Origin of the sequence: Rhizobium mesoamericanum STM3625, assembly GCF_000312665.1 — a bacterium.
GTDB classification, from domain to species: Bacteria; Pseudomonadota; Alphaproteobacteria; order Rhizobiales; family Rhizobiaceae; genus Rhizobium; species Rhizobium mesoamericanum.
The window spans coordinates 2245813-2300006 of the sequence record NZ_HF536772.1 but is presented as its reverse complement, the minus strand read 5'-3'; the positions used below and the strand labels follow the sequence as shown (position 1 = coordinate 2300006).

Genomic DNA, 54194 nt, shown 5'->3' with positions numbered 1-54194 from the left:
CGCTTCGCATCATCGTCATAGCGCACCTCGACGTAACCGGTCGTCGGGAAGTCCTTGCGTAGCGGGTGGCCTTCAAAGCCGTAGTCTGTCAGTAGACGGCGCAGATCGGCGTGACCGGAGAAGGGAATGCCGTACATGTCCCAGGCTTCGCGCTCGAACCATTCGGCCCCCTTATAGACGGCAGTTGCCGACGGAACCGACTCACCATCAGCCACGGCCACCTTGACACGGATGCGCAGGTTCTGCTTCGGCGACAGCAGGTGATAGACGACATCGAAACGCTTTTCGCGCTGCGGCCAGTCGACTCCGCAAATATCGATCATGCTGACGAAGCCGCACCGCGCGTCGTCGCGCAGGAACGTCAGCAGCGCCAGAATCATTTCTGGCACCGCGGTTACATTCAGCTCATCGTAGCTGATAGATGCATCAAGAAACAGGTCACCACGCATCTCACGGAGATACGAGGACAGCTCGCTCAAGGCTTCACTCATGACAGTCCTCCGCCCTTAGCGCTCGATCGTTCCGGTTCGACGGATCTTCTTCTGCAAAAGCAGCACCCCATAGAGCAGCGCTTCTGCCGTGGGGGGACAGCCCGGCACGTAGATATCGACAGGAACGACACGATCGCAACCACGCACGACCGAATAGGAATAATGATAGTAGCCGCCGCCATTGGCGCAGGACCCCATCGAGATCACATAGCGCGGCTCAGGCATCTGGTCGTAGACCTTGCGGAGTGCCGGGGCCATCTTGTTGGTCAGTGTGCCGGCAACGATCATGACGTCCGACTGGCGCGGCGAAGCACGCGGTGCAACGCCGAAGCGCTCCATGTCATAACGCGGCCCGGAGACCTGCATCAGCCCTTCAACGGCGCAGCAAGCAAGACCGAACTGCATCCACATCAGCGAGCCCGTGCGCGCCCAGGTAATCAGATCGCGAGTCGAGGTAACGAGAAAGCCCTTATCGGCCAGTTCATCGTTGATCTCACCGAAGAAGGCGCTGTCGCTGCCGATAGGCTTGCCCGTAGCGGGATCAATGACGCCTTTCGGGTGCGGCGCCACGAGCGCCTTGTCGCTTTGGGCTATTCCCATTCCAGGGCTCCCTTTTTCCACTCATAGATAAAGCCGATGGTCAGCACGCCCAGGAAGACCATCATGGACCAGAAGCCGAACCAGCCGATCGCGCTGAACGAAACGGCCCATGGAAAGAGGAAGGCGACTTCAAGGTCGAAGATGATGAAGAGGATCGACACCAGATAGAACCGGATATCGAACTTCATGCGGGCGTCGTCGAATGCGTTAAAACCACATTCGAAAGCCGAAAGCTTTTCCGCATCAGGCGCCTTGAAGGCAACGGCAAACGGCGCGATCAGAAGCGCCAGGCCGATTACAAGGGCGATACCAATGAAAATAGCGATCGGAATATAGGAACTGAGCAGTCCAGTCATCAGGTTCATCCCTGCTTGCGGGCTGCGCCAGGAAGGCGCAAGTGGGCAATTGCCCGGCAAGCGAACGTGCGTTGCAACAGAGCCGTGGTTAGCGCAGCCAGCGCCACGGCGCAAGACTTTTAGAGCACCAATTCGATTGTCGAGGCGCGACATTATCAAGCAGATGCAATGATGTCGCGACAAATCCACACAAGTTGATTCAGACTGCATGCCAGCCCGCCGGATATTGCATGGCTCGCTGCAACAGAGAAAGTCAAAGCCAAGCGAGAATACCGAAATCGGCGCTGGAATTGGCAGAGAATATGAAGGAGGAGAGAAGAGAGTGGCGCGAGTGACGGGGCTCGAACCCGCGACCTCCGGCGTGACAGGCCGGCACTCTAACCGACTGAGCTACACCCGCGCATCGTGGACAGAAAAGGCGGATCAAGCACCCATCCGGCGCTTCCTTGAAATGGCGCGAGTGACGGGGCTCGAACCCGCGACCTCCGGCGTGACAGGCCGGCACTCTAACCGACTGAGCTACACCCGCTTTCATTTCAAGCGATCCGGAGGCTTTTCGCATCCGTGTCAAAGCAGCATCGCCGCTTCGATGAGCGGCTAACTAAGGGGTTCGCATTTGAGTGTCAAGCAGCTTTGGAGACAAAACGATGACAGTCTACGAATTGTTTTTGGAGAACGAAATTCGCTGCGAAAATTCAGCGTCTTATCAAGGGAGTAATTGTCGAGCGGACCTGGGCAATCAATTCCCGCCGCAGCTCTCGCTTACACCGCCGACGATTTTCCACAGCCCAAAAACCACCGAGACTTCAGCGAAGTGAGCGGCTCCGCTCAAAAAAATCAAAAAAACTTCACAAACACTCTTGCGGTTTGTCCGCGATCCGCATAGATCACGGCCACCGACGCGGCGGGCCGAACCGGACCGATCTCGCGAGGGCGATTAGCTCAGTTGGTAGAGCGCCTCGTTTACACCGAGGATGTCGGGAGTTCGAGTCTCTCATCGCCCACCATTTCTTCCTGCGATTTGCTTTGATGGTGGCGCATTCGCGAGCCACCTGAGCAGATCGCGTGCACTTTGTACCTCGTTCTCGAGAAAAAAAGGATGTGCCGTAGCCTGGCATGCGATTCGTGCCTCGCTTCGCAGAGCGCTCATTTACTTCGCCTTAATTGAGTGCGTTCAATATTGTCCTCATAAGTTGTCACAGGGAGCACGATAACCAGGCCGTTGCCTTACCTGCAATTGTTATGCAGCGGGCCATGGCTGCCTTCATGTCGCCCCCGCCTCGTCAGTGGTAGCAAGAAGTCACGTCGGAGAGAGCATCAGGTGCAGTCCAACACGCACACGAGCCTAGCCTTTCGCATTGCAACGGTCTTGCAACAACTCGGAATCGAAGGACTGCCGCGTAACTATGAGCTCATATTCGAGGCGCTGACCGGTAACAGTCCGGATCTCGCCCGCGAACTCAGGTTGCTCGGCCCGGTCAAGACGCAGGAGGCCCTGGATGGCATTGCCCGCCGTTATCTGCCCCACCACTTCGAAGGCAGCCAGCTCGAGGTGCGTTCCGGACAGGTGCAGCAGGAACTACAGAGCATTCTCTCCCTGCTCGACGAGGAAAAGTCAGCCCTGACGCGCTACGGAAGTGTCATCAGCCAAGCTGCCCGGGTCTTCGAAGCCAACGACGTAACGGACAAAGACGCGTTATCGCGATCGCTGCAATCGGTAAGCTCGGCAACAAGTACTCGCGAGGCACAAAGTGCGATGCTCGCTTCCAGGGTGATGGAGAAATCGCAAAAACTCGAGGAGGTACACCGCGAGGCCGCAGCCGCGAATGCTGCGAGATTTGTCGATGCGCTGACCGGCCTGGGGAACCGTCGGGTCTTCAACAAGGAACTCGCCAGCATATACGAGAAATCCGGCCTTCCAGATCTCTGCGGAATCGCCTTTGCGGATATGGACGGCTACGAGACTATTGCGGCCGTTCCAAATCTTCCTGAACCAACGCTCAAGAAAGTCGGCGAGTTGATCCAAGCGATGTTCGGTGAAGAGGATCTGGCCTGCCGCTTCGATCGGGGGCGTTTTGGTTTCATTTTCCGAACAGCAGATGAGACGGAGATCATGAGGCTCGTTGACAGGCTTCGCGAGCGACTGAAGGCGTTGCCGGTGGTGCATCCGGTTTCGGGAAAACGGGCAGCGCCGCTTACATTCTCAGTCGGGATATGTATGTCGAAGGAAGCCCGGACAGCTGATGCGCTTATCGCATTCGCCGAACAGGCGCTCGGCATGGCAAAGGCATCGGGCGGCAACAATGTCTCCATCCATGGTGTCGCGAATGTCTCACATGTGCCCAAGGACTGGCTGATCTACCGGTAGAACCAGGTAGCAGCGATTGGGCTTAACTCAGGAAGTAGCCTAGCCAACATTGCACCGCGCTGGCTATAAGATGGTTCTCGCGGGCCGCACGGTCCAGTCACTGAAGCATCATCCGAGACATCATCATGAAAACACGCGAGGAACGGCAGGCACAAAGAGCGAGCATGCCGAGGACCCAGCTAACGGCCCATCACATGGAGAACGCAAGGCTGCTTCCGGATCGAGGCGAGTTGCTCTATCGAATCCCAAACGGCGGCATCGGTGTCGAAGTCGGAGCTGCCTTTGGGGAATACACGGCGGAGATCCTGAAAAAGAACCGACCGGCGCAGCTCTACCTGATCGATCCCTGGAACATGGATCGCTATAGTTCGGGGCTCGATCAAATCCACAATCAGTTCAAGGACCAAATCGAGAGTGGGCAGTTGCACCTGATGCAGGGCACATCGCTCGAAAAGCTCGCCGAATTCGAAGATGACTTCCTCGACTGGGCTTACATCGATACCGATCATTCCTTCGAGCTCACCTGGCAGGAACTGCTGCTTTGCGAGAAGAAGGTCAAGCGGACGGGTCGAATCGCCGGGCACGATTTCTGCACCGGCAACACGGTCAAGCCGATCGTCTACGGCGTCGTCGAAGCGGTTACCAAGTTCTGCAAGGACTATGGCTGGCAATTCGAATTCCTGACGGTCGAATCGCATGCGCACTTTTCCTATTGCCTGAAGCGCCTGTGACCCGCGTCAGGCCTTTCCTGCATATTGCTCGTCGCTGACGTGTTCCATCCAGTCTGCGGCGCTGCCGTTCAGCGCTTCATGGATCGCGATATGGGTCACGGCGGTATCGGGGGCGGCGCCATGCCAGTGTTTTTCACCGGGCGCGAACCAAACCGTGTCGCCGGCGCCGATTTCATGCAGCGGTCCGCCTTCGCTCTGCGCCAGACCTTTTCCGGCTGTGACGACGAGGGTCTGCCCCAACGGGTGCGTATGCCAGGCGGTTCGCGCACCTGGCTCGAACGTGACGCTTACAACCCTCACCCGTGCCGGGCTTGGTGCATCCATCAATGGGTCCTGGCGCACCGACCCTGTGAAATATTCTGTCGGCGCTTGTATGGAGGGCTGCGATCCGCAAGGTTTGATCTCCATCGACGCTTCCTTTTCGAGTATAACGATCAGTCTAGGAGGCAACCGTAAGCCAAGTGACTTCATTGTCCAAGCGGCGTGTGGCCAGTCGCCGGCTCTTGTCACCACCTAGAGATCAAAACAAATTCACGCCCTTAAAGCCGCCCGCTAGAAGAAATAACGACGCTCAGAGCGATGCCGCCCTATCTCCGCTACAGGCGCTTGCTCCTCGCCTGAGCGACTGCTAGGGCGAGGTATTTCATGACGCGGAGAATTTCCATGAAACAGCATTCTTTCGGCCATCTGCCCCATACCGTGACGAATATCGGCTTCGGCGCATGGCAGATCGGCGGCGCCTGGGGCGATGTCAGCGAAGCCGACGGACGCGACGCGCTGAACGCGGCGCTCGACGCCGGCATGACCTTCATCGATACCGCCGATGTCTACGGTGACGGTCGGTCGGAAAAGATTATTGCCGACGTTCTGGCGAGCCGCGGCGGCGAACGGCCGATGGTTGCGACGAAGGCAGGTCGCCGGCTCAACCCGCATGTCGTCGATGGCTACACCAAGGCCAACCTCGAGGGCTTCATCGATCGCAGTCTGAAAAACCTGCGAGTCGACAGCCTTGATCTGGTGCAGCTGCACTGCCCTCCAACCGAGGTGCTTTATCGCCCGGAGGTCTTCGATGGTCTAAACGAGTTGCAAAAGGTCGGTAAGATCAGGGCTTACGGCGTGAGCGTGCAGAAGGTCGAGGAAGCGCTGAAGGCGATCGAGTATCCTGGTGTTGTCAGCATCCAGATCATCTACAACATCTTTCGCCAGAGACCCGACCACCTGTTTTTCCAGGAGGCTCGCCGGAAAAATATCGCCGTCATCGCACGCGTGCCGCTCGCCAGCGGCTTGCTGTCCGGCAAGATCACCCGCGAAACCAAATTCGCAAGCGATGATCACCGCAATTTCAATCGCCAAGGCGAGGCCTTCGATGTCGGCGAGACGTTCGCGGGCGTTCCCTTCGACATCGGCCTGCAGGCTGTGGAGGAAGTGCGCAAGCTCGTGCCATCGGGCGCGACGATGGCGGCCTTCGCGCTCCGTTGGATCCTGATGAGCGATGCTGTCACTGTTGCCATTCCCGGCGCACGCAACGCCGAGCAAGCGCGTGCAAACGCGGCAGCAGCAAGCCTGGCGCCGCTCTCACGCGAGGTGATGGAGGCCACACGCGAAATCTACGAGCGGCTGGTCGCCCCTTATGTCCACCAGCGCTGGTAAGGTAGGCAAATGACACGAGAATAGCCGGGCATAGACCCGGCCATTCTGTTTCGTGGCGCAACTAATCTTAGTTCGTGCCGACGAGGGTGACCTGGAAGAAGAGAGTTTCGCCCGTCTCGTTCCCCGCCATCTTTATCCGTGACAGATGAGCCGTCGCCGGTCGCCGGGCGTCAGGAGCGCAAGAAGCCAGACGGTAATGGTCTCCGGTCGACCCCCGGTAAGGCTCTTGGTGATCAACGATGAGGCGCACCACAGAAGGGCCGAAAGGATCGGCAGGAGCGCGGCCCAACTGAAACTATCCGACCACGGCTGCAGATCATTGCTCCCAGGAAGCGGTGGCGGTCGCTGCTCACCGCGGCACCCATGATCATGAAGAACGGGGTCGTCATCACCAGAGCGATTGCCTGCCAGATCGGCACGGACGCAAGCCCCGCGACCCAGGTCGTCACGCCAAAAGTCGCCAAGGCGACGCGCGCGATGTGACGCCAGGCATAGCGCGTCCTCATGGCTCCAATGCCAACGCGCCGAAGAAAGGGCAATGAGAAGATCAGAGCAAAAGCATATTGCCAGAACGCTGCCGAAGCTGAGGGAAAAGCGAGCATCAGCGTCAGCCATTGGGTGACGACATTGAGAATCGAGAAGGTTATGCCCGCAGCGATCATGCACGCAGCACCGGACCATAGCTCGCGGTGCAGAATATGTACGGGAAGTCTGATTCATGTTTTTCTTTCGAACCCAACACAAATCAGGACGCATGAGCGCGAACGGCAGCTAGGACAGTTTCCGCCCTTGCCTGCTCCGCTCATTCTCTTTCATCCGGACTGTAACCGTCGGCTCCGGATTGCACCGGATCTGCTGACCCTTTCGGCACCAGCCAAAAGGCGTTCGCGGGGTTGAGCCCAGACTCTTACCGCCGGTGGGGACTTTCGCCCCGCCATGAGAACAGCCATTTGGTAAGACATACCTCGCGTGCCGACAAGGCTGCCCCGAGATGCAAAAAGGGTTCGGCAGTGGCCGAACCCTTCGAAACTTGTACCGCCGGTCTCGTTGCCCGGCCGCCAAGAAAACTCATATCAGCCGTTGACTGCGTCCTTCAGGCCCTTGCCGGGCGTGAACTTCGGCACGTTGCGAGCCGGAATATCGACTTCTGCGCCGGTAGACGGATTGCGGCCCTTCGTAGCAGCGCGATGGGAAACGGTGAAGCTACCGAAACCAGCGAGGCGAACGTCGCCCTTGCCCTTCAGTTCAGCCTGGACGACTTCAAAAACAGCGTCAACTGCGGAAGCAGCGTCGGTCTTCGAAAGCCCTGCCTTTTCGGCAACTGCGGACACGAGTTCATTCTTGTTCATGTTTCCACCCCTTTCTAAATGGTTCGAAACGTCTCAAATCTATAAGCTAAGGCGCAGAATAGAGTTCATCAGGCCCGCCGCACCCCAAAGACCCTGCAAATCAGGGAAATGCAAGAGTCTGCAAGGCGATTTCACAAAAAAAGGCTGGCGAAAACACCAGCCTTTTCAGGGTTTTTAAGCAATTGGGCACGAATGTGGCAAACAAAGCTCAGTGAGCTATGGTTGCACCCGTTTCGTCGAGCCCTTCGACCGTGGCGATAACAGGCGTTTCCACCGTTCCATCCCATTCGATCGCTTCCGGTCTGCGAACCAGCGCATGCTTGATCACCTCGCCCATACGGGACACAGGGATGATCTCCATGTTGTTCTTCACGTTATCCGGAATCTCCGCCAGATCCTTGGCGTTTTCTTCCGGAATCAGCACCTTCTTGATGCCGCCGCGAAGCGCTGCCAGCAGCTTTTCCTTGAGGCCGCCGATCGGCAGAACACGACCACGAAGGGTGATTTCACCCGTCATCGCCACGTTCTTGTCGACCGGGATGCCGGTCATGATCGAGACAATCGCGGTTGCCATGGCAACACCGGCGGACGGACCATCCTTCGGCGTTGCACCTTCCGGCACGTGCACGTGGATGTCGCTCTTATCAAAGCGCGGCGGCTCAATGCCGAAATCGACAGCGCGCGAGCGGACATAAGACGCCGCTGCGGAGATCGATTCCTTCATGACTTCCTTAAGGTTGCCGGTCACGGTCATCCGCCCCTTGCCCGGCATCATGACGCCTTCGATCGTCAGCAGTTCGCCGCCGACTTCCGTCCAGGCCAGACCCGTTACCACGCCGACCTGATCCTCACGCTCTGCTTCGCCGTGGCGGAAGCGCGGAACGCCCAGATAGTCATCGATGTTTTCGGCGGTGACATGAACCGACTTCGTCTTGCCCTTGATGATCTCGGTGACCGCCTTACGGGCGAGCTTCATCAATTCGCGTTCGAAGTTACGAACACCGGCTTCGCGGGTGTACTGCTGGCTGATTGCCATCAGTGCATCGTCGCTGACCGAGAATTCGCTCGGCTGCAGTGCATGTTCCTTGATGGCCTTCGGCAGCAGGTGCCGCTTGGCGATCTCACGCTTTTCGTCTTCGGTGTAGCCAGCGATACGGATGACTTCCATGCGGTCCATCAAGGGCGCAGGGATATTCAGCGTGTTCGCTGTCGTGATGAACATCACATCAGACAGGTCGTATTCGACTTCCAGGTAGTGATCCATGAACGTCGAGTTCTGAGCCGGATCCAGCACCTCGAGAAGCGCCGAGGACGGATCGCCACGGAAATCCTGGCCCATCTTGTCGATTTCATCGAGCAGGAAAAGCGGGTTGGACTTCTTTGCCTTCTTCATCGACTGGATGACCTTACCGGGCATAGAGCCGATGTAGGTGCGGCGATGGCCGCGGATTTCAGCTTCGTCGCGAACGCCGCCGAGGGCCATGCGCACATACTCACGGCCTGTCGCCTTGGCGATAGACTGGGCGAGCGACGTCTTGCCGACGCCTGGAGGGCCGACGAGGCACAGGATCGGGCCTTTGATCTTCGTCGCGCGAGCCTGAACAGCCAGGTACTCGACAATGCGTTCCTTGACCTTGTCGAGACCGAAGTGATCGGCTTCAAGGATCTTTTCAGCATTGTTGAGATCCGACTTGATCTTCGACTTCTTACCCCACGGAATGCCGAGCAACCAGTCGAGGTAGTTGCGAACCACCGTGGCTTCGGCCGACATCGGGCTCATCTGGCGCAGCTTCTTCAGCTCAGCATCAGCCTTTTCCTTAGCTTCCTTGGACAGCTTGGTCTTGGCGATGCGTTCTTCCAGTTCGGCCATCTCATCGCGGCCTTCCTCGCCGTCGCCGAGCTCCTTCTGGATCGCCTTCATCTGCTCATTCAGGTAATACTCGCGCTGGGTCTTCTCCATCTGGCGCTTGACGCGCGAGCGAATGCGCTTCTCGACCTGAAGGACCGAGATTTCGCCCTCCATGAAGCCGAGCGCCTTTTCCAGGCGTGCCTTGACGCTGGTGGTTTCCAGCATCTCTTGCTTCTCGGTGATCTTGATCGACAGGTGCGAAGCGACCGTGTCGGCAAGCTTCGAGTAGTCGTCGATCTGGCTGGCTGCGCCAACAACCTCAGGCGAGATCTTCTTGTTGAGTTTTACATAGCTCTCGAATTCCGACACCACCGAGCGGCTGAGCGCTTCAAGCTCGACAGGATCGTCATGCGGCTCTTCGAGAACATGACCGAGGGCTTCGTAGAAATCCTCGCGAGCGGTGTAAGCGTCGATCTCGGCGCGCGCGCGACCCTCGACCAGAACCTTGACGGTGCCATCGGGAAGCTTCAGCAACTGCAATACATTGGCGACTGTGCCGACGTTGTGAATGGCCGACGGTTCTGGATCGTCATCGCTCGCATTGATCTGCGTGACGAGCATGATCTGCTTGTCCGATCCCATGACCTCCTCAAGCGCACGGATCGACTTCTCGCGGCCGACAAATAGCGGCACGATCATATGCGGGAAGACGACGATGTCGCGCAGGGGCAAAACCGGATATGCAATGCTCGCAACTGACGTTTTCTTCGTCATTTTATTTCCTTTCCATCGTCCCGTTGGCGGGCTCTTCTGGTACGGCCACTAGAACCGGCCGCACTCCACTTGAGACTACAAGTGGAGGTTCTGACTATGCTTTTCAAGCTGCGCTATGGCCGGTGCCCCCCTGGACATGACAGCTATGCGACAACGGAACACCTTCACTCTGGAGCGCCTGGCTTGGCCGGCCCTTACCACTTCCGCGCCGGCTAACACATAAGACCGAAACACACCAACGGAATCATTCCATAATTGCCACGGACGTGGGAATCCGCAACCGCAGCCGAGGCGCTTTCAGACCTCTTTAGCAAGATTTATCAGGCTCGTGCACTGGTTTTGAAATAGAAAGGGGCCTGCCAACGGCAAGCCCCTAAAATTCACGGTTCGTATCTTAACGATATCATGCCTCACGCCGAAGCGTTGGCCTTCTCGTCCTGGCGATCGGCATAGATGTAAAGCGGACGGGCGGAGCCGCGTGCCACTTCCTCGGAGATGACGACCTCGCGGACGCCTTCCAGCGCCGGCAGTTCGAACATCGTGTCGAGCAGGATCTTTTCCATGATCGAGCGAAGGCCGCGAGCACCGGTCTTGCGAATAATCGCCTTGCGGGCGATCTCGCGAAGTGCGTCCTCATGGAAGGTCAGTTCCACGTCTTCCATCTCGAACAGGCGCTGGTACTGCTTGATCAGGGCATTCTTCGGCTCGGACAAGATCTGGATCAGCGCATCCTCGTCGAGATCCTCGAGCGTCGCCAGAACCGGCAGACGACCAATGAACTCAGGAATGAGGCCGAACTTGACCAGATCTTCCGGCTCCAGCTCGCGCAGGACTTCGCCGACGCGTCGGTCGTCCGGAGCCTTGACGGTCGCGCCGAAGCCGATCGAGGTCTTTTCGCCGCGGGCAGAAATGATCTTGTCGAGGCCCGCGAACGCGCCACCGCAGATGAACAGGATATTCGTGGTATCGACCTGCAGGAATTCCTGCTGCGGATGCTTGCGGCCACCCTGTGGCGGTACGGAAGCAACCGTGCCTTCCATGATCTTCAGAAGCGCCTGCTGGACGCCCTCGCCCGAAACGTCGCGCGTGATCGACGGGTTGTCGGACTTACGTGAAATTTTGTCGACTTCGTCGATGTAGACGATGCCGCGCTGGGCGCGCTCGACGTTGTAGTCGGCAGCCTGCAGCAACTTCAAAATGATGTTTTCGACGTCTTCACCGACATAGCCGGCTTCCGTCAGCGTTGTCGCATCGGCCATGGTGAAGGGAACGTCGATGATGCGAGCGAGCGTCTGGGCAAGATAGGTCTTGCCGCAACCGGTCGGGCCGACCAGCATGATATTCGACTTCGCCAGTTCGACTTCGCTGTTCTTCGTGGCATGCGCGAGGCGCTTGTAATGGTTGTGAACGGCGACCGACAGGATCTTCTTCGCCTGGCGCTGACCGATGACGTATTCGTCGAGAACCTTGATGATGTCCTGGGGCGTAGGAACGCCATCGCGGGACTTGACCATCGAGGACTTGTTCTCTTCGCGAATAATGTCCATGCACAATTCGACGCATTCATCGCAAATGAAAACCGTCGGTCCGGCAATCAGCTTCCGGACTTCGTGCTGGCTCTTTCCGCAGAAGGAGCAGTACAGGGTGTTTTTAGAGTCGCCGCCGTTGCTGCCGCTGACCTTGCTCATATCACTTTCCTTCCAGCACGCCGCATTTCAAGGTGAAAATACGGTCCACTCATTGGCCTGCTCCACGCTTGGAGCCCCAGCCGGCCAAGGCCGTTAAGGGGTACGAACCGGTCCAAACTAAGCTGTCCTGGCTCCGGCGGCAACGAATTCCCCTTCGACTGCCGATGCTATGTCATAAAAATTCAACATAGCATTAATACTTGAGATCGCCGTACCCGCCACGGGTTTCTTCCCTTGTTCGATCACAAATGAGATAGAACTGTGGCGAATACAACACCATTCCGGCTTCTCACTGGGCGGTATCGCCTTCCATCTCGACGCGCGACGTCAGGACCTTGTCGATGACACCCCAGGTCTGAGCCTCGTCCGCATCCATGAAGTGGTCGCGGTCGAGGGTTTTTTCGACTTCCTCGTAGGTGCGGCCGGTGTGCTTGACGTAAACTTCATTGAGGCGGCGCTTCATCTTCAGAATATCGCGGGCGTGACGCTCGATGTCCGATGCCTGACCTTGGAAGCCGCCCGAAGGCTGATGCACCATGATACGGGAATTCGGGGTGGCAAAGCGCATGTCCTTGTGACCGGCGGCTAGAAGTAGCGAGCCCATCGAGGCGGCCTGCCCGATGCAGAGCGTCGAGACCGCAGGCTTGATGAACTGCATCGTGTCGTAGATTGCCATACCGGCAGTAACGACGCCGCCCGGCGAGTTTATGTAGAGCGCGATTTCCTTCTTCGGGTTCTCGGCCTCGAGGAAGAGGAGCTGGGCGCAGACGAGCGTCGCCATATGATCCTCGACCGGGCCAGTCAGGAAGATGATGCGTTCCTTGAGCAGGCGCGAATAGATGTCGTAGGAGCGTTCACCGCGATTGGTCTGTTCCACGACCATCGGCACAAGTGCCATAGCGGTATCGACTGGGTTTCTCATGTGCGTCCTTTGTCAACGTCTGCCGGCTAGGCCGGGAATCAAAGAAAATGCCTTATCCCTACATAGAGCTTCCCTGCCCTCCTCTTCAAGACGCGCTGATGGATAACGTTAAGAGGAGCAGGCGCAAGGCGAACAACTTTTCGCCGATGTGGGCTCATTCCCGCAATTAACGTCGAAGAGCGAGCGGTGATCGCGCCCCCGCACAGCTTTTGTCAATGTCAGGATGAACGAACTCTGAATCCGCATGCGACTGCGCTGCGTTTACAGACCAGAAAGCCTAACGACAACTCGGCACAAAAATGCACTGACGACCATGCGCAATTAATGAAGTTGCCAGCTTCTTCCGAAAGAATGCGCGCAATGCAAGGGGTATTGCCGTGTTCAATGTTACGACTGGATTAGCCATTTGGTGTTCGGAAGCCATGACGCTCGCGCTGGTAGCTTTCATGGCCTGGCGCCACGATGTCCGAAACAAGGCCTATTTCTATTGGGGAATGGGCTTTCTTCTTAGCGGCGTGGGTTTTGCAATGGTTGCCCTGCGCGGGCAGATACCCAGCATTTTCTCCATCGAGATCGGCAACACGATCGCGCTTTGCGGACAAAGCGCGTGGGTTGCTGGATACTTGGCGCTCGATCGCCGCAAGCTCGAATGGTGGGCATTGCTGCCGCCCCTCGTGTGGCTGGGCGGCGTCTTCCTGCCGTGGGTCAACGACGACTACGCCAATCGCGTCATTCTTTATAACCTGGCCTCGGCCACCGGCGCGACGGCGCTGGCAATGGCCGTCTGCATGGCCGGTCAGCGTAATGAGAGCTCGCGAGGCAAACTGGGCGCCATCTTTGTTATTCAGAGTCTGCTCTCGTTCGGCACGGCGATGGCGATGGCGCTGATCGGCCCAACCGACACGGAAGCCGCCAATTTCGCCGGCGCCGCCGCTATGGCAACGGGTTTCCTATTGACCCTCGCCTGCGCCCTCACTTGCCTAGTCATCATGGAGCGATCGGAGAAGCACCTTCGTATGCTCAGCCTGACCGATTCACTGACGGGTGTGTTGAACCGTCGCGGGCTTTTCGGCCGCTTTGACGCCATTCAGGAGAGCGCATTCCAAGACAACCGCCAGGTTGCCGTACTGATCTTCGACCTCGACCACTTCAAGCGCGTCAACGACCGCTTCGGCCACCAGGCTGGCGACATCATACTGACGGTATTTGCCCGTATGGCCCGCCAATTCGTACCTGATGGAGCCTTCGGGCGCATGGGCGGCGAGGAGTTTGCCGCTTTCGCGACGGTGGCCGACCAGACCGAGGCGGAAGCACTGGCGGAATCGATCCGCGCCGAGTTCTGTCGCGTCCCAGTGAGCACTGGCGAGGCAATCATACCGGCGACCGTCAGCACCGGTGTCGCTCTTGCCTCGGCTCTTGAGGCCAACCGAGATAAATTGGTCTCAGCGGCCGATCGCGCGCTATATGCCGCCAAGTCAGCCGGCCGCAACTGCACTGTCATCTTCGGTGAAGCCGAAGCTGCGGCTCCGCCCCCTCCGCAACCGGATCAAACAAGTGGCGAGCTCGTTCCCACACTCGACGACCAAATTCACGCGCTCCGCCGCGTCGGATCTTTATCCAGAGGTTGACCCCATCTTTTCGAGGCTTGGCAAATCCGCTAATCCTCGAAACATGATGATCCCACCTTTTCTCTCCATCGACGCCACGACACGCCACGTCTCCCTGGACGCAAGCAATCCAGCCTTTTACAGTGATCCGAACACTGTTTACGCCGCTCTCCACGCGCGCTGCCCCACATTCTATTGGGAGCAGCAGAAGCAGTGGTTCTTCACCGGCTACGACCAGGTCAACAGCCTGCTGCGCGATCGTCGTTTTGGCCGCCAGATCCTGCATATCGCAAGCCGCGAAGAACTCGACCTTCCAGAGCCGGACCAGCACGTCGCGAATTTTGATCTTGCTGAACGATACTCCTTGCTCGAGCTGGAGCCGCCTGAGCACACGCGCCTGCGAACGCTCGTCAATCGCGCTTTCGTCTCCCGCCACGTGGAGAGGATGAAGCCAGAGCTTGCCGAGCTTGCCAACAAGCTCATTGACGGCTTTGAGACGGACAACGAAGTCGAGCTGCTTTCAGCATTTGCCGACATCATTCCCGTGACGATGATTGCCCGCATGATCGGCATTCCGGAGGAAATGGGGCCGCAGCTCCTGAAGTGGTCCCATGCTTACATCCGCATGTATCTCTTCGGTCGCACCCAACAGGACGAGGATGGCGCCGAGCGGGCTGCGAAGGAATTTTCGGACTATGTAAAGACTGTCATCGCCGAGCGCCGCGCCAACCCGCGGGACGACCTCCTGACGCACATGATCCATACCGAACACAAGGGCCAGTATCTGACCGAGGATGAACTCGTTTCGACGACGATAGTCCTTCTCAATGCCGGTCATGAGGCGACGGTCCACCAGATCGGCAATTCGGTGCGCATCATCCTGGACAGCGGGCGCGATCCGGCCGATCTTTTCAAGGACGAGGCAACGATCGAACGAACCATCGAAGAGTCCCTGCGCATCTGCGCACCGGTTCACATTTTTCAGCGCTGGGCGTTGGAGCCGGTCGAGATCGATGGCATTTCGTTCAAGCGAGGCGACAAGGTCAGCCTGATTCTAGCCGCCGCCAATCTCGACCCTGCAAAATTCAGCGATCCACTCACCTTCAGGCCCGACCGCAACGAGGCTCCAAATCTCTCCTTTGGCGCTGGCATCCACTTCTGCATTGGGGCGCCGCTGGCCCGGCTCGAGCTGAACGTCGTCCTGCCAATTCTCTTTAAGCGGCTGCCAGGGTTGAGGCTTGCCAGGACACCCGTCGTAAAAGACGTCTATCATTTCCACGGATTGGACCGACTGGATCTCGTTTGGTAGGCTGTCAATGAAAACGTCCGCGCCCCAGGCAGCGCGGACGTTTCTGTCATACTTCTGTCTCGCTTACTCAGCGGCTTGTAAGGCCGACACTTCGGCTACCGGCTCCTGTGGCAACTTGCCTGCCATGGCCGCAGCAAACTTCGTCTGGTCGAGCTCATTCTCCCAGCGGGCGACCACGACCGTTGCAACGGCGTTACCGACAAAATTCGTCAGAGCGCGGCATTCCGACATGAAGCGGTCGATGCCGAGGATCAGCGCCATGCCGGCAACGGGAACCGAGGGTACAACAGAGAGCGTTGCAGCGAGCGTGATAAAGCCGGCGCCGGTGATGCCGGCAGCACCCTTGGAACTCAACATTGCAACCAGCAGAAGCAGGATCTGGTCTGCCAAGGTCAGCGGCGTGTCCGTCGCCTGAGCGATGAAGAGAGCCGCGAGCGTCATGTAGATGTTCGTGCCATCGAGATTGAAGGAATAGCCAGTCGGGATAACGAGCCCGACGACCGAGCGTTTGCAGCCTGCCTGTTCCATCTTGGCCATGAGACCGGGAAGCGCTGCCTCAGAAGAGGATGTGCCGAGCACCAGCAGCAGCTCTTCCTTGATGTAGCGGATCAGCGAAAGGATCGAGAATCCGTTATACCGCGCGACCGCGCCGAGGACGACGAGCACGAAGAGCAGCGACGTCAGGTAAAAGGTACCGATCAGCATTGCCAGATTTGCAATGGAGCCGATGCCGTATTTGCCGATCGTGAAGGCCATGGCGCCGAATGCACCGATCGGAGCAGCCTTCATCAGGACAGCCACCAGCTTGAAGACCGGGGCAGTCAGGGCCTGCAGAAAGTCGACAACCGGTCGACCACGATCGCCAACCATGGCAAGCGCGATACCGAAGAGGACCGAGAAGAATAGCACCTGAAGAATATCGCCCTCGGCAAAGGCGCCAACGATTGTGTTCGGAATGATGTTCATTAGGAAGCCCGTGACCGTCGCGTCATGAGCCTTGTCCGCGTAGGTTGCAACGGCCTTGGCATCGAGCGTCGCCGGATCGATATGCATGCCGGCACCCGGCTGTATGACGTTGGCGACCAACAGGCCGACGGCGAGGGCCAGCGTCGAAAAGACGAGAAAGTAGAGCATTGCCTTGCCGGCAACGCGTCCGACCTTCTGCAGATCGGACATCCCGGCGATGCCCGTCGCAACCGTCAAGAAGATGACGGGGGCGATGATCATCTTGACGAGCTTGATGAAGGCGTCGCCCAGCGGCTTCAGGGCCGTGCCGACGTCGGGATAGAAATGGCCGAGCAGAATGCCAGCACAGATGGCGGCAATAACCTGCACGTAGAGAAGCCGGTAAAATGGAACCGTGCCGCGCGGCTGCGCGACTGGAAGTGCTGCACCCATGATGTCCTCCATGTGCCCCAAAACCAAAGGTGGCCTCCCGGGGCGATTGTGTAACCAAGTCAACAGCCACGCGGCTGTTTGAGGAGGTTTTGCAACATGCGTGCCAAGTTGTGACGAAACTATGAAATCATTGATTCACAATCAATATTTCGAATTCACCTCCCACATAATGGGAGATTTGCGCGTATTTTCGCACAAATTGATTTGACGAGAGTGCGAAATTACGCACAAATTGAATGATGTTGCAGCCTCCTTCGCCATCAGGTTTCAGCTCCGTTTACCGGGCCAGCCGCCGTATTGGGCGAGCCTGGATTCTCTTTGCCACGGTTTCGGCTGTCCTGATCCTTGCCACGCTCCTTGGCGCCACCATCTATGGGCGCCGCTCCGCTATTGACACGATTGCGAGCCAAGGCCGCACCGATGCGAGCCTCAAGGTCGCGCTCCTCAACGCAGTTCTGGAAAGGCCGCGCGCGCTGCCTCTGCTTCTAGCCGAGGACCAACAGGTTCTCGATGCCCTGTCCGCCGAGAGCAGCGATGCGATCGACATCTTGAACCGGAAGCTTGAGCGGCTCGTCACGGGAACGCAGGCCGCCGTGCTCTACGTCATCGGTCCCAACGGCATCGCTGTCTCCTCCAGCAATTGGCGGGAGCCCATCAGCTTTGTCGGCAACGACTATACCTTCCGCGACTACTTCAGAAAGGCGATGGACGATGGGAGTGCCGAGCACTTTGCCCTCGGCAGTGTAAGCAAGCGTCCCGGCCTCTACATTTCGCGCCGCGTGGGCAGTGCGGCGGCACCGCTTGGCGTCGTGGTCGTCAAGTTTCAGTTCGATCAGCTGGAAAGCGATTGGCGCGATACGCAACGCCCTGTTTATGTTGTCGACGATCGCGGCGTAGTTCTGATTACCAGTATTCCCTCGTGGCGTTTCATGATGAACGGACCCGTGCCGGAGGCCGACCTTGCCGCCATCCGCAACAGCCTCCAGTTCGGTGACGCACCGCTTGCGACCTTGCCCATCATGCGCCCTCAGCCGATCGACGCTGCGGCTTCACTAGTCTCTGCGGTTCTTCCCGGCAGTGGCGAGGGCCAATATCTACGCCTTTCCACGCCGGTACCAACCACGCCGTGGCATCTCGAATACCTTGTCCCGACCGACGCGCCGGTTGCTGCGTCGGTTCGTGAAATGCGACTGCTGTCGCTGGCCGTCCTTCTGCCGCTCCTCGCCATTACCGGGCTAATTCTGAGGAGACGCCAGGCGGCCGCGACGAAGATCGCGGAAGAACAGGCCATGCGTGAGGAGCTGGAACGACGGGTCATCGCACGAACCGACGACCTCAGCCGGGCGCGCGACCGTTTGCAGGCCGAAATCTCCGATCACAGGGAAACGGAAGCGAGGCTGCAGATCGTTCAGCAGGAGTTGGTGCAGGCGAACCGGCTTGCGATCCTCGGCCAGATCGCCGCAGGCGTTGCGCATGAGATCAACCAACCGGTCGCGACCATACGCGCTTATGCAGACAATGCCCGCGTCTTCCTGGAGCGCCAGCAAACGACTCCCGTTGACGAAAACCTCGAAGCGATCGCCAGCCTCACCGAGCGGATCGGCGCCATTACCGATGAATTGAAGGCGTTCGCGCGAAAGGGCCGGGTTGCACCGGAGCCCATCGAATTGCTCGGAGTAATCGATGGTGCGGTGGTTCTGCTGAAAAGCCGGTTCGCTGGCCAGTTGGAGGCACTGAATATCCGGCAGCCGCGAGCAGGGCTGTATGTGCTTGGCAACCGAATCCGGCTTGAGCAGATTCTAATCAACCTGTTCCAAAATGCCCTGGAAGCCCTCGATGGGCGAGCCGATGCCAAAGTCGATGTCTCTGTCAGCGAGACTGACGAGGAGGTTGCGATCGAAGTCGCTGACAACGGGCCAGGCATTTCGCCTGTTATCCTGAAGTCGCTTTTCACGCCGTTCAACACTTCCAAGGAGAGAGGTCTGGGTCTTGGCCTCGTTATTTCCAAGGACATCGTGGCAGACTATGGCGGCCGCATGGATGTGACCAGCGATGAAACCGGAACCTGCTTTACAGTACATTTGCGGAAGGCCAGAGCATGAGCGAAGTAACGCCGATCTTCCTCGTCGACGACGACAGGGACCTGCTTCGGGCAACCAAGCAGACGCTCGAACTCGCCGGCTTCGCCGTTTCCGCCTTTTCCAATGCCGGCGAAGCGTTGGCGGCATTGAACGCGAATTTCGCAGGCGTTCTCGTTTCCGATATCCGGATGCCGGAGATCGATGGCTTGCAGCTCTTCAACCGCGTACGGCAGCAAGACGAGGATCTGCCGGTCATCCTGGTCACCGGCCACGGCGACATTCCAATGGCAGTGAAAGCCATGCAGGATGGGGTTTATGACTTCATCACGAAACCCTTCGCAACAGACCGGCTTATCCAAAGCGTTCGGCGCGCTGCCGAAAAGCGCCGTTTAGTGATGGAAAACCGGTCTTTGCGGAAGGCAACCGAACAGGCACGTGACGACCTGCCGCTGATTGGCCAGACACCCGCGATGGAACGGCTGCGGCACACATTGCGGCAGATTGCCGATACGGACGTCGACGTTCTCCTAACGGGTGAGACCGGCAGCGGCAAGGAGGTGGTGGCAAGCCTGTTGCACCGCTGGAGCCGACGTGCAGCTGGCAATTTCGTTGCGCTCAACTGCGGAGCGCTGCCTGAAAGCGTCGTTGAAAGCGAGCTGTTCGGTCACGAACCCGGCGCTTTTACCGGCGCTCAGAAGAAGCGCATCGGTCGCATCGAACATGCCAGTGGCGGTACGCTCTTCCTGGACGAGATCGAGAGCATGCCGCCGGCAACACAGGTGCAGATGTTGCGCGTGCTCGAAATGCGCGAGGTAACGCCGCTTGGAACGAACGAGGTTCGGCAGGTCGATCTGCGCGTCGTTGCCGCCTCCAAGATCGATCTCGGCGATCCCCGCCAACGTGGCGACTTCCGCGAGGATCTATACTATCGGCTCAACGTCGTGACGATCTCGATCCCGCCGCTCAAGGAGCGTCGCGACGACGTTCCGCTTCTTTTCGGCTACTTCGCCGAGCGCGCCGCAACCCGCTTCAAGCGCGAGGTGCCTGCCATCCCCTCGTCCGTCCATCGCCACCTACGGGAATATGACTGGCCGGGCAACGTTCGCGAACTGTCACATTTTGCAGAGCGGTTTGTCCTCGGCGTCGGCCACATTTCGGACCAAGCTCCTGCGGCAGTACCGGAGACGGACAAAACCCTGTCGCTGCCGGACCGGCTGGAGCGATACGAGGCCCACATTATTCGCGAAGCGCTGAACGCCAATGATGGCGACGTGCGGCGTACCATCGCAGACCTCGGTATTCCCAGGAAGACGTTCTACGACAAGCTGCAGCGCCATGGCATCGTCCGCAGCGATTTCGCATCTTCCTCTGACAGGAATTAGGTTTATCGCAAAGCTGGCCGGAGCGAGCGTCAACGACCCTTCGACACCGCTTCTCAGCCCTGTGCGGCGCTGAAATCAAAGTCTGATGACATAGTCCTTCCGTGTCGTTTCAATTACTTCCCAGGCTCCCTTGAAGCCAGGTTTGAGGATCATGCGATCGCCTGCCCGAAGATGCACGGCATCGCCGCCATCTTCCGTCACGATCGAGTATCCCGAAAGCACGCTGCAATACTCCCACTCATCATAGGCGATGCGCCACTTGCCGGGCGACGCCTCCCATATGCCGGAATAAAGTCCGCCATCGGCCTCCTCCAGGCTCCAGGTCGTGAACTGCGGGTCGCCGGCCAGCACGCGGTCGGCTGGCGGGGCACCGAATTCGGGTTCGACGTCATTGATGTTAAAGGTCAGATAGTTTCCCATGTCCCTCAGATCTTCGCCAGCGATTGCTCAAGATCAGCGATGATATCCTTCACGTCCTCGATGCCTACCGAAAGGCGAACGACGTCGGGGCTGGCACCGGCGGCGATCCTTTGCTCGTCCGTCAATTGCCGGTGGGTCGTCGACGCGGGATGGATCACGAGCGAGCGCGTATCGCCAATGTTGGCGAGATGCGAGAATAGCTCCAATCCCTCGACCAGCGTCTTGCCCGCCTCGTAGCCGCCCTTGACACCGAAGGTGAAAACCGAACCCGCCCCCTTCGGCGAATAGCGCTGCTGCAGCGTATGGTTCGGGTCGTCCTCGAGGCCAGCATAGTTCACCCAGGCGATCTTGCTGTGCGCCTTCAACCACTTTGCAACCGCGATCGCGTTGTCACTGTGGCGCTGCATGCGCAGCGGCAGCGTTTCGATTCCCGTCAAGATCAGGAAGGCATTGAAGGGCGAGATCGCCGGACCGAGATCGCGCAGGCCAAGCACGCGGCAGGCGATGGCGAAAGCAAAATTGCCGAACGTCGAATGCAGGACCACACCGTTATATTCCGGTCGCGGGCTGGACAGCATCGGATAGTTGCCTGACTGCGACCAATCGAACGTTCCGCCATCGATGATGACGCCGCCCATTGAATTGCCGTGGCCGCCGAGAAATTTCGTCAGCGAATGCACGACAATATCGGCACCGTGCTCGATCGGCCGGACGAGATAGGGGCTCGCCATGGTGTTATCGACGATCAGCGGAAGGCCATGCTTGTGTGCAACCGCCGCAATTGCAGCGATGTCGACGAAAGTGCCGCCCGGATTGGCGAGGCTTTCGATGAAAATCGCACGCGTTTTGCCATCAATCTGGTTTTCGAAGCTCGCAGGATCGGCGGAGTCTGCCCAGCGGACCTGCCAGCCGAAGTTATCGAAGGCATGGCCGAACTGGTTGATCGAGCCTCCGTAGAGCCGCTTCGCGGCCACGAAGTTTTCGCCCGGGCGCATAAGCGTGTGGAAGACGATCATCTGTGCCGCATGGCCAGACGCAACGGCAAGTGCCGCAGTGCCGCCCTCAAGTGCCGCGACGCGCTCTTCGAGCACAGCTTGGGTCGGGTTCATGATGCGGGTATAGATGTTGCCGAACTCCTGTAGGCCGAAGAGCGCTGCAGCGTGATCAGAATCATTAAATACATAGGCGGTCGTCTGATAGATCGGCGTGGCGCGCGCGCCCGTCGCGGGATCAGGCTGCGCTCCCGCATGGACTGCCAACGTATTGAAACCCGGACCCTTCTTGGCCATGAAGCCCTCCCATTCAGTGATCGAATGGCGGCGAGCATAGCGAACGACCGCGAAAAGTTAATCTCGTTCTATTTCAACCCAGGCACGTTATTTGGAAAATCCAACCCGTCAGCCGACAAGCCGTGGATACTCGATGGCCGGGCAACGATCCATGACCACCTTGATGCCGGCCGCCTCTGCTCTTGCGGCAGCCGCATCATCGCGCACACCGAGCTGCGCCCAAATCACTTTGGGTTGCGGGTTCATCGCCAACGCCTCCTCGACGACGCCGGACAGAAATTCCGAGGCACGGAAGACATCAACCATGTCGACGGGTCGAGGCACATCGGCAAGCCGGGCGTAAACCATTTGTCCCTGAATTTGCTTGCCAGCCTGGCCTGGGTTCACCGGGATGACCTCGTATCCGCGCGACAGCAGATAACCCATGACGCCATTGCTCGGTCGCGCCGGATTCGGCGACGCTCCGGTCAGCGCAATAGTTTTCACGGAACGCAAAATATCGAGGATGTAGTCATCCTCATATTTGTCGTGATTCAAGAGCTTCGCCTCCGATGACAATCGCGTTTATTTCGCAGTTCATTGAAACCTGCAGTTAGTTTCGGCGTATATAGGCATTAGGACGCCGAAGGAGGATGTTGCCATGAAAAAATTGGTCACCGTGATCACCATGGTTATGGCGGCCTCCCCGGCGCTTGCAATTTCGCGATACAATTCGCTCTCGATGAGCTGTCAGGGGGCGCGCGCGGCGATCCACAATGAGGGCGCTGTGATTTTGCGGTATCCATCGAAACGGGTTAGCGGCATGACGTTGTTTGATCGCTATATTCGCAACAGCAACTATTGCGACGTCAACCAGTATGCGGAATGGACGACCATTCCGACGAGAGATAATCCAAGGTGTCGCGTGCTGAATTGTCAAAATATCAACAACCTCGACGGGATGTTTATTATCCCCGATTACTCGCTGTAAAAGCGCGTTTTCACGTCCCAAATCAGGTGCACTAACCTTATTGATTTCAGGCAGCGCCCGCCTATTTTTGTGACGGCTTTGTCACAATCGTATAATATTCGACGTGATCGAGGCCATTCGATCCTTAAAGTTCTATGTATATCCTGTATATGTTCACATATGTTCACGCTTATGTTAGCAACGCCTCATAGTTGAATAAGCGACAGCCAAATAAATACTTCTGGTGTACGTTCCTCTTTTTCTGAGGAGTGCCAGCAGGCATCTTCAAATTGCCTGACGTCGTGCCGTCATCAATTAGGATTTGATTTTTGCCCGCCGCGGGGCAACAAGCATTCTCAGTCGCAGTTTTCACACCATCTGGTCGTCTTTTTTGCCAATCCACGTCATAATGCTTGTGCTATTTGGTGCCCTGTTGCACGCGACATGGAACGCCATGATCAAGGCGGGCACAGACAAGTCGCTGGATGCCAGCCTCATATCGGCGGGCGGCGCTGTTTGCGCTCTCCCTTTCCTGATGTTCCTGCCATTGCCGAACGCTGCGGCATGGCCGTTCATCGGCGCTTCGGCCGTTCTCCAGTTCGTGTATTTCCAGCTTGTTGCTGGCGCCTATCGTGAGGGCGACATCGGCCTGGTCTACCCGCTGATGCGCGGATGCGCGCCGCTCCTAATCGCAGCTACCAGCGGTTTTATCCTGGACGAGACGCTGTCAACGGGTGCGGTGATCGGAACGATGACGATATGCGCCGGCATCCTGACGCTGGCCTTCGAGGCGCGAAGAGGCGGCGGGCACGCCATCCGACTGGCGCTCGCCAATGCGTGCGTGATTGCAACCTATACCTATGTGGATGGCATCGGCGCCCGCATCTCCGGCAATGCGGTATCGTATACGTTGTGGATGTCGCTGCTGCCGCCCGTATTGCTCTTCACATGGGCGACCTCCAAGCGGGGCACCGTCGCAGTCGCCGCGCATGTCCGCTACAATTGGTGGCGCGGCCTTATCGGTGGCGGCGGATCGATTGCATCCTACGGCCTTGCACTTTGGGCGATGACCAAGGCGCCGGTCGCGACCGTTGCCGCGCTGCGCGAGACGTCGATCCTCTTTGCCCTGTTGATCTCGGTCATCGTTTTAAAGGAAAAGGCTAGCGCGTGGCGCTATCTCGCCGGAGCAATCATCGCGCTCGGCGGACTGATCCTGAAACTCGGCTAGCTATTCGCCTGTCCACTGCGGCATGCGCTTGGCGAGGAAGGCTCCGATCCCCTCCTCGGCATCGGCCGTCAGCATATTGTCGACCATGACCTGAGCGGCGTAGCTGTAGGCTTCCTCGAGCGGCATTTCGAGCTGGCGGTAGAACGCCTCCTTGCCGATCTTCAGCGTCAGCGGTGATTTGCTTGCGATGACGGACGCATATTTGGTGACGACCTGCGTTAGGTATTGCTTCGGGACGATGCGGTTTACCAGACCGAAATCCTTGGCGGTCGAGGCGTCGATCGTCTCGCCGGTAAGCAGCATTTCCATCGCCTGCTTGCGATGGGCTGCCCGCGAAACCGCTACCATCGGCGTCGAACAGAACAGGCCGATATTGACGCCTGGTGTGCAGAAGGTTGCCGTATCAGTACAGATCGCAAGGTCGCAGGAAGCGACAAGCTGGCAGCCGGCAGCCGTTGCAAGCCCGTCGATCTCGGCGATAACAGGCTTTGAAAGGCGCGTGATCTCGAGCATCAGATCAGCCGCAAGCGCAAAGGTTTCTTCGAAGAATGCCTCGCCGCCGTCCTCGTTCGCGCGATGCGCAGTCAGTTCCTTGAGATCATGGCCTGCGCAGAAGACACTGCCCGTCGAGGCGATGATGATGACGCGGACGTCGGCGTCGTTCGCAGCGCTCTGGAGTTCACCGATCAGGGTTTCCATGACGGCGATAGAAAGTGCATTTGCAGGCGGATTGCTTAGCGTCAGCCGCAGGACGCCGTCGTTTAATTGCGGGATGACGAGCGCACCCTCGCCCGCTTTGCTCAGATCCCTTCGAAAGGATACGACTTCGGCCATGGTCTAACTCCCTGCATTGCTTTTTCATGCTAATTGTTCTGCCACAGACGACAAGCAATTTCGAGGCGAACTCATGCAGCCGATCATGACGATCGACGAGCTCCACCGTTTTCTGGACACGGACTTTCCGCAGATCCATACGGATGGGCGGGTGTTCACGATAACCGAGATCGGACCCGGCAGCGTCTCGATGAGGCTCGACCCGAACGAGCGGCATTTACGCCCTGGGGGCACCGTATCCGGTCCCGCCCTCTTTGCCTTGGCTGATGTAACGGCCTATGCGGCGGTGCTCGCCCATATCGGGCCGGTCGCGTTGGCGGTAACCACCAATCTCAACATCAACTTCCTGCGCCTGCCGACGCTTAGGCCAACTACTTGTACCTGTCGGATTCTGAAGCTTGGCAAGCGGCTCGCCGTCATCGACGCTTCGATTTTTCAGGAGAATGCAGACGCGCTGATCGCCCACGCGACCGCGACTTACTCCGTTCCGCCGCCCGAAATATGAGGTATTATGATACCACATATATAACACATTGATTTTGCACATGTATTTTTGCACCACAACGATCTGTGTTGCTTGACCGGGCATCGCTTTGCCTTTATACACACCGCCAGAAATGCAGCCTTTCCGGGCTGCTTTCTCTTTGGTGTGTCTTCGGGCAACCAAACCAAGCAACAAGAAACGCCCTCTCGCCTCCGGGCCGAGGGATCCAAAAAGAGAGTAACAACTATGGCAACCTTCTCCCAGAAGCCTGCAGAGGTGGAGAAGAAGTGGGTCATCATCGACGCCGAAGGGCTCGTCGTTGGTCGTCTCGCTTCCATCATCGCTATGCGCCTGCGCGGCAAGCACAAGGCAACCTTCACGCCTCACGTTGACGACGGCGACAACGTCATCGTCATCAATGCCGACAAGGTCGTATTCACCGGCAAGAAGTACTCCGACAAGGTTTACTACTGGCACACGGGTTACGCAGGCGGCATCAAGGAGCGCACCGCTCGTCAGATCATCGAAGGCCGCTTCCCGGAGCGCGTTCTCGAGAAGGCTGTTGAGCGTATGGTTCCCCGCGGCCCGCTTGGTCGTCGCCAGATGAAGAACCTTCGCGTCTATGCTGGTTCCAACCATCCTCATGAAGCACAGCAGCCTGTCGTTCTAGACGTCGCCAAGCTGAACAAGAAGAACGTAAGGAGCGCCTAAGAATGGCTGACCTCTCCTCCCTGAAGGATCTCGGCACATCCGAAGCAGCTGCTGCTCCGGTTCACGTCCGCAAGGTCGACTCGCTTGGCCGTTCCTACGCGACCGGCAAGCGCAAGAACGCTGTTGCTCGCGTATGGGTCAAGCCGGGCTCCGGCAAGATCGTCGTCAACGGCAAGGAATTCACGGAATATTTCGCACGCCCGGTTTTGCAGATGATTCTGCGCCAGCCGATCGTCGCTGCTGCCCGTGACGGCCAGTTCGACATCGTTGCAACGGTTGCTGGCGGCGGCCTCTCCGGCCAGGCCGGTGCCGTTCGTCACGGCCTTTCGAAGGCTCTCACCTACTTCGAACCGGGCCTGCGCTCGGTCCTGAAGAAGGGGGGCTTCCTGACCCGCGACAGCCGCGTTGTTGAACGTAAGAAATACGGTAAGGCCAAGGCCCGCCGCTCGTTCCAGTTCTCCAAGCGTTAATCGCTACCGGAATACGGAATGCGAAGGCCGGGCTTTTGCTCGGCCTTTATACATTAGAGGCCGGGACATCGAATATGATGTTCCGGCCTCGTTTGTTATTGGGTTATTGCAACACCGCCATAGCGATGCGCAAAGCGGCGGCTTCTTGGCCGACCTGAACTTTCGTTCGAAAAAAACAGACCCCTTTGCGCCGTTCGAGGCTCAATCGAACCGTTGAGAGAGCTTCGCGCTCGCGTATCAGGAAGACCAGCGCCTCATGTTCGATACCAGCGGGTTTGTCGGCATGGTGACATCAAGATCTCCTTCGCGACGCACTCTGCATCACTCCCCTTCCGGCAATCCGCTTCGATCGAGATATGAAGCACGCTTCGAACGCCTCGAGGCCAAGCGAAAGCCGGGAAATATCGGCCTCGTCGCCGTCGATGGCCCGAGCAGATGAACTGCTGGCCGACAAATTGCCGGGTTAAACCATCTTGCCCGATTGACCGGCACCACTTTGCCCTTTCGGTTTGAAATTCGTTTCTGCTAGGCATAGCGGACCAACACTCTTTAGGAGCATCACTTGGCCAACAAGTCGATCGACCACGCATTCACGGCAGCGAGCCTTACATCGGCAGCCAGCGACCCGACCTTCGCCGGAGCGCTATCGTTCATGCGCCGCCGCTTTACCAAGGACCTGACTGGCGCCGATGCGGTCATTTGGGGTATCCCGTTCGATGCCGCGACATCTAATCGGCCGGGGACGCGGTTCGGGCCGCAGGCGATACGGCGCGCGTCGGCGATCTTCGATAACGACCCGCAGTACCCCTTCAACCGCGATCTCTTTGCCGACATGGCCGTGATCGACTATGGCGATTGCCTCCTCGACTACGGCAACCACCACGAGACTCCTGAGGCGATCGAACGGCAGTCGAAGACCATTATCGACAGTGGTGCCTTCATGCTGACCCTTGGAGGCGACCACTTCGTGACATGGCCAATCCTCAAGGCACATGCGGCTAAGCATGGACCGCTTGCGCTCGTCCAGTTCGACGCCCACCAAGACACCTGGTTCGACGATAACAGGCGGATCGACCATGGTTCCTTCGTGGCACGGGCAGCCAGAGACGGCATCATCGATCCGGATCGGTCGATCCAGATCGGCATCCGCACCCACGCTCCCGAGGATTTCGGTATTCATATTCTTTATGGCCATCAGCTTGAAGAGATGAGTGCGGGCGATATCGCCTCGACGATCATTTCGCATACCCGTGGCGCACCAGCATATCTGACCTTCGATATCGATTGCCTTGACCCCGCTTATGCGCCCGGCACCGGTACGCCCGTGTCCGGCGGCCCCTCCAGCGCCAAGATCCTTTCCGTGCTGCAGCGTCTGCACCAGCTCGATATCAGGGGTGCTGACGTCGTCGAGGTCTCCCCGGCCTACGACCATGCCGATATCACCGCCATTGCCGGGGCGACGGTCGCGATGTATATGCTTGGCCTGCATGCCGAGCGCCGTGCGAGCGTGTCACACGGCTGACTCATCCTTCTTACAAAGTGATTCCGGACTTCTCTCTAACCTATTGAAAGTGTGGGCAAGACAATGGCACCGAAGATCTTCATCGATGGCGAACACGGCACGACGGGATTGCAGATCCGCACGCGCATGGCCGGCCGTCGCGATGTCGAGCTTCTGTCAATCCCGGAAGCGGAACGTCGCAACGCTGCAATGCGCGAGGACATGTTGAACGGCGCCGACATCGCCATCCTCTGCCTGCCGGATGAAGCTTCCAAGGAAGCAGTGCAGATGGTTTCCGGCAACAACAGCGTACGGGTGATCGATACGTCGACGGCGTTCCGTGTCAATTCCTCGTGGGCCTACGGCTTCGCGGAAATGGACAAGGAGCAGGCGGACAAGATCAAGTCGGCACGCTTCGTTGCCAATCCTGGCTGCTACCCTACCGGCGCGATCGGTCTCATTCGGCCGCTGCGCGCTGCCGGCCTCCTGCCAGACGGCTATCCGGTGACGGTCAATGCTGTCTCCGGCTACACCGGCGGCGGCAAGCAGATGATCGCGCAGATGGAGGACCAGAGCCGCGACGATGCGATCACCGCACCTCACTTCCTCTACGGCCTGACACTGGCCCACAAGCACGTGCCCGAAATGAAGATTCACGGGCTCCTCGATCGCGCACCAATTTTCTCGCCCTCAGTCGGAAAGTTCCCGCAGGGCATGATCGTTCAGGTGCCGCTGCATCTTGACGAGCTTGCCGAAGGGGCGACGCTTGAAGGCATCCACGCTGCTCTCGTGGCTCACTACGCGGGTCAGGACATCGTGACAGTTGTACCGCTGGAAGAGAGCGGCAAGCTCCCCCGCATCGATGCCGTCGAGCTCGCTGGTAAGGACACGATGAAGCTCTTCGTGTTCGGCACGCCGGGCGCCTCGCAGGTCAACCTTGTGGCGCTGCTCGACAACCTCGGCAAGGGAGCTTCGGGCGCCGCTGTTCAAAACATGGACCTTATGCTCGCCTCGTAATCCCCGGAGCCGGTTGATGTCGCCTAATACGCTGCTGGCGGACACGAGCGCGTGGTTTGTCGCTGCCTTGCCCGATCACGGCATTCCATCGCTTGTCGTCATCGCTTTCCTTGCGGGACTGGCGCGCGGCTTCTCGGGGTTTGGGGCGGCGCTGATCTTCATTCCGCTTGGCGGCGCAATCATCGGTCCGAAGCTGATATCACCGGTCCTGCTTGTCATCGATGGCCTTGCGACACTCGGCATGATTCCTCCAGCCTGGCGCCGTGCAAACCGGCGCGAAGTCTTCACCATGGCGGCGGGCGCCCTATTTGGCGTGCCGACCGGGACCGCGGCGCTCGCACTGATGGATCCGATTGTCGTACGCTGGGCGATTAGCGTGATCGCCATTTGTTTGCTGGCACTGCTTGTGTCCGGTTGCCGATATCATGATGAGCCGGTGATGTCGCTGACCGGCTTGACGGGTCTCGTTGCCGGCCTCTTCAGCGGCGCCGCGCAACTCGGCGGGCCGCCGGTGGTCGCCTACTGGCTCGGGGGCAAGTCCAATTTTGCCCGCGTGCGGTCAAACGTCATTCTCTATTTCGCGATCTCAACCTGCTTCAGCGTCGTCAGCTACTATTTCGGCGGGCTCTTCGTTGACGCCGTCTTCGCTCTGACCATGGTCATCCTGCCGAGCTACGCCATTAGTCTTTATGCCGGCTCGAAGCTGTTTTGGATCGCCAAGGAGCGTACGTTCCGAACGATCTGCTATCTGCTGATCGCAGTCTCCGCCATTTTGGGAATGCCGGCGCTCGACGGAATTCTCCGGTAGATCCAGCACTCTTGGAGCAGCGCAGCGACCGCGCCACCACCAGTCTGTGGAAAGGATGGCTGTTGCCTAACGGGCCGTTAGGAGCGACCGCGCCTTCACGACCAGTGTGTCTCCCGGGCCGTGCACGGCAGCAAAAAGCAGTCCGGCAAGGAAGGTGAAGTGATCGACGAAAGATCCGAACTCCGCCTGATTGCCATTCCAATGCCCCGGACCATGGAAGGCAAAGGCCAGGAAAACCACGTAAATGCCGGCAAGAAACGAGGCTTCCGAGAAGAAGGCACCCGTCAGGAGTGCCAAAGCCAGGCCAAGTTCAAAAAAGGCCGCTACCCACGCCAGAAAAAGCGGGAATGGAAAACCTGCCGCGGCGATATAGCTTGCGGTAGACTGCATATCCATGAACTTGAAGCTCGTGGCCATTGCAAAGACCGCGCCGAAGATCAACCGCGCTAGCAGAATTGCAAATGTCTTGCTCATATCATTTCTCCCTTCGGCTCGAAGCCGTTCAGCATCTTTGTCCAGGCTTGCGGCGTCCCGCTGCGGTCCCGATCCCGTCAGCCTTCCACCAAAGGACGCCGCGCAATCTCTTCTCCCGACATGGGCCCACCATTATTTTCAACCAAGCGATCATAAGGGTCCCGTGCCCAAGTCATGGTGAGCGTTTGGTAAGGTGGAATGTCCTGTTATCCCGTCCGCCGCCCTCGACGAGCCGGATCAGCAGGTCAGACCACTTGGGCGTCTGAGCGCTCCATCGATTACTTGGCCATCCATGGTCCTGGCATTCCTCCCCGCGAACGCCAGCATTGTGGCTATGTTTTCAAGCGGCGATCAACACTGGAATAGACTTCGGCTTCCGATTGTACAGCAAAGTCTTGCTAAGATGATTCAGGGTTCACCGCTAATATCAATGAAACTAACGGTATTTCTTCGCGCTGCCGCCTTCGTCGCAACTGCGTTTACTGGAAGCGGCGTAGCTTCCCTGGAAAATGTGAAGGTTTAAACCATGGGAGACATCATGCACTGAATGGTTCGGTCTCACCGTCTGAGCGCCTAGAACCGAAACGACAGATGCGTGAGCGACGCACGGCTCAGGCGCGCGCTCTCTTCGGCATCGCGCTTGCCGCGTGCCCGCAGACATTGCATTATGCCTTGACACAAGACGACTGCTGCCTGCACCAATGGCAAACGCTTCCTTAACTGGAATGCGCCTATGGTGCGGCACGGAACCAGCCACGCCGAAGACCGATGCCAAAACCGAATTTTCGCTTTACCCATTACGATCTCAACGAGCAGCGCGCCGGAACGATCATCGAGGTAACGTTGAACGCGGTGGCGAATGTGCGCCTGATGACGGCGCCGAACTATCAGCGTTTCACCGAAGTCCTCGACTTCAAGTATGTCGGCGGCGTCGCGCGGAAATCTCCTATCCGTCTTTCTATTCCAGAAAGCGGTCACTGGCATCTCGTCGTGGATATGGAGGGGCATCACGGACTTGCAGAATCTGCCGTCAAGCTCGTCACACCGGCAGGACAGATGCGCGCATCCTGATCAGCGCTGGTTGCGTTCTTTTCTGAGCTTCGCCCACCATTCAAGACGTTTGCGGATATCCCGCTCGAAGCCGCGCTCCGGGGGATCATAGAAAGTCTGGCGTCCCATCTTCTCCGGGAAATAGTCCTGGCCGGAAAAAGCGTCCGGCTCATCGTGGTCGTAGCGATAGCCTTCGCCGTAACCTTCACCCTTCATCAGCTTCGTCGGCGCGTTCAGGATGTGCTTCGGCGGCAGAAGAGAGCCATTCTGCTTGGCGGCCATCGTCGCCGCCTTGAAGGCGGTATAGACGGCATTCGATTTCGGCGCGGTCGCAAGATAGACGCAGGCCTGCGCCAATGCCAGCTCGCCTTCGGGAGAACCGAGGTAGTCATAGGCGTCTTTTGCGGCATTGCAGATCACGAGCGCCTGCGGGTCGGCCAAGCCGATGTCTTCCACGGCCATGCGGACAAGACGTCTGCCGAGGTAGAGCGGATCCTCGCCAGCGTCAAACATGCGGGCGAGATAGTAGAGTGCTGCATCCGGATCCGAGCCACGGACAGATTTATGCAGTGCCGAGATAAGGTTGTAATGCCCGTCCTGGGCTTTGTCGTAGACAGGCGCGCGGCGCTGCACAATCCGTGTCAGCCCATCGGTGTCGAAGGTTTCATCCTCCCGCGCGGCACGCCAAACCTCTTCCGCCAAGGTCAGCACGGCACGGCCGTCGCCGTCCGCCATTCGCAGCAGGCTTGCACGCGCATCATTGGTTAGCGGGAGCGTTTTGCCTTCGGTCGTTTCCGCACGCTTCAACAATTCTTCAAGGCTCTCATCGTCGTGCGACTTGAATGTCAAGACGCGCGCGCGTGACAACAAAGCCGCATTCAGCTCGAAGGACGGATTTTCGGTCGTGGCGCCGACGAGAATAACAGTGCCGTCTTCCATAACAGGGAGAAAGCTATCCTGCTGAGCCCTATTGAAACGGTGAATTTCGTCGACGAAAAGCAGCGTCTGGCGGCCGTCCATCCGGCGCAGACGGGCTGCCTCGAAGACTTTCTTGAGATCGGCCACGCCCGAAAAAATCGCTGATATCTGTTCAAAAGCAAGACTGGCTTCGCCCGACAACAATCTGGCAACGGTCGTCTTGCCGGTTCCGGGCGGGCCCCAAAAAATCATCGATCCGAGCGAGCCACTGTCGATCATGCGCCGCAATACGCCGTCTTCACCGGTCAGATGGTCCTGACCGGTCACTTCCGAAAGTGCGCGTGGACGCAGACGATCGGCAAGAGGCCGCCTATTGGCGACCTCCTCGGGAATACGTGGTGCAAATAAATCGTCACTCATCGGAAAAACTGTCTAATGCGTTGACCGTCGCGCTCGATCTCGACGCGCCAGAAGCTGGGATCCTCGTCGGCGATTTTAGCAAGTTCCTTGGTCGTCTTCACCTCCGTGCCATTGATCGAAACGATAATGTCCTTCGGCTGAAAGCCAAGGCGAGCGGCAATGGAATCCTCCTTTACATCGGAAACAACGACGCCTGTCGATTCGGAGGGCATACGAAGCTCGTCGGCGACGCGGGGCGACAGATTTTCAACGACGGCGCCGGTAAAGGGTGTACGGCCTCCGATCGTGCGCTGATCGCGTGGTGCCGTCTCGGGCGCTCTGGCGAGTGCGAGCGCGATCTGCTGCTCGCGGCCGTTCTCAAGCACGGTCAGCTGGACCGATTTGCCAAGCCCGGCCGTTGTCAGACGATAGAGAAGCGCATCCGGATGCTCAACAGCAATGCCGTCGACGGCGGTAACGATTTGACCTGCCTTCAATCCAGCCTTTGCGGCTGGACCACCGTCCGTCACCTTGACGATGAGAGCGCCACGTGGCTTGTTGAGCCCGAGCGCTTCAGCAATCTCTGATGTCACCGCATCGAACGTTGCCCCGACATAAGGCCGCTCGAAGGATTTCACGCCGGCATCGGCCGAAGCCAGGAATACCTTGACCAGGTTCGCAGGAATCGCAAAGCCAATGCCGTTCGAGCCCCCGCCGCGCGAGAAGATCGCCGTGTTGATGCCGATCAGCTCGCCCTTCATGTTCATCAGTGCACCGCCGGAATTGCCCGGGTTGATCGACGCATCCGTCTGGATGAAGAAACCGAACTCGTTCTTGACCACCTGATTGCGCGCCAGCGCCGAGACGATGCCACTCGTCACTGTCTGGCCAACACCGAAGGGGTTGCCGATCGCCAGTACGAGATCGCCGACTTCAACCGCATCGGAATTACCGAGCGCGAGCGTCGGGAAGCTTTCCTTCGTATCGACCTTGAGAACGGCGAGATCGACGCGGTCATCCCGCAAGACGACCTTGCACGGAAACTCACGCCCGTCCGAAAGCGCAACCTTGATATCGTCGGCGCCGTCCACGACGTGGTTGTTGGTGACGATCGTTCCGTTCGATTCAACGATGACCCCGGATCCCAGCGACGATTGCTTCTCGCTGCGATTCGGCATCTGCTGACCAAAGAATTCCTCGAAGAAGGGATCGCCGGCGAAGGGAGACTGCCTGTGGACGGTCTTCTCGGCATAGACGTTCACAACAGCTCCGGCCGTCTGCTTGACCAACGGCGCGAAGGAGAGCTGCATCTCCACCTGGCTCTGCGGCACAGTCTTGGCCGTCTGGGCGTTGGCGGAAACCGGTAGCGCAAGCATCAAAGCCATGAACGGCAGGGCCGTGCGCTTCAACAGGTCATGCATGGGAAGTCCTTCTGAAATACTCTTGTGAAAACGTTGTAGTGTCGGACGCTAGAAAGGAAAGAGGGCGGAAGCATGGAAGAATAGGGCAGCTCACGATCTGCTGAACATGCCTCTCAAACTGATTCAGAAACAAGTGACATGCGACTGATATTTAAAGGAAAAGGAAGATAGAAGTCGCCCACGCGAGAGTTCTTGACTCAACGGATGACAGCGCAAGACACCCTTAGCAGATGGCTCTGTGCTTGCCTAAGCCGTGGCGCGCATCATCTACCGAAGGGCACCTAGCGCCAATCAAACAGGAACTGATGCATGAGACTTTTGCGCAGCACGCTTCTCCTTTTTGCGACATCCATCCTCTGTATGGACTTAACCAGCGCATCCCATTCGGCCAGCTTCGACTGCGAGACCAAAGAGCTGAAGCCCGATGAAAAAGTGATCTGCGAGAACCGCACCCTGAACGATGCCGATGTTAAGATGGTGACGACCTTCGATCTGCTATCCGGACTGATGGCTATGGGCTCACGCGGCACCTTGCAAGACGAGCAAACGGCTTGGCTTAAGAAGCGCCGGGAATGCGGCTCAGATGTCGTCTGCATCAGGGCCGCCTATGACGAGCGCTTGAAACAGCTGGACGAAACCTACAAGAAAATAAACCGGCCACTTTAGCGGCCGGTCCGTTTCACACTGTCCTTGGTCCTAAACCTTAACGGCTGCCAAGATCTCGAACGGCGCCGCGGTCGGCGCTGGTTGCAAAAGCAGCATAAGCCTTAAGCGCGGTCGTGACGTTGCGCTTGCGATACTCGCTTGGATGCCAACCTTTCTCCTCCTGCTCGACGCGGCGGCTTGCGAGCTCTTTGTCGTCGACGCGCAGGCTGATGATGCGGTTCGGGATATCGATGTCGATCATGTCACCCTCGCGAACCAGACCGATTGTGCCGCCGTTTGCCGCTTCCGGCGAGACGTGGCCGATCGAGAGACCGGAGGTGCCGCCCGAGAAGCGACCGTCGGTGATGAGCGCACAGGCCTTGCCAAGGCCCTTCGACTTCAGGTAGCTCGTCGGATAGAGCATTTCCTGCATGCCGGGCCCCCCCTTTGGACCTTCGTAGCGGATAACGACGACATCGCCGGCAGCGACCTCATTCGACAGGATCGCTTTCACTGCGGCGTCCTGGCTTTCATAGACCTTGGCCGGACCAGAGAACTTCAGGATGGATTCGTCGACGCCTGCCGTCTTCACGATGCAGCCGTCGAGCGCCAAGTTGCCCTTCAAAACCGCAAGACCGCCGTCCTTCGAGAAGGGATGCTCCACCGAGCGGATAACGCCCTTTTCGCGGTCTGTGTCGAGTTCGTCCCAACGCGCTTCCTGGCTGAAGGCAACCTGGGTCGGGATGCCGCCGGGAGCCGCGCGATAGAAGTTGCGGACGGTCTCGCTGTTGGTGCGGGTGATGTCCCAGCGGTCGATTGCGTCGCCGAGCGTTTCGGCATGGACCGTCGGGCATTCGCGGTTGAGCAACCCGCCCTTGTCGAGCTCACCCAGGATCGACATGATGCCGCCCGCCCGGTGAACGTCTTCCATGTGGACGTCGTTCTTTGCCGGCGCAACCTTGGAGAGGCAGGGAACGCGACGCGACAAAGCGTCGATATCGGCCATCGTAAAATCGACCTCGCCCTCATGCGCTGCTGCAAGGATATGCAGAACGGTGTTCGTCGAGCCACCCATGGCGATATCGAGCGCCATGGCGTTCTCGAATGCCTGCTTGGAAGCAATCGTGCGGGGCAGAGCCTTGACGTCGTCCTGTTCGTAGTAGCGACGGGCCAGATCGACGATCAGATGGCCAGCCTCGACGAACAGGCGCTTGCGGTCGGCATGCGTTGCGAGCGTCGAGCCGTTACCCGGCAGCGACAGACCAAGCGCTTCCGTCAGGCAGTTCATGGAGTTGGCGGTGAACATGCCCGAGCACGAGCCGCAGGTCGGACAGGCTGACCGTTCGATGACCTTGACGTCTTCGTCACTGATCTTGTCGTCGGCGGCCGCAACCATGGCGTCTACGAGGTCGAGCGCATGGGTCTTGCCGTGCAGGACGACCTTGCCAGCTTCCATCGGACCGCCGGATACGAAGACCGTCGGGATGTTGAGGCGAAGTGAGGCCATCAGCATGCCGGGCGTGATCTTGTCGCAGTTGGAAATGCAAACCATCGCGTCGGCACAATGAGCGTTGACCATGTATTCGACGCTGTCGGCGATCAGTTCGCGCGAGGGCAGCGAATAGAGCATGCCGTCATGGCCCATGGCGATACCATCATCGACCGCGATGGTGTTGAACTCCTTGGCGACGCCGCCAGCAGCTTCGATCTCGCGGGCCACGAGCTGGCCAAGATCCTTAAGGTGGACGTGGCCGGGCACGAACTGGGTGAAGGAATTCACCACCGCAATAATTGGCTTGCCGAAGTCCGAGTCCTTCATGCCCGTTGCGCGCCAAAGGCCGCGCGCACCTGCCATGTTGCGGCCGTGGGTCGTGGTTCTGGAACGATAGGCTGGCATTGGTGTATTCCTTTTGTGTCGGAAATTTTGGGCGATGCAGGAGCGCAATGATCTAAGCGACCGGGCTATCGCCGTTTTTTGGAATTGTCCTAATCCAAACGATGTGGGCTGTCACTACCGCGAAAGCCGAAACTGGTACGCCTGGGCTCTTGGGTGCGTCGACCATATACGGTCGCGCCACTGGTTTTGTTACAGACTATTCCATCAAACAGCGTACACAAAAAGTTGGCTTCCCGCAGCCATGCCGGTGGGCATAAACAATGATCCAAAGACGCGTTTGATGCGTTGAAGGTTTACACGAGCTCTGATGCTCAGGAGGTTCCGATGCCTGCCTATCGCCCACTCAAGATCGCATCTTCAGAGATCACGCCGCAGCAGCACTATCTCAGGCGCCGAGAGTTCCTCGGCGCGGCGAGCCTCGGCGCCATGGCACTCTACGGGGTCAGCAAGGCCAGCGCCGCCGCACTGTCGGTCATCGATAGCAGATATACGGTTGGCGAGAAGGTCACTCCGCTGAAGGATGTGACGACCTACAATAATTTCTACGAATTCGGCCTGGATAAGGGCGACCCCGCTAGGCTCTCCGGCGACTTCAAGCCGCTACCCTGGACGGTCAAGGTCGACGGCATGGTCAACAAACCAGGCACGTTCGATGTCGAAGCGTTGATGAAGGAATTCCCGATCGAGAGCCGCACCTACCGCATGCGCTGTGTCGAGGCGTGGTCGATGGTCATTCCGTGGGATGGCTTCCCACTTGCCTCGCTGCTCAACAAGGTGGAGCCGCTTGGAAGCGCCAAGTACGTCGCCTTTGAAACGGTCGTACGGCCAGACCAGATGCCGGGCCAGAAGGGCATCTTCCAATCGCTCGACTGGCCCTATGTCGAAGGCCTTCGGCTCGATGAGGCGCGTCATCCATTGACGCTGCTTGCCGTCGGTCTCTATGGCGAAACTTTGCAGAACCAGAATGGTGCGCCGATCCGACTGGTCGTACCGTGGAAATATGGCTTCAAGGGCATCAAGTCGATCGTTCGCATCACTCTGACCGACAAGGAACCCAAAAACACCTGGCAAGTGACCAATCCGCAAGAATACGGGTTCTACGCTAACGTCAATCCCGAGGTCGATCACCCACGCTGGAGCCAGGCGACGGAACGGCGCATCGGAGAAAGCGGCTTCTTCGGGGCCAGCCGCCATCCCACTCTGCCGTTCAACGGCTATGCCGACGAAGTGGCAAGCCTATATAGCGGCATGGATCTCCGGAAGAGCTTCTAATGGCGACCCTCTCGATCAGTCTCCCGAAGCGCTGGCAATCGGCCTCCGTCTGGGCTCTCTATACAGTGGGGCTGCTGCCCGCTGCTTGGACCTTTTATCTCGGCGCCACGGATCAGCTTGGCGCCGACCCGGTAAAGACCTTCGAGTTGTTCCTTGGCCTATGGACGATCCGCTTCCTCATCCTGACGCTGGCCGTCTCCCCTGCCCGGGACCTTCTCGGCTGGAACTATCTTCGTTATCGCCGAGCACTGGGGCTCTTGACCTTCTACTATGCCTTGATGCACTTCACGGTCTACATGGTGCTGGATCAAGCGCTCGACATTTCGATGGTCGTAAGCGACGTTTTGAAGCGGCCCTTCATCATGTTCGGCATGGCTGGCCTAGCTTTTCTGGTACCGCTTGCTCTCACCTCGAACAACCTCTCGATCCGGCGGCTCGGGCCGCACTGGGTGCGGCTGCATCGCCTCGTCTATATCGTCGCTGCTGCTGGCGCAGTACACTTTGCGCTATCGACGAAAGTTCTCGGCCTCGAACAATCCGTCTATATCAGTCTGCTGATCCTTCTGATCCTCTATCGCTCCTACCGACCTATTGCGCGCAGCTTGAAGGCCAGGAATGGTCGCGGAAGACAGGGACAACAAACGGCCATTCAGCCAGCGAGTTGCCGGCTGAAGCGAATTGTCTCGATCGCAAAGTCCGCCACCCAATGCCGATCGAAACACCCTGCCCAGTCCATCTCCACCCTGAACCCAAGGGTTAGCGACACCTTTGCTGGAGCAGCTACGTTTAAAGAGGTCGTTTCTGTCTGTAGCGTGGTTGCCTGTCGCCGAAGGCGGGCTCAGTAGGGAATTCGGGAGAGCGAGGCGCTGACCCCTAGACGAAAACAGCCGGGCTTTGCAGCCCGGCTGTTTTGCTTCCGACGAATCGGAACGGATTAAGCGGCTTCAGCTGCAGCAGCTTCAGCTTCTACGCGAGCCTTGTCGGCTGCGCCCTTGGCGTAGGTGTCGCGGTCAACGAATTCGATGACTGCGAGAGCAGCGTTGTCACCCTGGCGGAAGCCAGCCTTCATGATACGCAGGTAGCCGCCGTTGCGGGTCGCGTAGCGCGAAGCGATCGTGTCGAAGAGCTTCGAAACGACAGCGGCGTCGCGGATCTGCGAGATCGCCTGACGACGAGCGTGCAGGTCGCCGCGCTTGCCGAGAGTGACGAGCTTTTCAACGATCGGACGGATTTCCTTTGCCTTCGGCAGAGTGGTCACGATCTGCTCATGGGTGATGAGCGAGGCCGCCATGTTGGCAAACATTGCCTTACGGTGGCTAGCGGTTCTATTCAGCTTGCGGCCGGCTTTACCGTGGCGCATTGCTATTCTCCTTCACTTGCAGGCATCCGCCTGCCGTTTGAATGTTAGTACTGGTCTTCGTAACGCTTGGCGAGATCTTCGATGTTCTCGGGCGGCCATGCCGGCACTTCCATGCCGAGGTGCAGGCCCATGGAAGCGAGAACTTCTTTGATTTCGTTCAGCGACTTGCGACCAAAATTCGGCGTGCGGAGCATTTCTGCTTCGGTCTTCTGAATGAGGTCGCCGATGTAGACGATGTTGTCGTTCTTCAGGCAGTTTGCCGAGCGAACGGACAGTTCGAGTTCGTCCACCTTCTTGAGGAGCGCCGGGTTGAAAGCAAGTTCGGTAACTGCTTCTTCTTCGGCTTCCTTCTGCGGCTCGTCGAAGTTGACGAACACGCCAAGCTGATCCTGAAGAATGCGAGCCGCGAAAGCGACAGCATCTTCGCCGGAGATCGAGCCGTCGGTTTCGATCGTCATGTTCAGCTTGTCGTAGTCGAGAACCTGTCCTTCGCGGGTGTTTTCAACCTTGTAGGACACCTTCTTGACCGGCGAATAAAGGCTGTCGACCGGGATGAGACCGATCGGAGCGTCTTCCGCACGATTGCGATCGGCCGGGACATAGCCCTTGCCGTTGTTGACGGTGAATTCCATGCGGATTTCGGCGCCCTCGTCGAGCGTGCAGATGACATGCTCGGGGTTGAGGATTTCGATATCGCCGACCGTCTGGATGTCGCCAGCCGTCACAACGCCTGGGCCCTGCTTGCGCACGACCATGCGTTTTGCGTCATCGCCATCCATCTTGATGGCGATTTCTTTGATGTTGAGGACGATGTCGGTTACGTCTTCACGGACGCCCGGGATCGAGGAGAACTCATGCAGCACGCCATCGATCTGCACGGCCGTCACAGCGGCACCGCGCAGCGAGGAGAGCAGAACGCGTCGAAGCGCGTTGCCGAGGGTAAGGCCGAAACCGCGCTCCAGCGGCTCCGCAACGAGCGTCGCCTTGGTGCGCGAGCTTGAAGAGAACTCGACCTTGTTCGGCTTGATCAATTCCTGCCAGTTTTTCTGAATCATTTTTTTGCCTTCCGTTCGTTACCACCATCCAATCGTGGCAACCGAGCTTGAGAAGCACCAGGAGCGACAATTCGCTCACCGATGTTGTGAATGGCGATGATCAGACGCGGCGCTTCTTGCGCGGACGGCAACCATTGTGCGGGATCGGCGTCACGTCGCGAATGGACGTGATCATGAAACCAGCAGCCTGGAGCGCGCGCAGAGCCGATTCGCGACCCGAACCCGGACCGCAAACTTCAACTTCCAGCGACTTCATGCCATGTTCCTGAGCCTTCTTGGCGCAGTCTTCAGCAGCGATCTGGGCAGCGAACGGCGTCGACTTGCGCGACCCCTTGAAGCCCTTGGCGCCAGCAGACGACCAAGCAATCGCATTGCCCTGAGCGTCAGTGATGGTGATCATCGTGTTGTTGAAGGTCGAATTGACGTGGGCAACACCCGACGAAATGTTCTTACGTTCGCGACGACGAACGCGGACGGCTTCCTTGGCCATTTAAATCCCTTTCTTGGATCTCTGCACCGCCGTAATGCCAGCGGCTACACCGGAACGAGACCTTACGGCCCTGCCCCAAACTCAAAAGAGGCCGGCGCAGACCGCCAGCCCCCTCACCTCCGGTTTCCCGGAAATTACTTCTTCTTACCAGCGATGGCCTTTGCCGGGCCCTTGCGGGTACGAGCATTGGTGTGCGTGCGCTGACCACGAACCGGAAGGCCACGGCGATGACGCAGGCCGCGGTAGCAGCCGAGGTCCATCAGGCGCTTGATGTTCATCGAGGTTTCGCGACGCAGGTCACCTTCGACCTGATAGTCACGGTCGATGGTCTCGCGGATCTGCAGGACTTCGGAGTCCGTCAGCTGATGGACGCGCTTGTCAGCCGGCAGGCCGACCTTTTCCATGATTTCCTGCGCGAATTTTGGACCGATCCCGTGAATATAGGTCAGCGCGATAACGACGCGCTTCGCAGTCGGGATGTTGACGCCAGCGATACGTGCCACGCCTATTCTCCTTGCGTTCCCGTTGCCATCCGGCAAGAGGCTTTTCGTTATGCAGCCGAACCGGCCGCTCGTTCAAATTTGGGTTCGTACATGTCAAAACGACAGAACCCGGACTTCCCTAGAAATCCGCGCCGATCGCATGAAATGTCGCGAGTTGGCGCGGTGTTTAGCGGAATCAGTGCTGAAAAGCAACCGCTTCCGCCAGTTTATTTTCAAAGACTAAAGCTTCGAAAGTATCTTATCGATCTCGCTGGTGACGTGATCGATGTCCGCCATGCCATCAACCGACCTCAGCTTTCCCTTGGCATAGTAGTAGCCGATGAGCGGAGATGTTTCCTTGTAGTAGGCCTGAAGGCGCGTAACGACTGTTTCGCGATTGTCGTCGGGTCGACGCTTGAAGTGAGTCGAGCCGCAACGGTCACAAACACCGTCCTCTTTCGGCTTGACGTTCGTGTCATGATAGCCCGCACCACAGTTCGCGCAGGTGTAGCGTCCCGAGACGCGGTCCGCGAGCACGTTGTCGTCCACCTGGATCTCGATCACGGTCGAGAGCTCCAGGCCCTTGCTTTTCAGTATGGCTTCCGTGGCATCGGCCTGGACCAGCGTGCGCGGGTAACCGTCGAGAATGAATCCCTTGGCACAGTCCGGAGCATCAAGACGCTCGGAAACGATGGCATTGACGATCTCATCGGAGACAAGCTTGCCGGCGTCCATGACAGCCTTTGCCCGCCTGCCTACCTCCGTGCCAGCCGCAACGGCAGCACGAAGCATGTCACCCGTGGAAAGTTGCGGAATTCCGTACTTCTCCACGATCCGCTGAGCCTGGGTCCCCTTACCCGCGCCCGGCGGCCCTAACAGTATGAGTCTCATCGCCCCCTCTTTCCTCCGCGCAGCTTCGATTTCTTGATCAGGCCTTCGTATTGCTGTGCGATCAGATGACCCTGAATTTGTGCCACCGTATCGAGAGTTACGCTAACCACGATCAAGAGCGAAGTGCCACCCAGGGACAATGGAATGCCCGTTTGCGACACAAGAATTTCAGGCAAAATGCACACAAAGACGAGGTAGATCGCGCCAATCACCGTAATGCGGGTCAGCACGTAGTCGATATATTCGGCAGTCCGTTCTCCCGGACGAATACCGGGGATGAAACCACCATGCTTCTTCAGATTGTCAGCAGTGTCCTTCGGATTGAAGACGATTGCAGTGTAGAAGAAGGCAAAAAAAGCGATTAGCAGACCATAGAGCAGCATGTAGAGTGGCCGGCCATGGCCGAGCGCTGCCACGACCGCGGTTGCCCATGCCGGCAAGGACGTCGTGTTCGCGAAGCCCGCCAGCGTCGCCGGCAGCAACAGCAGCGAAGACGCGAAGATTGCCGGGATAACGCCCGAGGTGTTGAGCTTCAGTGGCAGATGCGAGGTATCGCCCTGGAACATGCGATTGCCGACCTGCCGCTTCGGATACTGGATCAGCAGGCGGCGCTGCGCACGTTCGACGAAAACAATGATGGCAATGACGGCGATCGCGATGACGATGACGGCAAGAATCAGCGTTGTCGACAGGGCGCCGGTGCGACCAAGTTCAAGGGTGCCGGCAAGGGCCTGCGGAAGACCAGCGGCGATACCGGCGAAGATGATCAGCGAGATACCGTTGCCAATGCCACGCGAGGTGATCTGCTCGCCGAGCCACATCAGGAACATGGTGCCGCCGAGCAAGGTCACGACCGTCGAAATGCGGAAGAAGATGCCCGGATCGACAACAAGGCCGTTGCCGCTCTCAAGACCGACGGAAATGCCGTAAGCCTGAAGCGCACCGAGCAGCACCGTGCCGTAGCGCGTATATTGGTTGATGATCTTGCGCCCCTGCTCGCCTTCCTTCTTCAGGTTCTCAAGCGCCGGGACAACGGAGGTCATCAGCTGCACGATGATCGAAGCGGAAATGTACGGCATGATGCCGAGCGCAAAAATTGCCATGCGCTGCACGGCGCCGCCCGAGAACATGTTGAAGAGGCCGAGAATGCCCCCTGCCTGGCCACGGAAGGCCTGGGCATAAGCTTCTGGATTGAGACCCGGGAGCGGAATATGGGTACCGAGCCGGTACACGAGGAGAGCTGCCAGTGTGAACCACAGGCGCTTCTTGAGATCCTCGGCTTTGGCGAAGGTCGAGAAATTGAGGTTGGAAGCCAACTGTTCCGCTGCAGACGCCATGCGATTCTCCGCGCTACCAATTTCGGGCTCAAGCCAAGCGAGCTGCAGGACCCGGAATCAGCATTCTGAATTATTCAAAAGCGGGCTTCGGACGGATTGCGGGAGCAACCTATGCCTCACCCTTGTTTTCGTTCCTACCGCTCATGACGCACGTGCGTCCAGCCGGTTTTTGTGAGGCTCACATATGGGAGCAAAATCGCCCGGTGTGAAGCACCCCGGGCGACTTATCATAAGATAAATTATTCTGCAGCTGCGGCAGAAAGAAGCGTGACGGAACCGCCTGCTTTTTCGATCTTTTCGATCGCAGGCTTGGAGGCGCCAGCAACTTCGAACTTGACCTTTGCCTTCAACTCGCCGTCGGCGAGAACGCGCACACCATCCTTGACGCGACGGATAACCCCGGCAGCCTTGAGAGCTGCTGCATCAACCGTGGACTTGGCGTCGAGCTTGCCGGCGTCAATCGCAGCCTGAACACGCTCAAGGGACACGACAACGAAGTCGGCCTTGAAGATGTTGTTGAAGCCGCGCTTCGGCAGACGACGGTAGATTGGCATCTGGCCGCCTTCGAAACCGTTGATCGCGACGCCGGAACGGGACTTCTGACCCTTCACACCGCGACCACCAGTCTTGCCCGAGCCCGAACCAATACCGCGGCCGAGGCGCTTGCGGCTGTGGGTCGAACCTTCGTTGTCTTTGATTTCATTGAGTTTCATAGCGAATCTCCCGGCTTACTTCTCGTCGACGACGCGAACGAGATGCTGGACAGCACGGATCATGCCACGAACGGAAGGGGTATCTTCCAGCGTGCGGCGACGGTGCATCTTGTTGAGTCCGAGGCCGATCAGCGTGCGCTGCTGGACATCAGGACGGCGAATCGGGCTGCCGATCTGTTCGACAGTAACCGTCTTCGCTTCAGTCTTCTTGGTAGCCTTAGCCATCTGTCAGACTCCTCTTATTCTTCAGAGGCATTGCCAGAAGCGGCACGGCGAGCCTGGAGCGTTGCATACTTGATGCCGCGCTGAGCTGCGATGTCCTTCGGGTGAACCTGGTGCTTCAGAGCATCGAAGGTAGCGCGAACCATGTTGTATGGGTTCGAGGAACCGGTCGACTTGGCGACAACGTCATGAACGCCGAGCGTTTCGAAAACAGCGCGCATCGGGCCACCGGCGATGATACCGGTACCGACCTTGGCCGAACGAAGCAGAACCTTGCCGGCGCCATGGCGGCCATGAACGTCGTGATGCAGCGTACGGCCGTCACGCAGCGGTACGAAGATCAGTTCGCGCTTGGCAGCTTCAGTCGCCTTGCGAATTGCTTCCGGCACTTCGCGTGCCTTGCCGTGACCGAAGCCAACGCGGCCCTTCTGGTCACCGACGACGACGAGAGCGGCGAAACCGAAACGGCGGCCACCCTTAACAACCTTGGCAACGCGGTTAATAGCGACCAGCTTGTCGACGAATTCGCTATCGCGCTCTTCACGGGCCTGGCGGTCTTCCCGCTGCGGCCTTCTTTCCTGTGCCATTGTCCTCTTCCTTTTTCTTTTCCGGGTGCAATCGGCAAACAAAACGAGGACCGCATCGGCCCCCCTTTCGGGACGCCTGCGGTCCGGTGATATCCGGCCGGTGCCCTTCGGGCTGCCGGCCGGAAACTTCATTAGAAGGACAGGCCGCCTTCGCGGGCTGCTTCTGCCAGGGCCTTGATACGACCGTGGTAGATGAAGGCGCCACGGTCGAACACGACGTCCTTGACGCCCGCCTTCGAGGCGCGTTCAGCAACGAGCTTTCCTACGAGGGCAGCTGCTGCCGTGTCAGCACCGGTCTTCAGAGAACCGCGCAGGTCCTTGTCGAGGGTCGAGGCAGACGCAAGCGTCTTACCGGCGACATCGTCAATGATCTGAGCATAGATGTTCTTCGACGAGCGATGAACCGACAGGCGCGGACGGCCGTTGGCCACCGACTTGAGGTGACGACGCACGCGGTTGGCGCGACGTGCAAGTGCTTCTTTCCTGCTAGCCATTTCGCGTGATCCTTACTTCTTCTTGCCTTCTTTGCGGACAATCCGCTCTTCGGCATACTTAACGCCCTTGCCCTTGTAAGGCTCAGGACCGCGGTATTCGCGGATTTCAGCGGCGACCTGGCCGACCTGCTGCTTGTTGATGCCGGAAACGACAATTTCCGTCGGCTTCGGCACAGCGATCGTGATGCCCTGCGGCGGCTCATAAATGACGTCATGGCTGAAGCCGAGTGCCAGCTGCAGGTTCTTGCCCTGAAGCGACGCGCGGTAACCGACGCCGTTGATTTCGAGCTTGCGCTCAAAGCCGTCCTTAACACCCTTGAAGATGTTCTCGATCATGGTGCGGGACATGCCCCACTTGGACCGAGCGTCCTTCGAGTTGCTGAGCGGCGTTACTACGACCGCATTGTTTTCGAGCTTAACGCCGATTTCGTCATTTGCGACGAAGAACAGTTCGCCCTTCGGGCCCTTGGCGGACACCTTCTGGCCATCGACCGTAGCCGTGATCCCAGCAGGTACCTGAACGGGCTTTTTACCGATACGAGACATTTTACAATCCTGTCTGTTCGCTATGGAGATCCCTGCCCTGTCTTAGAAGACAGAGCAAAGAACCTCGCCACCAACGTTCTGTTCGCGAGCCTGGTGATCGGCCATCACGCCCTTCGGGGTCGAAAGGATGGTGATGCCGAGGCCGTTCGCGACCTGCGGAATGGACTTGACCGAGACATAAACCCGGCGGCCCGGCTTGGATACACGGCCGATCTCACGGATCACCGATGCGCCTTCATAGTACTTGAGTTCGATGTTGAGCTCAGACTTGCCATTGCCGAAATCGACAACGGAATAGCCACGGATGTAGCCCTCAGACTGCAGAACATCGAGAACGCGTGCACGGAGCTTCGAAGCAGGCGTCGAAACCGACGACTTGCGGCGAGAAGCACCGTTGCGGATGCGAGTGAGCATATCGCCCAACGGATCAGTCATTGTCATCTAACCTGCTCCTTACCAGCTCGACTTGACGATGCCCGGCACCTTGCCGAGATTGCCGAGTTCACGCAGCGCGATACGCGACATGCGCAGTTTGCGGTAGTATGCGCGCGGACGGCCCGATACTTCGCAACGGTTGCGAATGCGGGTCTTGGATCCATCGCGCGGCAGGGATGCCAGCTTGATCGAGGCCTTGAACCGCTCTTCGATCGGAAGAGCCTGGTTCATGATGATCGCCTTCAGAGCTGCACGCTTTGCAGCCTGGTTAGCGACCGTAGTACGGCGGCGCTTGTTCTTTTCAACTGCGCTTGTCTTCGCCATGTGCGGTTCCTTTTCTACGCTCGTCGTTACGGTTACTGACGGAACGGGAAGTTGAACTCTGTCAGGAGAGCCCGTGCTTCGTCGTCCTTCGTTGCCGTCGTGCAAACGATGATGTCCATGCCCCACATCTGATCAACCTTGTCGTAGTTGATCTCAGGGAACACAATGTGCTCCTTGATGCCCATGGCGAAGTTGCCACGGCCGTCAAAGCTCTTCGGGTTCAGGCCGCGGAAGTCGCGAACGCGCGGAAGCGCAATGTTCACGAGGCGGTCCAGGAACTCGTACATGCGAGCGCCGCGCAGGGTGACCTTCGCGCCGATCGGCATGTTTTCGCGGACCTTGAAGCCAGCGATAGAGTTGCGGGCACGGGTGATGACCGCCTTCTGACCCGCGATAGCGGCCAGGTCAGCTGCAGCAACAGTCGGCTTCTTCGAGTCAGCCGTTGCTTCACCAACACCCATGTTGATTACGATCTTGTCGAGCTTGGGGATCTGCATCTCGTTGGCGTAGGAGAACTTCTCCTGCATAGCCTTACGGATACGCTCGACGTATTCCTTCTTGAGCCGCGGCTCGTACTTTGCCTCAGCCATCAGATCACCTCACCGGAACGCTTGGCCACACGGACCTTCTTGCCGTCAACAACCTTGAAGCCGACGCGGGTTGGCTTGCCGTCCTTGTCGACGATCGCAACGTTAGACAGGTGAACCGAGGCTTCCTTGCTGATGATGCCGGCTTCCTGGCTCTGCGTCTGGCGCTGGTGGCGCTTTACGACGTTTACGCCACGCACAACGGCGCGATCTTCCTTAGGCAAAACCTGGAGGACTTCGCCAGTGCGGCCCTTGTCCTTGCCTGCGAGCATGACGACCTTGTCGCCCTTACGAATCTTCTGCATCGTTCGCGCTCCTTACAGTACTTCGGGAGCCAGCGAGATGATCTTCATGTGGTTCTTGGCGCGAAGTTCGCGCGGAACCGGTCCGAAGATACGGGTGCCGATCGGCTCTTTCTTGTTGTCGATGAGGACTGCTGCATTCGTGTCGAAGCGGATGATGCTGCCATCAACGCGACGGATTTCCTTGGAGGTGCGAACAACCACCGCCTTCATCACGTCACCCTTCTTCACGCGGCCGCGCGGGATCGCTTCCTTGATCGAAACGACGATAACGTCGCCGATCCCGGCATACTTGCGCTTCGAGCCGCCCAGCACCTTGATGCACATGACACGACGTGCGCCGGAATTATCCGCCACATCGAGGTTTGTTTGCATCTGAATCATATCAGGTCGCCTTTTTGTTTTACCGGAATGGTTGGGCTTTGAGTGCCCCCTTTCCCGGCATATGAAAATCTGTCAGCCGACCGAACCCATCTCGAAGACGAGCACAGATACGGCAATAGCTTGAATAGCGCGGGAAAAATCGTGCCAGGGTGGTTTCCCCAAGGGGACCTTCCGTGCGCTCAAAGCAAAAGAACGCCCGTCTTTCGAGCGTTCTGACGCTGCTTCATACAGAAATTTTCGCGAGACGCAAGGCCTCGCGAGAAATTCTTACTTTGCCTGGGCGGAAACAACCGTCCAGCGCTTGTCCTTCGAGATCGGCGCGCATTCCTCGATGGATACGACATCGCCGATCTTGTACTGGTTGTTTTCGTCGTGGGCCTTGTACTTCTTGGAACGACGAACAGTCTTCTGAAGCAGCGGGTGAGCGAAACGACGCTCAACGCGAACTACGACAGTCTTCTCGTTCTTGTCGCCAACGACAACGCCCTGCAGAATGCGCTTCGGCATGTTTTTCTTCCTTTACGCCTTTGCTTCTGCCGCCTTCTGGCGGGCAATGGTTTTCACGCGGGCGATGTCCTTGCGGACTTCGTTGATGCGCGAGGACTTTTCCAGCTGACCGGTAGCCTTCTGGAAGCGCAGGTTGAACTGCTCCTTCTTCAGGTCCGCGAGCTTGTCCTTGAGCTGGTCGGCCGTGAGGCCGCGTACTTCTTCGGCTTTCATCTGCCTTGCTCCTTACTCTGCAATGCGCTGAACGAAGCGCGTCTTGACCGAGAGCTTGGCAGAGCCGAGGCGAAGCGCTTCGCGAGCGATTTCTTCGCTGACGCCGTCGATTTCGAACATCATACGGCCTGGCTTGACCTTGCATGCCCAGTATTCGACAGAGCCCTTGCCCTTACCCATACGGACTTCGGTCGGCTTTGCGGTTACCGGAACATCCGGGAACACGCGGATCCATACACGGCCGGCGCGCTTCATGTAACGCGTGATCGCGCGGCGTGCCGCCTCGATCTCGCGTGCATTGACGCGGTTCGGCTCTTGAGCCTTAAGGCCGAATTCGCCGAAGGCCAGGTCAGAACCACCCTTGGCGACGCCCTTGATGCGGCCCTTAAATTGCTTGCGGTACTTGGTACGCTTTGGCTGCAACATTTTCTTATTCTCCGAACTTATCTGCCACCAACGCTATTAAGCGTTGTCGCGGCGACGATCGCGGTCGCGGCTTGCCGGACCCTGAGCGTCACCCTCGAGTGCGCGGCGCTCGGAGGCCATCGGATCGTGCTCAAGGATTTCGCCCTTGAAGATCCAAACCTTGATGCCGCAGATGCCGAATGCGGTTTCCGCTTCAGCTGTACCGTAGTCGATGTCAGCGCGCAGCGTGTGCAGCGGAACGCGACCTTCGCGGTACCATTCCGTGCGAGCGATTTCAGCACCGCCGAGACGGCCTGCGCAGGTGATCTTGATGCCTTCGGCGCCAAGACGCATTGCAGACTGAACGGCGCGCTTCATGGCGCGACGGAAAGCAACACGACGCTCAAGCTGCTGAGCAATCGACTGTGCGACGAGGGTCGCGTCGACTTCCGGCTTGCGAACTTCAACAATGTTGAGGTGCGTTTCGGAATTCGTCATCTCCGACAGCTTCTTGCGGAGCTTGTCGATGTCTGCGCCCTTCTTGCCGATGATCAGACCCGGGCGAGCCGAGTGGATCGTGACGCGGCACTTCTTGTGCGGACGCTCGATGACCACCTTGGCGATACCGGCCTGCTTCAATTCGCTCATGACGAACTTACGCATCTTCAGGTCTTCGTGCAGCAGCTGGCCGTACTCGGCATTGTCCGCGAACCAGCGGCTATCCCAGGTACGGTTGATGCCAAGACGGAAACCGATTGGATTAATTTTCTGACCCATTATGCGGCCTCCTCTTGTGCCTGCACTTCGCGGACAACGATCGTCAGGTGCGCGAACGGCTTCTCAATGCGAGATGCACGGCCACGGCCACGAGCGTGGAAACGCTTCATGACGATCGACTTGCCAACGTAGGCTTCTGCGACGACCAGTGTGTCGACGTCGAGATCATGGTTGTTCTCAGCGTTTGCGATGGCAGATTCGAGCGTCTTCTTGACGGCGCCTGCGATGCGCTTGCGGGAGAATTCCAGCTCAGCGAGTGCACGATCGACCTTCTTGCCGCGGATAGCCGCAGCAACGAGGTTGAGCTTCTGTGGGCTGACGCGGAGCGTGCGGGCGACTGCTTGCGCCTCGTTGTCCTTCAGCCGGCGTTCGGCTTTTGCCTTGCCCATTGTTACTTCCTCTTTGCCTTCTTGTCCGCACCGTGACCGTAGTAGGTCCGGGTCGGAGAGAATTCACCGAATTTGTGACCGACCATGTCTTCATTGACGCTGACCGGAACATGCTTGCTGCCGTTGTAGACGCCGAAGGTGAGACCGACGAACTGCGGCAGGATCGTGGAGCGACGGCTCCAGATCTTGATTACTTCTGCACGTCCGCCTTCGCGTACCTTCTCAGCCTTCTTGAGAAGATAGCCGTCAACGAACGGACCTTTCCAAACTGAACGAGCCATTGGAGACTTCCTCTCTTACTTCTTACGCTGATGACGCGAGCGCATGATCATCTTGTCGGTCGACTTGTTCGACCGGGTGCGCTTGCCCTTGGTCGGCTTGCCCCACGGAGTAACCGGGTGACGGCCACCAGAGGTACGGCCTTCACCACCGCCGTGCGGATGGTCGACTGGGTTCATGACAACACCGCGGTTGTGCGGACGCTTGCCGCGCCAAACGGTGCGACCGGCCTTGCCGTCGTTGATGTTGGCGTGATCCGGGTTCGAAACCGCACCGATCGACGCAAGGCAGGTGCCGTGCACGAGGCGCTGTTCGCCCGAGTTCAGGCGAAGGATCGCCATGCCCTGGTCACGACCGACGAGCTGTGCGTAACCGCCAGCCGAGCGTGCGATCTGGCCACCCTTGCCCGGCTTCATTTCCACGTTGTGGATGATGGAGCCGACGGGGATGAACTGCAGAGGCATGGTGTTGCCTGGCTTCACGTCGACAGCCTTCTCCGAAGAGATAACCTTGTCGCCAGCAGCAAGGCGCTGCGGCGCAAGGATGTAGGCCTGTTCGCCGTCGGCGTAGGAGACGAGCGCGATGAACGCGGTCCGGTTCGGATCGTATTCGATACGCTCGACAGTGCCTTCGACGTCGAACTTGCGACGCTTGAAGTCGATCAGACGGTACGTGCGCTTGTGACCGCCGCCGATGAAGCGAGCCGTGATGCGGCCGAGGTTGTTACGACCGCCGCTCTTGGTCAGACCTTCCGTCAGCGCCTTGACCGGCTTGCCCTTATAGAGGCCGGAACGGTCGACGATGACCAGCTGACGCTGGCTCGGGGTCGTAGGATTGAATGTTTTCAATGCCATCTTTTTATTCCTCAGAGACCGGTGGAGACGTCGATCGTCTGGCCTTCAGCCAACGTCACGACAGCCTTCTTCACGTCCTGCTGCTTGCCGACAAAACCGCGGAAACGCTTAGTCTTGCCCTTGCGGAGCAGCGTGTTGACGGCCGTGACCTTGACGCCGAACAGCGCCTCGACTGCAGCCTTGATTTCCGGCTTCGACGCCTTCTTGGCGACATTGAAAACAACCTGGTTGTTTTCCGATACCAGCGTGGACTTTTCGGTGATCGCCGGCGAGACGATCACATCATAGTGGCGAAGGTCGGTCACTTGAAACGCTCCTCTAGAGCTTCGACGGCAGCCTTGGAAAGCACGAGCTTGCCGCGGCGCACGATGTCGTAAACGTTGATGCCCTGGATCGGCAGAACATCGATGTTCGGGATGTTCTGAGCTGCAAGCTTGAAGTTGCCATCAAGTTCAGCGCCGCCGATGAAGAGCGCATTGGTCAGGCCGAGCGTCTCGAAAGCCGATGCCAGCGCCTTGGTCTTTGCCTCTGCAGCAACCAGGCTGTCGATGATGATGACATCGTCGGACTTCAGCTTGGCCGAGAGGGCGTGACGCAGGCCGAGAGCGCGAACCTTCTTCGGAAGGTCGTGTTCGTGGCTGCGAGCAACCGGGCCGTGAGCCTTACCACCGCCGCGGAACTGCGGAGCGCGAGCCGAATGGTGACGAGCGCGGCCCGTACCCTTCTGCTTGTACATCTTGGCGCCGGTGCGCGAAACGTCCGCGCGGCCCTTTGCCTGGTGCGTGCCCTGCTGCTTCTTGGCAAGCTGCCAGCGGATGACGCGGGCAAGAATGTCTTCGCGGGGCTCGAGGCCGAAAATCGCATCAGAAAGAGAAACCTTCCCTGCGTCTTTTCCCTCGAGGGTCTTGACGTTGAATTCCATTGGTCTGGCTCCCTTACTTCGCGGCCGACTTGACGGCGTCGCGCACGATGATCCAGGCACCCTTGGAACCGGGTACTGCACCCTTGATCAGGATCAGACCACGATCTTCGTCGGTCGAAACCACTTCAAGGTTCTGAGTCGTTACGCGCGTCTGGCCCATGTGACCAGCCATCTTCTTGTTCTTGAAAACCTTGCCCGGATCCTGGCGCGAACCCGTCGAACCATGCGAGCGGTGCGAAACAGACACACCGTGCGTGGCGCGAAGACCGCCGAAACCGTGGCGCTTCATGGCGCCCGCAAAGCCCTTACCGATCGTTGTACCCGTCACGTCGACGAGCTGACCAGCTGCAAAGTGACCTGCCTTGAGCTCGGTACCAACCTCGAGGAGGTTGTCTTCCGACACGCGGAACTCAGCGAGCTTGGCCTTTGGCTCGACGTTGGCGACAGCAAAATTGCCGCGCATCGCCTTCGACGTATTCTTGACCTTCGCCGTGCCAGCACCGAGCTGAACTGCGGCATAGCCGTTCTTTTCCACTGTGCGCTGGGCCACGACCTGGCAGCCTTCCATGCGCAGTACTGTTACCGGAACATGTTCGCCAGCGTCGTTGTAGACGCGGGTCATGCCCACCTTCTGTGCAATCACACCTGAACGCATCGGTTCAATCCTTCCAACTCAGCTCGAGCAGGGCTCAGAGCTTGATCTCAACATCGACACCAGCGGCGAGATCGAGCTTCATCAGCGCGTCTACCGTCTGCGGTGTCGGGTCAACGATGTCGAGAAGGCGCTTATGTGTGCGCATCTCGAACTGCTCGCGGCTCTTCTTGTCGATGTGTGGGGACCGGTTGACCGTAAACTTCTCGATGCGAGTCGGAAGCGGAACGGGGCCCCGGACGCTAGCACCGGTGCGCTTCGCCGTCGACACGATCTCGCGCGTGGAAGCATCGAGAATCCGGTGATCGAACGCCTTCAGGCGAATGCGGATATTTTGGCCGTTCATTCGACGTTATCCTTGTGTTTGTTTCCCACATGCCTGTTGGGCAGACACGGGTTGTTCTTTTTTTCCTAAGGCGGACCACCGGTTTCAAAGATCGAGAGGGACACCGGAATGCGGGGTCCCTATCCAGTCTTCAGGCCTAACGGCCCACCTTATTGTTTGTTGTAGTCACCCGCTTCGGTTAACGAAGCAGGGCGCAAATCGCGCTCGCGCGCCATTTGCAACATTTCGCTGTAATAAGCAAGCGGCTATCGCCGCCTGCATCATAATATTGTCATCAAGCCGGCCGCGAAGCGGCCGGT

The 54194-nt window shown here is 58.4% G+C and carries 62 protein-coding genes, 3 tRNA genes, 2 pseudogenes and 1 riboswitch (1 of these 68 running past the window's edge); of the genes and pseudogenes, 20 read left to right on the top strand and 47 right to left on the bottom strand.

Features of this window, described 5'->3' with window-relative positions:
* The 5 genes from BN77_RS11270 to BN77_RS11250 form a co-directional block, all read right to left on the bottom strand.
* Window positions 1-491, bottom strand: the 5' portion of a protein-coding gene (locus tag BN77_RS11270; RefSeq protein ID WP_007531780.1) for an NADH-quinone oxidoreductase subunit C. It extends 112 nt beyond the left edge of the window; 491 of the gene's 603 nt are visible here — the first part of the coding sequence; its start codon is at window positions 489-491; its stop codon lies beyond the left edge, outside the window.
* A 15-nt stretch (window positions 492-506) separates the two neighbouring features.
* A complete protein-coding gene (locus tag BN77_RS11265) occupies window positions 507-1091 on the bottom strand; it encodes a NuoB/complex I 20 kDa subunit family protein (protein ID WP_007531778.1) in 585 nt (194 codons plus the stop codon).
* The gene (locus BN77_RS11260) at window positions 1082-1447 is read right to left on the bottom strand and encodes an NADH-quinone oxidoreductase subunit A (protein ID WP_007531776.1); all 366 of its coding nucleotides are present in this window, start codon (window positions 1445-1447) and stop codon (window positions 1082-1084) included. The genes BN77_RS11265 and BN77_RS11260 overlap by 10 nt, the downstream gene beginning before the upstream one ends.
* Window positions 1448-1770: 323 nt before the next feature.
* Window positions 1771-1847 (bottom strand) — tRNA-Asp (locus BN77_RS11255).
* A gap of 52 nt (window positions 1848-1899) precedes the next feature.
* Window positions 1900-1976, bottom strand: a tRNA-Asp gene (locus tag BN77_RS11250).
* A gap of 402 nt (window positions 1977-2378) precedes the next feature.
* On the opposite strand from BN77_RS11250, the gene BN77_RS11245 reads away from it, so the two are divergent.
* From BN77_RS11245 to BN77_RS11235, 3 genes are all read left to right on the top strand, one after another.
* Window positions 2379-2454 (top strand) — tRNA-Val (locus BN77_RS11245).
* Window positions 2455-2768: 314 nt separating this feature from the next.
* The gene (locus tag BN77_RS11240) at window positions 2769-3815 is read left to right on the top strand and encodes a GGDEF domain-containing protein (RefSeq protein ID WP_007531771.1); all 1047 of its coding nucleotides are present in this window, start codon (window positions 2769-2771) and stop codon (window positions 3813-3815) included.
* Between the two features lie 125 nt (window positions 3816-3940).
* Window positions 3941-4546: a class I SAM-dependent methyltransferase gene (locus tag BN77_RS11235; protein WP_040677051.1), complete on the top strand. Its 606-nt coding sequence runs from the start codon at window positions 3941-3943 to the stop codon at window positions 4544-4546.
* A 6-nt stretch (window positions 4547-4552) separates the two neighbouring features.
* On the opposite strand, the gene BN77_RS11230 is transcribed toward BN77_RS11235, so the two are convergent.
* Complete coding sequence (locus BN77_RS11230) at window positions 4553-4954, bottom strand: (R)-mandelonitrile lyase (RefSeq protein ID WP_007531767.1); 402 nt, start codon at window positions 4952-4954, stop codon at window positions 4553-4555.
* A 255-nt stretch (window positions 4955-5209) separates the two neighbouring features.
* Between BN77_RS11230 and BN77_RS11225 the strand changes: the two genes are divergently transcribed.
* A complete protein-coding gene (locus tag BN77_RS11225) occupies window positions 5210-6196 on the top strand; it encodes an aldo/keto reductase (RefSeq protein WP_007531765.1) in 987 nt (328 codons plus the stop codon).
* A gap of 165 nt (window positions 6197-6361) precedes the next feature.
* Here the strand turns inward: BN77_RS11225 and BN77_RS11220 are convergent.
* The 5 genes and pseudogenes from BN77_RS11220 to clpP all read right to left on the bottom strand — a co-directional run.
* A pseudogene (locus BN77_RS11220) lies at window positions 6362-6916 on the bottom strand (EamA family transporter); the annotation flags it as partial.
* An 80-nt stretch (window positions 6917-6996) separates the two neighbouring features.
* Window positions 6997-7144, bottom strand: a riboswitch (FMN riboswitch).
* Window positions 7145-7269: 125 nt separating this feature from the next.
* Window positions 7270-7545, bottom strand: coding sequence for a DNA-binding protein HupB (gene hupB / locus BN77_RS11215; protein ID WP_007531759.1), 276 nt, complete (start codon window positions 7543-7545; stop codon window positions 7270-7272).
* 208 nt (window positions 7546-7753) lie between these two features.
* Window positions 7754-10168: an endopeptidase La gene (gene lon / locus BN77_RS11210; RefSeq protein WP_007531757.1), complete on the bottom strand. Its 2415-nt coding sequence runs from the start codon at window positions 10166-10168 to the stop codon at window positions 7754-7756.
* A 410-nt stretch (window positions 10169-10578) separates the two neighbouring features.
* The gene (clpX, locus tag BN77_RS11205) at window positions 10579-11856 is read right to left on the bottom strand and encodes an ATP-dependent Clp protease ATP-binding subunit ClpX (RefSeq protein ID WP_007531755.1); all 1278 of its coding nucleotides are present in this window, start codon (window positions 11854-11856) and stop codon (window positions 10579-10581) included.
* Between the two features lie 289 nt (window positions 11857-12145).
* Entirely contained in the window at window positions 12146-12778 is a 633-nt protein-coding gene (clpP, locus tag BN77_RS11200) for an ATP-dependent Clp endopeptidase proteolytic subunit ClpP (protein WP_040677047.1), read from the bottom strand.
* 422 nt (window positions 12779-13200) lie between these two features.
* On the opposite strand from clpP, the gene BN77_RS11195 reads away from it, so the two are divergent.
* On the top strand, window positions 13201-14406 hold the full coding sequence (locus BN77_RS11195) for a GGDEF domain-containing protein (RefSeq protein ID WP_040677044.1): 1206 nt from the start codon (window positions 13201-13203) through the stop codon (window positions 14404-14406).
* Window positions 14407-14449: 43 nt separating this feature from the next.
* Window positions 14450-15694, top strand: a complete 1245-nt coding sequence (locus tag BN77_RS11190; RefSeq protein WP_007531749.1) for a cytochrome P450 — start codon at window positions 14450-14452, stop codon at window positions 15692-15694.
* A gap of 63 nt (window positions 15695-15757) precedes the next feature.
* Here the strand turns inward: BN77_RS11190 and BN77_RS11185 are convergent, their stop codons facing one another.
* Window positions 15758-17092, bottom strand: a complete 1335-nt coding sequence (locus BN77_RS11185; RefSeq protein WP_007531747.1) for a dicarboxylate/amino acid:cation symporter — start codon at window positions 17090-17092, stop codon at window positions 15758-15760.
* A gap of 239 nt (window positions 17093-17331) precedes the next feature.
* Between BN77_RS11185 and BN77_RS11180 the strand changes: the two genes are divergently transcribed.
* Together BN77_RS11180 and BN77_RS11175 are read left to right on the top strand one after the other, a co-directional pair.
* Window positions 17332-19194 (top strand): sensor histidine kinase, encoded by a 1863-nt coding sequence (locus tag BN77_RS11180; RefSeq protein WP_040677704.1) that lies wholly within the window; start codon window positions 17332-17334, stop codon window positions 19192-19194.
* Complete coding sequence (locus BN77_RS11175) at window positions 19191-20555, top strand: sigma-54-dependent transcriptional regulator (protein WP_007531742.1); 1365 nt, start codon at window positions 19191-19193, stop codon at window positions 20553-20555. Before BN77_RS11180 ends, BN77_RS11175 begins: the two co-directional genes overlap by 4 nt.
* Window positions 20556-20630: 75 nt before the next feature.
* Here the strand turns inward: BN77_RS11175 and BN77_RS11170 are convergent, their stop codons facing one another.
* The 3 genes from BN77_RS11170 to BN77_RS11160 all read right to left on the bottom strand — a co-directional run bounded on the left by BN77_RS11170 (window position 20631) and on the right by BN77_RS11160 (window position 22801).
* Entirely contained in the window at window positions 20631-20975 is a 345-nt protein-coding gene (locus BN77_RS11170; RefSeq protein WP_007531740.1) for a cupin domain-containing protein, read from the bottom strand.
* Between the two features lie 5 nt (window positions 20976-20980).
* On the bottom strand, window positions 20981-22264 hold the full coding sequence (locus tag BN77_RS11165; protein ID WP_007531739.1) for an O-acetylhomoserine aminocarboxypropyltransferase: 1284 nt from the start codon (window positions 22262-22264) through the stop codon (window positions 20981-20983).
* A gap of 108 nt (window positions 22265-22372) precedes the next feature.
* On the bottom strand, window positions 22373-22801 hold the full coding sequence (locus BN77_RS11160) for a CoA-binding protein (RefSeq protein ID WP_007531737.1): 429 nt from the start codon (window positions 22799-22801) through the stop codon (window positions 22373-22375).
* Between the two features lie 103 nt (window positions 22802-22904).
* On the opposite strand from BN77_RS11160, the gene BN77_RS11155 reads away from it, so the two are divergent.
* Window positions 22905-23234, top strand: coding sequence for a hypothetical protein (locus BN77_RS11155; RefSeq protein ID WP_007531734.1), 330 nt, complete (start codon window positions 22905-22907; stop codon window positions 23232-23234).
* Window positions 23235-23604: 370 nt separating this feature from the next.
* Window positions 23605-24441 carry an EamA family transporter gene (locus BN77_RS11150; RefSeq protein ID WP_040677702.1) on the top strand — a complete coding sequence of 279 codons (837 nt, stop codon included), beginning with the start codon at window positions 23605-23607 and terminating at the stop codon, window positions 24439-24441.
* Here BN77_RS11150 and BN77_RS11145 read toward each other — a convergent pair whose 3' ends face one another.
* A complete protein-coding gene (locus BN77_RS11145; protein WP_007531730.1) occupies window positions 24442-25275 on the bottom strand; it encodes an enoyl-CoA hydratase in 834 nt (277 codons plus the stop codon). It abuts the gene before it with no gap.
* A gap of 73 nt (window positions 25276-25348) precedes the next feature.
* Here BN77_RS11145 and BN77_RS11140 point away from each other — a divergent pair, with 73 nt between their 5' ends.
* The 6 genes from BN77_RS11140 to BN77_RS11110 all read left to right on the top strand — a co-directional run bounded on the left by BN77_RS11140 (window position 25349) and on the right by BN77_RS11110 (window position 30266).
* A complete protein-coding gene (locus BN77_RS11140; protein WP_007531727.1) occupies window positions 25349-25780 on the top strand; it encodes a PaaI family thioesterase in 432 nt (143 codons plus the stop codon).
* 225 nt (window positions 25781-26005) lie between these two features.
* Window positions 26006-26470 (top strand): 50S ribosomal protein L13, encoded by a 465-nt coding sequence (gene rplM, locus BN77_RS11135; RefSeq protein ID WP_007531725.1) that lies wholly within the window; start codon window positions 26006-26008, stop codon window positions 26468-26470.
* Between the two features lie 2 nt (window positions 26471-26472).
* The gene (gene rpsI, locus BN77_RS11130; protein WP_007531723.1) at window positions 26473-26940 is read left to right on the top strand and encodes a 30S ribosomal protein S9; all 468 of its coding nucleotides are present in this window, start codon (window positions 26473-26475) and stop codon (window positions 26938-26940) included.
* A 562-nt stretch (window positions 26941-27502) separates the two neighbouring features.
* Complete coding sequence (gene speB / locus BN77_RS11120; RefSeq protein ID WP_007531721.1) at window positions 27503-28462, top strand: agmatinase; 960 nt, start codon at window positions 27503-27505, stop codon at window positions 28460-28462.
* A gap of 63 nt (window positions 28463-28525) precedes the next feature.
* On the top strand, window positions 28526-29458 hold the full coding sequence (argC, locus tag BN77_RS11115; RefSeq protein ID WP_007531719.1) for an N-acetyl-gamma-glutamyl-phosphate reductase: 933 nt from the start codon (window positions 28526-28528) through the stop codon (window positions 29456-29458).
* A 16-nt stretch (window positions 29459-29474) separates the two neighbouring features.
* Window positions 29475-30266, top strand: a complete 792-nt coding sequence (locus tag BN77_RS11110) for a sulfite exporter TauE/SafE family protein (RefSeq protein ID WP_007531716.1) — start codon at window positions 29475-29477, stop codon at window positions 30264-30266.
* Window positions 30267-30332: 66 nt separating this feature from the next.
* Here the strand turns inward: BN77_RS11110 and BN77_RS11105 are convergent, their stop codons facing one another.
* Window positions 30333-30740 (bottom strand): DoxX family protein, encoded by a 408-nt coding sequence (locus BN77_RS11105; protein ID WP_007531714.1) that lies wholly within the window; start codon window positions 30738-30740, stop codon window positions 30333-30335.
* A 768-nt stretch (window positions 30741-31508) separates the two neighbouring features.
* Between BN77_RS11105 and BN77_RS11095 the strand changes: the two genes are divergently transcribed.
* On the top strand, window positions 31509-31811 hold the full coding sequence (locus tag BN77_RS11095) for a DUF1883 domain-containing protein (RefSeq protein ID WP_007531710.1): 303 nt from the start codon (window positions 31509-31511) through the stop codon (window positions 31809-31811).
* On the opposite strand, the gene BN77_RS11090 is transcribed toward BN77_RS11095, so the two are convergent.
* Both BN77_RS11090 and BN77_RS11085 read right to left on the bottom strand, forming a co-directional pair.
* Window positions 31812-33128 carry a replication-associated recombination protein A gene (locus BN77_RS11090; protein WP_007531708.1) on the bottom strand — a complete coding sequence of 439 codons (1317 nt, stop codon included), beginning with the start codon at window positions 33126-33128 and terminating at the stop codon, window positions 31812-31814.
* Window positions 33125-34528: a DegQ family serine endoprotease gene (locus BN77_RS11085; RefSeq protein ID WP_007531706.1), complete on the bottom strand. Its 1404-nt coding sequence runs from the start codon at window positions 34526-34528 to the stop codon at window positions 33125-33127. The genes BN77_RS11090 and BN77_RS11085 overlap by 4 nt, the downstream gene beginning before the upstream one ends.
* A 360-nt stretch (window positions 34529-34888) precedes the next feature.
* On the opposite strand from BN77_RS11085, the gene BN77_RS11080 reads away from it, so the two are divergent.
* Window positions 34889-35194 carry a lysozyme inhibitor LprI family protein gene (locus tag BN77_RS11080; RefSeq protein WP_085989853.1) on the top strand — a complete coding sequence of 102 codons (306 nt, stop codon included), beginning with the start codon at window positions 34889-34891 and terminating at the stop codon, window positions 35192-35194.
* 37 nt (window positions 35195-35231) lie between these two features.
* Here BN77_RS11080 and ilvD read toward each other — a convergent pair whose 3' ends face one another.
* Window positions 35232-37070 carry a dihydroxy-acid dehydratase gene (gene ilvD, locus BN77_RS11075; protein ID WP_007531702.1) on the bottom strand — a complete coding sequence of 613 codons (1839 nt, stop codon included), beginning with the start codon at window positions 37068-37070 and terminating at the stop codon, window positions 35232-35234.
* A gap of 324 nt (window positions 37071-37394) precedes the next feature.
* Between ilvD and msrP the strand changes: the two genes are divergently transcribed.
* Together msrP and msrQ are read left to right on the top strand one after the other, a co-directional pair.
* On the top strand, window positions 37395-38342 hold the full coding sequence (gene msrP, locus BN77_RS11070) for a protein-methionine-sulfoxide reductase catalytic subunit MsrP (RefSeq protein ID WP_007531700.1): 948 nt from the start codon (window positions 37395-37397) through the stop codon (window positions 38340-38342).
* Window positions 38342-38971 (top strand): annotated as a pseudogene (gene msrQ, locus BN77_RS11065) (protein-methionine-sulfoxide reductase heme-binding subunit MsrQ); the annotation flags it as partial. The gene msrP and the pseudogene msrQ, both read left to right, overlap by 1 nt.
* A 305-nt stretch (window positions 38972-39276) precedes the next feature.
* On the opposite strand, the gene rplQ reads toward msrQ, so the two are convergent.
* From rplQ to rpsJ, 27 genes are all read right to left on the bottom strand, one after another.
* Complete coding sequence (gene rplQ / locus BN77_RS11060; protein ID WP_007531696.1) at window positions 39277-39702, bottom strand: 50S ribosomal protein L17; 426 nt, start codon at window positions 39700-39702, stop codon at window positions 39277-39279.
* 44 nt (window positions 39703-39746) lie between these two features.
* Complete coding sequence (locus tag BN77_RS11055) at window positions 39747-40757, bottom strand: DNA-directed RNA polymerase subunit alpha (protein ID WP_007531694.1); 1011 nt, start codon at window positions 40755-40757, stop codon at window positions 39747-39749.
* 100 nt (window positions 40758-40857) lie between these two features.
* A complete protein-coding gene (gene rpsK, locus BN77_RS11050) occupies window positions 40858-41247 on the bottom strand; it encodes a 30S ribosomal protein S11 (RefSeq protein WP_003547577.1) in 390 nt (129 codons plus the stop codon).
* A gap of 134 nt (window positions 41248-41381) precedes the next feature.
* Entirely contained in the window at window positions 41382-41750 is a 369-nt protein-coding gene (gene rpsM / locus BN77_RS11045; RefSeq protein ID WP_007531685.1) for a 30S ribosomal protein S13, read from the bottom strand.
* A gap of 219 nt (window positions 41751-41969) precedes the next feature.
* On the bottom strand, window positions 41970-42620 hold the full coding sequence (locus tag BN77_RS11040) for an adenylate kinase (protein ID WP_007531684.1): 651 nt from the start codon (window positions 42618-42620) through the stop codon (window positions 41970-41972).
* Window positions 42617-43957 (bottom strand): preprotein translocase subunit SecY, encoded by a 1341-nt coding sequence (gene secY / locus BN77_RS11035; protein WP_007531683.1) that lies wholly within the window; start codon window positions 43955-43957, stop codon window positions 42617-42619. The genes BN77_RS11040 and secY overlap by 4 nt, the downstream gene beginning before the upstream one ends.
* A gap of 239 nt (window positions 43958-44196) precedes the next feature.
* Complete coding sequence (rplO, locus tag BN77_RS11030; protein ID WP_007531682.1) at window positions 44197-44670, bottom strand: 50S ribosomal protein L15; 474 nt, start codon at window positions 44668-44670, stop codon at window positions 44197-44199.
* A gap of 15 nt (window positions 44671-44685) precedes the next feature.
* Complete coding sequence (gene rpmD, locus BN77_RS11025; RefSeq protein WP_007531681.1) at window positions 44686-44895, bottom strand: 50S ribosomal protein L30; 210 nt, start codon at window positions 44893-44895, stop codon at window positions 44686-44688.
* 14 nt (window positions 44896-44909) lie between these two features.
* Entirely contained in the window at window positions 44910-45479 is a 570-nt protein-coding gene (gene rpsE, locus BN77_RS11020; protein ID WP_007531680.1) for a 30S ribosomal protein S5, read from the bottom strand.
* Between the two features lie 131 nt (window positions 45480-45610).
* Entirely contained in the window at window positions 45611-45973 is a 363-nt protein-coding gene (gene rplR / locus BN77_RS11015; protein ID WP_007531679.1) for a 50S ribosomal protein L18, read from the bottom strand.
* Window positions 45974-45985: 12 nt separating this feature from the next.
* The gene (gene rplF, locus BN77_RS11010; protein WP_007531678.1) at window positions 45986-46519 is read right to left on the bottom strand and encodes a 50S ribosomal protein L6; all 534 of its coding nucleotides are present in this window, start codon (window positions 46517-46519) and stop codon (window positions 45986-45988) included.
* 42 nt (window positions 46520-46561) lie between these two features.
* Window positions 46562-46960 carry a 30S ribosomal protein S8 gene (gene rpsH, locus BN77_RS11005; RefSeq protein ID WP_004674934.1) on the bottom strand — a complete coding sequence of 133 codons (399 nt, stop codon included), beginning with the start codon at window positions 46958-46960 and terminating at the stop codon, window positions 46562-46564.
* 12 nt (window positions 46961-46972) lie between these two features.
* On the bottom strand, window positions 46973-47278 hold the full coding sequence (rpsN, locus tag BN77_RS11000; protein ID WP_003573787.1) for a 30S ribosomal protein S14: 306 nt from the start codon (window positions 47276-47278) through the stop codon (window positions 46973-46975).
* Between the two features lie 32 nt (window positions 47279-47310).
* Complete coding sequence (gene rplE / locus BN77_RS10995) at window positions 47311-47868, bottom strand: 50S ribosomal protein L5 (protein WP_007531677.1); 558 nt, start codon at window positions 47866-47868, stop codon at window positions 47311-47313.
* Window positions 47868-48170, bottom strand: coding sequence for a 50S ribosomal protein L24 (rplX, locus tag BN77_RS10990; protein ID WP_007531676.1), 303 nt, complete (start codon window positions 48168-48170; stop codon window positions 47868-47870). The genes rplE and rplX overlap by 1 nt, the downstream gene beginning before the upstream one ends.
* Window positions 48171-48182: 12 nt before the next feature.
* Window positions 48183-48551: a 50S ribosomal protein L14 gene (gene rplN, locus BN77_RS10985; RefSeq protein ID WP_007531675.1), complete on the bottom strand. Its 369-nt coding sequence runs from the start codon at window positions 48549-48551 to the stop codon at window positions 48183-48185.
* A 267-nt stretch (window positions 48552-48818) separates the two neighbouring features.
* Window positions 48819-49058 (bottom strand): 30S ribosomal protein S17, encoded by a 240-nt coding sequence (gene rpsQ, locus BN77_RS10980; RefSeq protein ID WP_007531674.1) that lies wholly within the window; start codon window positions 49056-49058, stop codon window positions 48819-48821.
* A gap of 12 nt (window positions 49059-49070) precedes the next feature.
* Entirely contained in the window at window positions 49071-49271 is a 201-nt protein-coding gene (gene rpmC, locus BN77_RS10975) for a 50S ribosomal protein L29 (RefSeq protein WP_007531673.1), read from the bottom strand.
* Between the two features lie 12 nt (window positions 49272-49283).
* The gene (gene rplP / locus BN77_RS10970; RefSeq protein WP_003573792.1) at window positions 49284-49697 is read right to left on the bottom strand and encodes a 50S ribosomal protein L16; all 414 of its coding nucleotides are present in this window, start codon (window positions 49695-49697) and stop codon (window positions 49284-49286) included.
* 36 nt (window positions 49698-49733) lie between these two features.
* On the bottom strand, window positions 49734-50453 hold the full coding sequence (rpsC, locus tag BN77_RS10965; protein ID WP_007531669.1) for a 30S ribosomal protein S3: 720 nt from the start codon (window positions 50451-50453) through the stop codon (window positions 49734-49736).
* Window positions 50453-50842: a 50S ribosomal protein L22 gene (gene rplV, locus BN77_RS10960; protein WP_007531667.1), complete on the bottom strand. Its 390-nt coding sequence runs from the start codon at window positions 50840-50842 to the stop codon at window positions 50453-50455. Before rplV ends, rpsC begins: the two co-directional genes overlap by 1 nt.
* Window positions 50843-50844: 2 nt before the next feature.
* Window positions 50845-51123 (bottom strand): 30S ribosomal protein S19, encoded by a 279-nt coding sequence (rpsS, locus tag BN77_RS10955; protein ID WP_007531666.1) that lies wholly within the window; start codon window positions 51121-51123, stop codon window positions 50845-50847.
* Between the two features lie 15 nt (window positions 51124-51138).
* Complete coding sequence (gene rplB / locus BN77_RS10950; RefSeq protein ID WP_007531665.1) at window positions 51139-51975, bottom strand: 50S ribosomal protein L2; 837 nt, start codon at window positions 51973-51975, stop codon at window positions 51139-51141.
* An 11-nt stretch (window positions 51976-51986) separates the two neighbouring features.
* Complete coding sequence (locus BN77_RS10945; RefSeq protein WP_007531663.1) at window positions 51987-52280, bottom strand: 50S ribosomal protein L23; 294 nt, start codon at window positions 52278-52280, stop codon at window positions 51987-51989.
* Window positions 52277-52897, bottom strand: a complete 621-nt coding sequence (gene rplD, locus BN77_RS10940) for a 50S ribosomal protein L4 (protein ID WP_007531661.1) — start codon at window positions 52895-52897, stop codon at window positions 52277-52279. The genes BN77_RS10945 and rplD overlap by 4 nt, the downstream gene beginning before the upstream one ends.
* A gap of 13 nt (window positions 52898-52910) precedes the next feature.
* Window positions 52911-53552 carry a 50S ribosomal protein L3 gene (gene rplC / locus BN77_RS10935; RefSeq protein WP_007531659.1) on the bottom strand — a complete coding sequence of 214 codons (642 nt, stop codon included), beginning with the start codon at window positions 53550-53552 and terminating at the stop codon, window positions 52911-52913.
* 34 nt (window positions 53553-53586) lie between these two features.
* Entirely contained in the window at window positions 53587-53895 is a 309-nt protein-coding gene (rpsJ, locus tag BN77_RS10930; RefSeq protein ID WP_003547547.1) for a 30S ribosomal protein S10, read from the bottom strand.
* Window positions 53896-54194: the final 299 nt, after the last annotated feature.

What these genes read in the sequence shown, in the direction of transcription:
- rpsS (WP_007531666.1), bottom strand. Translation starts at nt 51,123, where the DNA reads ATGGCTCGTTCAGTTTGGAAAGGTCCGTTCGTTGACGGCTATCTTCTC.
- clpX (WP_007531755.1), bottom strand. Translation starts at nt 11,856, where the DNA reads ATGAGCAAGGTCAGCGGCAGCAACGGCGGCGACTCTAAAAACACCCTG.
- rpsC (WP_007531669.1), bottom strand. Translation starts at nt 50,453, where the DNA reads ATGGGTCAGAAAATTAATCCAATCGGTTTCCGTCTTGGCATCAACCGT.
- lon (WP_007531757.1), bottom strand. Translation starts at nt 10,168, where the DNA reads ATGACGAAGAAAACGTCAGTTGCGAGCATTGCATATCCGGTTTTGCCC.
- argC (WP_007531719.1), top strand. Translation starts at nt 28,526, where the DNA reads ATGGCACCGAAGATCTTCATCGATGGCGAACACGGCACGACGGGATTG.
- rpsE (WP_007531680.1), bottom strand. Translation starts at nt 45,479, where the DNA reads ATGGCACAGGAAAGAAGGCCGCAGCGGGAAGACCGCCAGGCCCGTGAA.
- rpsH (WP_004674934.1), bottom strand. Translation starts at nt 46,960, where the DNA reads ATGACAATGACTGATCCGTTGGGCGATATGCTCACTCGCATCCGCAAC.
- clpP (WP_040677047.1), bottom strand. Translation starts at nt 12,778, where the DNA reads ATGAGAAACCCAGTCGATACCGCTATGGCACTTGTGCCGATGGTCGTG.
- BN77_RS11185 (WP_007531747.1), bottom strand. Translation starts at nt 17,092, where the DNA reads ATGGGTGCAGCACTTCCAGTCGCGCAGCCGCGCGGCACGGTTCCATTT.
- BN77_RS11055 (WP_007531694.1), bottom strand. Translation starts at nt 40,757, where the DNA reads ATGATTCAGAAAAACTGGCAGGAATTGATCAAGCCGAACAAGGTCGAG.
- rplO (WP_007531682.1), bottom strand. Translation starts at nt 44,670, where the DNA reads ATGAAACTCAATGAAATCAAAGACAACGAAGGTTCGACCCACAGCCGC.
- rplQ (WP_007531696.1), bottom strand. Translation starts at nt 39,702, where the DNA reads ATGCGCCACGGTAAAGCCGGCCGCAAGCTGAATAGAACCGCTAGCCAC.
- BN77_RS11170 (WP_007531740.1), bottom strand. Translation starts at nt 20,975, where the DNA reads ATGGGAAACTATCTGACCTTTAACATCAATGACGTCGAACCCGAATTC.
- BN77_RS11260 (WP_007531776.1), bottom strand. Translation starts at nt 1,447, where the DNA reads ATGACTGGACTGCTCAGTTCCTATATTCCGATCGCTATTTTCATTGGT.
- BN77_RS11040 (WP_007531684.1), bottom strand. Translation starts at nt 42,620, where the DNA reads ATGAGACTCATACTGTTAGGGCCGCCGGGCGCGGGTAAGGGGACCCAG.
- BN77_RS11140 (WP_007531727.1), top strand. Translation starts at nt 25,349, where the DNA reads ATGCAGCCGATCATGACGATCGACGAGCTCCACCGTTTTCTGGACACG.
- BN77_RS11085 (WP_007531706.1), bottom strand. Translation starts at nt 34,528, where the DNA reads ATGCATGACCTGTTGAAGCGCACGGCCCTGCCGTTCATGGCTTTGATG.
- BN77_RS11175 (WP_007531742.1), top strand. Translation starts at nt 19,191, where the DNA reads ATGAGCGAAGTAACGCCGATCTTCCTCGTCGACGACGACAGGGACCTG.
- BN77_RS11195 (WP_040677044.1), top strand. Translation starts at nt 13,201, where the DNA reads ATGACGCTCGCGCTGGTAGCTTTCATGGCCTGGCGCCACGATGTCCGA.
- BN77_RS11230 (WP_007531767.1), bottom strand. Translation starts at nt 4,954, where the DNA reads ATGGAGATCAAACCTTGCGGATCGCAGCCCTCCATACAAGCGCCGACA.
- BN77_RS11110 (WP_007531716.1), top strand. Translation starts at nt 29,475, where the DNA reads ATGTCGCCTAATACGCTGCTGGCGGACACGAGCGCGTGGTTTGTCGCT.
- BN77_RS11105 (WP_007531714.1), bottom strand. Translation starts at nt 30,740, where the DNA reads ATGAGCAAGACATTTGCAATTCTGCTAGCGCGGTTGATCTTCGGCGCG.
- rplX (WP_007531676.1), bottom strand. Translation starts at nt 48,170, where the DNA reads ATGCAGAAGATTCGTAAGGGCGACAAGGTCGTCATGCTCGCAGGCAAG.
- rplC (WP_007531659.1), bottom strand. Translation starts at nt 53,552, where the DNA reads ATGCGTTCAGGTGTGATTGCACAGAAGGTGGGCATGACCCGCGTCTAC.
- ilvD (WP_007531702.1), bottom strand. Translation starts at nt 37,070, where the DNA reads ATGCCAGCCTATCGTTCCAGAACCACGACCCACGGCCGCAACATGGCA.
- rpmD (WP_007531681.1), bottom strand. Translation starts at nt 44,895, where the DNA reads ATGGCTAAGGCTACCAAGAAGACTGAAGCGAAGACGGTTACTGTCGAA.
- rplF (WP_007531678.1), bottom strand. Translation starts at nt 46,519, where the DNA reads ATGTCTCGTATCGGTAAAAAGCCCGTTCAGGTACCTGCTGGGATCACG.
- BN77_RS11080 (WP_085989853.1), top strand. Translation starts at nt 34,889, where the DNA reads ATGGACTTAACCAGCGCATCCCATTCGGCCAGCTTCGACTGCGAGACC.
- rplD (WP_007531661.1), bottom strand. Translation starts at nt 52,897, where the DNA reads ATGGAATTCAACGTCAAGACCCTCGAGGGAAAAGACGCAGGGAAGGTT.
- BN77_RS11190 (WP_007531749.1), top strand. Translation starts at nt 14,450, where the DNA reads ATGATGATCCCACCTTTTCTCTCCATCGACGCCACGACACGCCACGTC.
- BN77_RS11155 (WP_007531734.1), top strand. Translation starts at nt 22,905, where the DNA reads ATGAAAAAATTGGTCACCGTGATCACCATGGTTATGGCGGCCTCCCCG.
- BN77_RS11145 (WP_007531730.1), bottom strand. Translation starts at nt 25,275, where the DNA reads ATGGCCGAAGTCGTATCCTTTCGAAGGGATCTGAGCAAAGCGGGCGAG.
- rplR (WP_007531679.1), bottom strand. Translation starts at nt 45,973, where the DNA reads ATGGCTAGCAGGAAAGAAGCACTTGCACGTCGCGCCAACCGCGTGCGT.
- secY (WP_007531683.1), bottom strand. Translation starts at nt 43,957, where the DNA reads ATGGCGTCTGCAGCGGAACAGTTGGCTTCCAACCTCAATTTCTCGACC.
- BN77_RS11235 (WP_040677051.1), top strand. Translation starts at nt 3,941, where the DNA reads ATGAAAACACGCGAGGAACGGCAGGCACAAAGAGCGAGCATGCCGAGG.
- rplV (WP_007531667.1), bottom strand. Translation starts at nt 50,842, where the DNA reads ATGGGCAAGGCAAAAGCCGAACGCCGGCTGAAGGACAACGAGGCGCAA.
- rpmC (WP_007531673.1), bottom strand. Translation starts at nt 49,271, where the DNA reads ATGAAAGCCGAAGAAGTACGCGGCCTCACGGCCGACCAGCTCAAGGAC.
- BN77_RS11095 (WP_007531710.1), top strand. Translation starts at nt 31,509, where the DNA reads ATGCCAAAACCGAATTTTCGCTTTACCCATTACGATCTCAACGAGCAG.
- rpsQ (WP_007531674.1), bottom strand. Translation starts at nt 49,058, where the DNA reads ATGCCGAAGCGCATTCTGCAGGGCGTTGTCGTTGGCGACAAGAACGAG.
- BN77_RS11225 (WP_007531765.1), top strand. Translation starts at nt 5,210, where the DNA reads ATGAAACAGCATTCTTTCGGCCATCTGCCCCATACCGTGACGAATATC.
- rplN (WP_007531675.1), bottom strand. Translation starts at nt 48,551, where the DNA reads ATGATTCAGATGCAAACAAACCTCGATGTGGCGGATAATTCCGGCGCA.
- rplB (WP_007531665.1), bottom strand. Translation starts at nt 51,975, where the DNA reads ATGGCATTGAAAACATTCAATCCTACGACCCCGAGCCAGCGTCAGCTG.
- rpsK (WP_003547577.1), bottom strand. Translation starts at nt 41,247, where the DNA reads ATGGCCAAGGAAGCCGTCCGCGTTCGTCGTCGCGAACGTAAGAACATT.
- rplE (WP_007531677.1), bottom strand. Translation starts at nt 47,868, where the DNA reads ATGGCTGAGGCAAAGTACGAGCCGCGGCTCAAGAAGGAATACGTCGAG.
- BN77_RS11090 (WP_007531708.1), bottom strand. Translation starts at nt 33,128, where the DNA reads ATGAGTGACGATTTATTTGCACCACGTATTCCCGAGGAGGTCGCCAAT.
- rpsJ (WP_003547547.1), bottom strand. Translation starts at nt 53,895, where the DNA reads ATGAACGGCCAAAATATCCGCATTCGCCTGAAGGCGTTCGATCACCGG.
- hupB (WP_007531759.1), bottom strand. Translation starts at nt 7,545, where the DNA reads ATGAACAAGAATGAACTCGTGTCCGCAGTTGCCGAAAAGGCAGGGCTT.
- rplP (WP_003573792.1), bottom strand. Translation starts at nt 49,697, where the DNA reads ATGTTGCAGCCAAAGCGTACCAAGTACCGCAAGCAATTTAAGGGCCGC.
- BN77_RS11180 (WP_040677704.1), top strand. Translation starts at nt 17,332, where the DNA reads ATGTTGCAGCCTCCTTCGCCATCAGGTTTCAGCTCCGTTTACCGGGCC.
- msrP (WP_007531700.1), top strand. Translation starts at nt 37,395, where the DNA reads ATGCCTGCCTATCGCCCACTCAAGATCGCATCTTCAGAGATCACGCCG.
- BN77_RS11265 (WP_007531778.1), bottom strand. Translation starts at nt 1,091, where the DNA reads ATGGGAATAGCCCAAAGCGACAAGGCGCTCGTGGCGCCGCACCCGAAA.
- rpsN (WP_003573787.1), bottom strand. Translation starts at nt 47,278, where the DNA reads ATGGCGAAGACAAGCGCAGTTGAAAAGAACAAGCGCCGCCGTACTACG.
- BN77_RS11165 (WP_007531739.1), bottom strand. Translation starts at nt 22,264, where the DNA reads ATGGCCAAGAAGGGTCCGGGTTTCAATACGTTGGCAGTCCATGCGGGA.
- rpsI (WP_007531723.1), top strand. Translation starts at nt 26,473, where the DNA reads ATGGCTGACCTCTCCTCCCTGAAGGATCTCGGCACATCCGAAGCAGCT.
- rplM (WP_007531725.1), top strand. Translation starts at nt 26,006, where the DNA reads ATGGCAACCTTCTCCCAGAAGCCTGCAGAGGTGGAGAAGAAGTGGGTC.